This window comes from Streptomyces sp. NPDC028928 (assembly GCF_055564915.1).
This window is the reverse complement of the sequence record NZ_JBVHVI010000010.1, coordinates 1-55,875: the sequence shown is the minus strand read 5'-3', so window position 1 is coordinate 55,875 and position 55,875 is coordinate 1. Positions and strand designations below refer to the sequence as shown.

General features: G+C 72.0%; 51 protein-coding genes and 1 pseudogene (1 of these 52 only partly in view). 33 read left to right on the top strand and 19 right to left on the bottom strand.

The window, feature by feature from the left end; genetic code table 11:
* On the bottom strand, positions 1–663 hold the 5' portion of the coding sequence (locus tag ACZ4U1_RS23905; RefSeq protein ID WP_467905800.1) for a VOC family protein. Its footprint begins 129 nt before the window's first position; the window shows 663 of its 792 coding nt (coding positions 1–663); the start codon lies at positions 661–663; the stop codon falls past the left edge of the window.
* Positions 664–976: 313 nt separating this feature from the next.
* Here ACZ4U1_RS23905 and ACZ4U1_RS23900 point away from each other — a divergent pair, with 313 nt between their 5' ends.
* A complete protein-coding gene (locus ACZ4U1_RS23900; protein WP_189303117.1) occupies positions 977–1,222 on the top strand; it encodes a WhiB family transcriptional regulator in 246 nt (81 codons plus the stop codon).
* Positions 1,223–1,255: 33 nt separating this feature from the next.
* On the opposite strand, the gene ACZ4U1_RS23895 is transcribed toward ACZ4U1_RS23900, so the two are convergent.
* From ACZ4U1_RS23895 to ssgD, 4 genes are all read right to left on the bottom strand, one after another.
* Positions 1,256–2,230 carry an acyl-ACP desaturase gene (locus ACZ4U1_RS23895; protein ID WP_467905799.1) on the bottom strand — a complete coding sequence of 325 codons (975 nt, stop codon included), beginning with the start codon at positions 2,228–2,230 and terminating at the stop codon, positions 1,256–1,258.
* A gap of 228 nt (positions 2,231–2,458) precedes the next feature.
* Positions 2,459–3,235: a dimethylargininase gene (gene ddaH / locus ACZ4U1_RS23890; RefSeq protein WP_467905798.1), complete on the bottom strand. Its 777-nt coding sequence runs from the start codon at positions 3,233–3,235 to the stop codon at positions 2,459–2,461.
* Positions 3,236–3,380: 145 nt separating this feature from the next.
* Positions 3,381–5,006, bottom strand: a complete 1,626-nt coding sequence (locus ACZ4U1_RS23885) for an ABC-F family ATP-binding cassette domain-containing protein (RefSeq protein WP_467905796.1) — start codon at positions 5,004–5,006, stop codon at positions 3,381–3,383.
* Positions 5,007–5,313: 307 nt separating this feature from the next.
* Positions 5,314–5,730 carry a spore wall synthesis regulator SsgD gene (ssgD, locus tag ACZ4U1_RS23880; protein ID WP_467905795.1) on the bottom strand — a complete coding sequence of 139 codons (417 nt, stop codon included), beginning with the start codon at positions 5,728–5,730 and terminating at the stop codon, positions 5,314–5,316.
* 220 nt (positions 5,731–5,950) lie between these two features.
* On the opposite strand from ssgD, the gene ACZ4U1_RS23875 reads away from it, so the two are divergent.
* The gene (locus ACZ4U1_RS23875) at positions 5,951–7,087 is read left to right on the top strand and encodes a WD40/YVTN/BNR-like repeat-containing protein (RefSeq protein ID WP_467905793.1); all 1,137 of its coding nucleotides are present in this window, start codon (positions 5,951–5,953) and stop codon (positions 7,085–7,087) included.
* Positions 7,088–7,142: 55 nt separating this feature from the next.
* Positions 7,143–7,481: a plasmid stabilization protein gene (locus ACZ4U1_RS23870; RefSeq protein WP_467905792.1), complete on the top strand. Its 339-nt coding sequence runs from the start codon at positions 7,143–7,145 to the stop codon at positions 7,479–7,481.
* 43 nt (positions 7,482–7,524) lie between these two features.
* On the opposite strand, the gene ACZ4U1_RS23865 is transcribed toward ACZ4U1_RS23870, so the two are convergent.
* Complete coding sequence (locus ACZ4U1_RS23865) at positions 7,525–7,821, bottom strand: YciI family protein (RefSeq protein ID WP_467905791.1); 297 nt, start codon at positions 7,819–7,821, stop codon at positions 7,525–7,527.
* A gap of 60 nt (positions 7,822–7,881) precedes the next feature.
* On the opposite strand from ACZ4U1_RS23865, the gene ACZ4U1_RS23860 reads away from it, so the two are divergent.
* The gene (locus ACZ4U1_RS23860) at positions 7,882–8,625 is read left to right on the top strand and encodes an endonuclease V (protein WP_467905790.1); all 744 of its coding nucleotides are present in this window, start codon (positions 7,882–7,884) and stop codon (positions 8,623–8,625) included.
* On the opposite strand, the gene ACZ4U1_RS23855 is transcribed toward ACZ4U1_RS23860, so the two are convergent.
* Positions 8,589–8,777, bottom strand: a complete 189-nt coding sequence (locus tag ACZ4U1_RS23855; protein WP_467905789.1) for a hypothetical protein — start codon at positions 8,775–8,777, stop codon at positions 8,589–8,591. The genes ACZ4U1_RS23860 and ACZ4U1_RS23855 overlap by 37 nt on opposite strands.
* A gap of 89 nt (positions 8,778–8,866) precedes the next feature.
* On the bottom strand, positions 8,867–10,045 hold the full coding sequence (locus ACZ4U1_RS23850; protein ID WP_467905787.1) for a saccharopine dehydrogenase family protein: 1,179 nt from the start codon (positions 10,043–10,045) through the stop codon (positions 8,867–8,869).
* A 335-nt stretch (positions 10,046–10,380) separates the two neighbouring features.
* Here ACZ4U1_RS23850 and ACZ4U1_RS23845 point away from each other — a divergent pair, with 335 nt between their 5' ends.
* Genes ACZ4U1_RS23845 through ACZ4U1_RS23835 form a run of 3 tightly spaced genes read left to right on the top strand, consistent with a single transcriptional unit; the run spans position 10,381 to position 15,057 of the window.
* Positions 10,381–11,568: a CaiB/BaiF CoA transferase family protein gene (locus tag ACZ4U1_RS23845; protein ID WP_467905786.1), complete on the top strand. Its 1,188-nt coding sequence runs from the start codon at positions 10,381–10,383 to the stop codon at positions 11,566–11,568.
* Positions 11,569–11,610: 42 nt separating this feature from the next.
* A complete protein-coding gene (locus ACZ4U1_RS23840; RefSeq protein ID WP_467905784.1) occupies positions 11,611–12,825 on the top strand; it encodes an acetyl-CoA C-acetyltransferase in 1,215 nt (404 codons plus the stop codon).
* A gap of 48 nt (positions 12,826–12,873) precedes the next feature.
* On the top strand, positions 12,874–15,057 hold the full coding sequence (locus ACZ4U1_RS23835) for a 3-hydroxyacyl-CoA dehydrogenase NAD-binding domain-containing protein (protein ID WP_467905783.1): 2,184 nt from the start codon (positions 12,874–12,876) through the stop codon (positions 15,055–15,057).
* Here ACZ4U1_RS23835 and ACZ4U1_RS23830 read toward each other — a convergent pair.
* Positions 15,043–15,768 carry a MerR family transcriptional regulator gene (locus ACZ4U1_RS23830; RefSeq protein ID WP_467905781.1) on the bottom strand — a complete coding sequence of 242 codons (726 nt, stop codon included), beginning with the start codon at positions 15,766–15,768 and terminating at the stop codon, positions 15,043–15,045. The genes ACZ4U1_RS23835 and ACZ4U1_RS23830 overlap by 15 nt on opposite strands.
* Positions 15,769–15,989: 221 nt before the next feature.
* Here ACZ4U1_RS23830 and ACZ4U1_RS23825 point away from each other — a divergent pair, with 221 nt between their 5' ends.
* From ACZ4U1_RS23825 to ACZ4U1_RS23815, 3 genes are read left to right on the top strand one after another with little or no spacing between them, the layout of a single operon-like run.
* Positions 15,990–17,456 (top strand): amino acid permease, encoded by a 1,467-nt coding sequence (locus ACZ4U1_RS23825; protein WP_467905780.1) that lies wholly within the window; start codon positions 15,990–15,992, stop codon positions 17,454–17,456.
* Between the two features lie 42 nt (positions 17,457–17,498).
* Positions 17,499–17,987 (top strand): macro domain-containing protein, encoded by a 489-nt coding sequence (locus tag ACZ4U1_RS23820; protein ID WP_467905778.1) that lies wholly within the window; start codon positions 17,499–17,501, stop codon positions 17,985–17,987.
* On the top strand, positions 17,984–18,901 hold the full coding sequence (locus ACZ4U1_RS23815) for a PfkB family carbohydrate kinase (RefSeq protein ID WP_467905777.1): 918 nt from the start codon (positions 17,984–17,986) through the stop codon (positions 18,899–18,901). Before ACZ4U1_RS23820 ends, ACZ4U1_RS23815 begins: the two co-directional genes overlap by 4 nt.
* Before the next feature lie 46 nt (positions 18,902–18,947).
* Here the strand turns inward: ACZ4U1_RS23815 and ACZ4U1_RS23810 are convergent, their stop codons facing one another.
* On the bottom strand, positions 18,948–20,435 hold the full coding sequence (locus ACZ4U1_RS23810) for a M1 family metallopeptidase (protein WP_467905776.1): 1,488 nt from the start codon (positions 20,433–20,435) through the stop codon (positions 18,948–18,950).
* A 177-nt stretch (positions 20,436–20,612) separates the two neighbouring features.
* On the opposite strand from ACZ4U1_RS23810, the gene ACZ4U1_RS23805 reads away from it, so the two are divergent.
* Positions 20,613–22,556: a Xaa-Pro dipeptidyl-peptidase gene (locus tag ACZ4U1_RS23805; RefSeq protein WP_467905775.1), complete on the top strand. Its 1,944-nt coding sequence runs from the start codon at positions 20,613–20,615 to the stop codon at positions 22,554–22,556.
* Between the two features lie 124 nt (positions 22,557–22,680).
* Here ACZ4U1_RS23805 and ACZ4U1_RS23800 read toward each other — a convergent pair whose 3' ends face one another.
* A complete protein-coding gene (locus tag ACZ4U1_RS23800; protein ID WP_467905773.1) occupies positions 22,681–23,619 on the bottom strand; it encodes an FAD-dependent oxidoreductase in 939 nt (312 codons plus the stop codon).
* Positions 23,620–23,684: 65 nt separating this feature from the next.
* Here ACZ4U1_RS23800 and ACZ4U1_RS23795 point away from each other — a divergent pair, with 65 nt between their 5' ends.
* Positions 23,685–25,325: an ABC-F family ATP-binding cassette domain-containing protein gene (locus ACZ4U1_RS23795; RefSeq protein ID WP_467905772.1), complete on the top strand. Its 1,641-nt coding sequence runs from the start codon at positions 23,685–23,687 to the stop codon at positions 25,323–25,325.
* On the opposite strand, the gene ACZ4U1_RS23790 is transcribed toward ACZ4U1_RS23795, so the two are convergent.
* From ACZ4U1_RS23790 to ACZ4U1_RS23780, 3 genes are all read right to left on the bottom strand, one after another.
* Positions 25,322–25,891: a DinB family protein gene (locus tag ACZ4U1_RS23790; RefSeq protein ID WP_467905771.1), complete on the bottom strand. Its 570-nt coding sequence runs from the start codon at positions 25,889–25,891 to the stop codon at positions 25,322–25,324. The genes ACZ4U1_RS23795 and ACZ4U1_RS23790 overlap by 4 nt on opposite strands.
* Positions 25,892–26,005: 114 nt before the next feature.
* Positions 26,006–28,408 carry a Tex family protein gene (locus ACZ4U1_RS23785; protein WP_467905769.1) on the bottom strand — a complete coding sequence of 801 codons (2,403 nt, stop codon included), beginning with the start codon at positions 28,406–28,408 and terminating at the stop codon, positions 26,006–26,008.
* Between the two features lie 102 nt (positions 28,409–28,510).
* Positions 28,511–28,642 carry an LPFR motif small protein gene (locus tag ACZ4U1_RS23780; RefSeq protein ID WP_268253080.1) on the bottom strand — a complete coding sequence of 44 codons (132 nt, stop codon included), beginning with the start codon at positions 28,640–28,642 and terminating at the stop codon, positions 28,511–28,513.
* A 126-nt stretch (positions 28,643–28,768) separates the two neighbouring features.
* Between ACZ4U1_RS23780 and ACZ4U1_RS23775 the strand changes: the two genes are divergently transcribed.
* Positions 28,769–29,728: a GlxA family transcriptional regulator gene (locus ACZ4U1_RS23775; protein ID WP_467905767.1), complete on the top strand. Its 960-nt coding sequence runs from the start codon at positions 28,769–28,771 to the stop codon at positions 29,726–29,728.
* Positions 29,729–29,802: 74 nt separating this feature from the next.
* On the top strand, positions 29,803–30,432 hold the full coding sequence (locus ACZ4U1_RS23770; protein ID WP_467905765.1) for a DJ-1/PfpI family protein: 630 nt from the start codon (positions 29,803–29,805) through the stop codon (positions 30,430–30,432).
* Here the strand turns inward: ACZ4U1_RS23770 and ACZ4U1_RS23765 are convergent.
* Positions 30,419–31,174: an enoyl-CoA hydratase/isomerase family protein gene (locus tag ACZ4U1_RS23765; RefSeq protein ID WP_467905763.1), complete on the bottom strand. Its 756-nt coding sequence runs from the start codon at positions 31,172–31,174 to the stop codon at positions 30,419–30,421. The two genes, ACZ4U1_RS23770 and ACZ4U1_RS23765, sit on opposite strands and share 14 nt — an antisense overlap.
* 257 nt (positions 31,175–31,431) lie before the next feature.
* On the opposite strand from ACZ4U1_RS23765, the gene ACZ4U1_RS23760 reads away from it, so the two are divergent.
* Positions 31,432–31,929: an ATP-binding protein gene (locus ACZ4U1_RS23760; protein ID WP_467906207.1), complete on the top strand. Its 498-nt coding sequence runs from the start codon at positions 31,432–31,434 to the stop codon at positions 31,927–31,929.
* Positions 31,930–31,932: 3 nt separating this feature from the next.
* Here ACZ4U1_RS23760 and idi read toward each other — a convergent pair whose 3' ends face one another.
* The 3 genes from idi to galE form a co-directional block, all read right to left on the bottom strand.
* A complete protein-coding gene (idi, locus tag ACZ4U1_RS23755) occupies positions 31,933–32,526 on the bottom strand; it encodes an isopentenyl-diphosphate Delta-isomerase (RefSeq protein ID WP_467905761.1) in 594 nt (197 codons plus the stop codon).
* Positions 32,527–32,701: 175 nt separating this feature from the next.
* Positions 32,702–33,643, bottom strand: coding sequence for a cation diffusion facilitator family transporter (locus ACZ4U1_RS23750; protein ID WP_467905759.1), 942 nt, complete (start codon positions 33,641–33,643; stop codon positions 32,702–32,704).
* Between the two features lie 162 nt (positions 33,644–33,805).
* A complete protein-coding gene (gene galE / locus ACZ4U1_RS23745; RefSeq protein ID WP_467905757.1) occupies positions 33,806–34,777 on the bottom strand; it encodes a UDP-glucose 4-epimerase GalE in 972 nt (323 codons plus the stop codon).
* A gap of 266 nt (positions 34,778–35,043) precedes the next feature.
* Between galE and ACZ4U1_RS23740 the strand changes: the two genes are divergently transcribed.
* The 18 genes from ACZ4U1_RS23740 to ACZ4U1_RS23655 all read left to right on the top strand — a co-directional run bounded on the left by ACZ4U1_RS23740 (position 35,044) and on the right by ACZ4U1_RS23655 (position 55,262).
* Positions 35,044–36,861, top strand: coding sequence for a DUF5941 domain-containing protein (locus tag ACZ4U1_RS23740; protein WP_467905755.1), 1,818 nt, complete (start codon positions 35,044–35,046; stop codon positions 36,859–36,861).
* A complete protein-coding gene (locus tag ACZ4U1_RS23735; RefSeq protein ID WP_467905753.1) occupies positions 36,858–37,610 on the top strand; it encodes a phosphocholine cytidylyltransferase family protein in 753 nt (250 codons plus the stop codon). Before ACZ4U1_RS23740 ends, ACZ4U1_RS23735 begins: the two co-directional genes overlap by 4 nt.
* Positions 37,598–38,659, top strand: a complete 1,062-nt coding sequence (locus ACZ4U1_RS23730; RefSeq protein ID WP_467905752.1) for an iron-containing alcohol dehydrogenase family protein — start codon at positions 37,598–37,600, stop codon at positions 38,657–38,659. The genes ACZ4U1_RS23735 and ACZ4U1_RS23730 overlap by 13 nt, the downstream gene beginning before the upstream one ends.
* Positions 38,637–39,416, top strand: a complete 780-nt coding sequence (locus ACZ4U1_RS23725) for a CDP-alcohol phosphatidyltransferase family protein (protein WP_467905750.1) — start codon at positions 38,637–38,639, stop codon at positions 39,414–39,416. The genes ACZ4U1_RS23730 and ACZ4U1_RS23725 overlap by 23 nt, the downstream gene beginning before the upstream one ends.
* A gap of 8 nt (positions 39,417–39,424) precedes the next feature.
* Positions 39,425–40,297, top strand: a complete 873-nt coding sequence (locus tag ACZ4U1_RS23720) for a glycosyltransferase family 2 protein (RefSeq protein WP_467906205.1) — start codon at positions 39,425–39,427, stop codon at positions 40,295–40,297.
* Between the two features lie 89 nt (positions 40,298–40,386).
* Positions 40,387–41,316, top strand: a complete 930-nt coding sequence (locus tag ACZ4U1_RS23715) for an ABC transporter permease (protein ID WP_467905748.1) — start codon at positions 40,387–40,389, stop codon at positions 41,314–41,316.
* Positions 41,309–42,097, top strand: a complete 789-nt coding sequence (locus tag ACZ4U1_RS23710) for an ABC transporter ATP-binding protein (protein ID WP_467905747.1) — start codon at positions 41,309–41,311, stop codon at positions 42,095–42,097. The genes ACZ4U1_RS23715 and ACZ4U1_RS23710 overlap by 8 nt, the downstream gene beginning before the upstream one ends.
* A 361-nt stretch (positions 42,098–42,458) precedes the next feature.
* Positions 42,459–43,355, top strand: a complete 897-nt coding sequence (hpnC, locus tag ACZ4U1_RS23705; protein WP_467905746.1) for a squalene synthase HpnC — start codon at positions 42,459–42,461, stop codon at positions 43,353–43,355.
* Positions 43,352–44,314 carry a presqualene diphosphate synthase HpnD gene (gene hpnD, locus ACZ4U1_RS23700; RefSeq protein WP_467905744.1) on the top strand — a complete coding sequence of 321 codons (963 nt, stop codon included), beginning with the start codon at positions 43,352–43,354 and terminating at the stop codon, positions 44,312–44,314. The genes hpnC and hpnD overlap by 4 nt, the downstream gene beginning before the upstream one ends.
* Positions 44,314–44,442, top strand: coding sequence for a DUF6380 family protein (locus ACZ4U1_RS23695; protein WP_467905743.1), 129 nt, complete (start codon positions 44,314–44,316; stop codon positions 44,440–44,442). Before hpnD ends, ACZ4U1_RS23695 begins: the two co-directional genes overlap by 1 nt.
* Positions 44,439–45,866 carry a hydroxysqualene dehydroxylase HpnE gene (gene hpnE, locus ACZ4U1_RS23690; protein WP_467905742.1) on the top strand — a complete coding sequence of 476 codons (1,428 nt, stop codon included), beginning with the start codon at positions 44,439–44,441 and terminating at the stop codon, positions 45,864–45,866. Before ACZ4U1_RS23695 ends, hpnE begins: the two co-directional genes overlap by 4 nt.
* The gene (locus tag ACZ4U1_RS23685; protein WP_467905741.1) at positions 45,866–46,999 is read left to right on the top strand and encodes a polyprenyl synthetase family protein; all 1,134 of its coding nucleotides are present in this window, start codon (positions 45,866–45,868) and stop codon (positions 46,997–46,999) included. The genes hpnE and ACZ4U1_RS23685 overlap by 1 nt, the downstream gene beginning before the upstream one ends.
* A gap of 116 nt (positions 47,000–47,115) precedes the next feature.
* On the top strand, positions 47,116–49,146 hold the full coding sequence (gene shc, locus ACZ4U1_RS23680) for a squalene--hopene cyclase (RefSeq protein ID WP_467905739.1): 2,031 nt from the start codon (positions 47,116–47,118) through the stop codon (positions 49,144–49,146).
* Positions 49,143–49,784, top strand: coding sequence for a phosphorylase family protein (locus tag ACZ4U1_RS23675; protein WP_467905738.1), 642 nt, complete (start codon positions 49,143–49,145; stop codon positions 49,782–49,784). Before shc ends, ACZ4U1_RS23675 begins: the two co-directional genes overlap by 4 nt.
* 5 nt (positions 49,785–49,789) lie before the next feature.
* Positions 49,790–50,812, top strand: a complete 1,023-nt coding sequence (hpnH, locus tag ACZ4U1_RS23670; RefSeq protein ID WP_467905737.1) for an adenosyl-hopene transferase HpnH — start codon at positions 49,790–49,792, stop codon at positions 50,810–50,812.
* Between the two features lie 4 nt (positions 50,813–50,816).
* A complete protein-coding gene (ispG, locus tag ACZ4U1_RS23665; RefSeq protein WP_467905736.1) occupies positions 50,817–51,944 on the top strand; it encodes a flavodoxin-dependent (E)-4-hydroxy-3-methylbut-2-enyl-diphosphate synthase in 1,128 nt (375 codons plus the stop codon).
* A gap of 37 nt (positions 51,945–51,981) precedes the next feature.
* Entirely contained in the window at positions 51,982–53,880 is a 1,899-nt protein-coding gene (gene dxs / locus ACZ4U1_RS23660; protein ID WP_467905734.1) for a 1-deoxy-D-xylulose-5-phosphate synthase, read from the top strand.
* Complete coding sequence (locus ACZ4U1_RS23655) at positions 53,877–55,262, top strand: aspartate aminotransferase family protein (protein ID WP_467905733.1); 1,386 nt, start codon at positions 53,877–53,879, stop codon at positions 55,260–55,262. Before dxs ends, ACZ4U1_RS23655 begins: the two co-directional genes overlap by 4 nt.
* 10 nt (positions 55,263–55,272) lie before the next feature.
* On the opposite strand, the pseudogene ACZ4U1_RS23650 reads toward ACZ4U1_RS23655, so the two are convergent.
* Positions 55,273–55,875 (bottom strand): annotated as a pseudogene (locus ACZ4U1_RS23650) (DDE-type integrase/transposase/recombinase); the annotation flags it as partial.

The following is a 55,875-nucleotide window of genomic DNA, read 5'->3' as shown; positions in this document are numbered from 1 at the left end:
CCGTTCCACCACGGCGTCGGTGTCCTCCACCGCGAAGTACGGCAGCCAGTACGGCCCGGGCTCCGCCTCGTCCGGCGCCTCGGCCAGCGGCACCATCCCGCCGAACATCGCCTCCTCCCCGGCACCGTCGGGATTGACGCAGGTGTACGTCCCGCCCGGGAACGGCACCCCGGAGGTCTCCAGGCCGAGCACCCGGCGGTAGAACGCGGCGGCCGCAGCGATGTCCGGCGTGTACAGCTCGACCCAGCACAGCGAACCCGGCTCGCCCGCCACGTCCACACCCGTGGTCCGCCCCGGCTGCCAGATCCCGAACGGCACGCCCGCCTGGTCGGCGAGGACCGCCATACGGCCCTGGCCCATCACGTCCATCGGCTGGAACAGCACCCTGCCGTGGGCCTCTTCGGCCGCCTTGGCGGTGGCCTGGGCGTCCGCGCTCCGGAAGTACACCGTCCAGGCCGGCGGTCCCTGCCCGGGGCCGGTCTGCATGCCGCCCGCCACGGTCCTGCCGTCCAGCTGGAAGAAGCCGTAACCGCCGGCGTCCGGCCCGGCCGACTCGAACCGCCAGCCGAACAGCGCGCCGTAGAAGGAGACGGCGCCGTCGATGTCGGGACTGCCGACGTCGATCCAGTTGGGCGCGCCGTCGACGAAACGGGTGGTGAGCATGTCGGCCCTCCTCGCAAGGGGTCCCGTCCTGTGCACTGCCGAGTCTGGCACCGCCCACTGACAATCGCCGCCGGAGCACCGCGACGCGCCGGACCGCCCCGCCCTCACCCAGCGTGACAGCGCGCGTTCTCCCGGTTTTCCCACCGGCCCCGCGCGCCGCCGTGCGCGCGCCGCGCCCCTGGGAGCATCATCGGGGCGGCCGGGGATCCCGAGCGCGCCCACGACCCCGCGTCGGCCGAAGGCCGAGGCGCTTCCAGGTGCCGTTGAGCCGGCGTTGATCGAACGTTTTTCGGTGTGCGGCAGGCTCCTGGCCATGCACATCGACACCATCACCCCGGCCGACGACACCTGGCAGGCGCAGGCCCTGTGCGCGCAGACCGGGCCGGACTTCTTCTTCCCCGAGCCCGGCAGCTCGGTGCGCGAGGCGAAGCGCATCTGCGCCATGTGCGAGCTGCGCCCGGCCTGTCTGGAGTACGCGCTGGCCCACGACGAGCGGTTCGGCGTCTGGGGCGGTCTGTCGGAGAAGGAGCGTCTCGCCCTCCGCCGTACCGCCCCCTGACGCCGCCCGCCGGCACCCCCGCGCCGCAGGCCGTCAGGCTCCGGCGCGCGCCGCCATCCGGGCCTTCCGCGCGGCCAGCTTCTCGTCGAACTTCAGGGCCTCCGCGTCCAGCCCGCCCATGAAGAGGCCGAGTTCCTCCTGCGCCTGGCGCCCCTCGGGGCCGAGGCCGTCGATCTCCATGACCTTCAGGAAGCGCAGCACCGGCTGCAGCACGTCGTCGTGGTGGATGCGCAGGTTGTAGACCTCGCCGATCGCCATCTGCGCGGCGGCCCGCTCGAAGCCGGGGATGCCGTGGCCGGGCATGCGGAAGTTCACGACGACGTCCCGGACCGCCTGCATGGTCAGGTCGGGGGCCAGTTCGAAGGCGGCCTTCAGCAGGTTGCGGTAGAAGACCATGTGCAGGTTCTCGTCGGTCGCGATCCGGGCCAGCATGCGGTCGCAGACCGGGTCGCCGGACTGGTGCCCGGTGTTGCGGTGGGAGATCCGCGTGGCCAGCTCCTGGAAGGCGACGTAGGCGATCGAGTGCAGCATCGAGTGCCGGTTGTCGGACTCGAAGCCCTCGCTCATGTGCGCCATGCGGAAGCGCTCCAGCTTGTCCGGGTCCACCGCGCGCGAGGTCAGCAGGTAGTCCCGCATCACGATGCCGTGCCGGCCCTCCTCGGCCGTCCAGCGGTGCACCCAGGTGCCCCAGGCACCGTCCCGGCCGAACAGCGAGGCGATCTCGTGGTGGTAGCTCGGCAGGTTGTCCTCGGTCAGCAGGTTGACCACGAGGGCGATCCGGCCGATCTCCGTCACCTTGGACTGGTCCTTGGCCCAGGCCTCCCCGTCCTCGAACAGGCCCGGGAAGTTGCGGCCGTCGCTCCACGGCACGTACTCGTGCGGCATCCAGTCCTTGGCGATCTTCAGATGCCGGTTCAGTTCCGTCTCGACCACTTCCTCCAGGGCGTACAGCAGTCGCGCGTCGGTCCAGACGGACGGGCTGCCGAGGTGGGGAGAGGTGATCGTCACAGGAACTCCAGGGGGACGCCGAACAAAGGGGAGGGAAGGGGTGGCCCGGCGAGCGGTGCCGGGAACCTACGTGATCGTAGGCTACGAAGCCGTAGGTTACGAAGCCGTAGGTTAAGGCTGTCGTAAAGAACCGCTGATCAGCCCACCCGGACGGGCCTTGCGCGAGCATGCCGAACAGCCCCGGGACCCGCAGGTCCGGGGGCTGTGCGGACGGACAGAATCACCCGGTCAGGCGTACAGCTCCCGCAGCCGCACCGAGAGGCAGGTCACACAGCCCTCCAGCTTCTCGAACTCGCTGATGTCGACCGTCACCACGGTGTGGCCGAGGTCGGCCAGCAGCTCCGCGGTCTTCGGGGCGCTCGCCGCCATCAGCAGCGTGCTGCCGCCGAGCAGCACCACATGCGCGCCGGACTCCTCCGGCACCGACAGGAAACCCGGGAACAGCGACGGCCGGTCGATCTTCGGTATGTGCCCGATCACCGTGCCGTCGGGCAGCGCGGTCACCGCCGACTTCAGGTGCAGCACCCGGCTCACGGGCACGGCCACCACGCGGGCGCCGAGCGGCTCGAAGGCCGCCCGCAGCTGCTGCACGCCGGCCGCGTTGGTCCGCCCGCCGCGGCCGACGTAGATGGTGTCGCCGACCTTCAGGACGTCACCGCCGTCCAGCGTGCCCGGCTCCCAGATCCAGTTCACCGAGCAGCCGAGGCGGGCCACCGCCTCCTCGACGCCGGCGGTCTCCGCCCGCCGGGACTCGGCGCCGGGCCGGGTGATCAACGCCACGTTCTTGTACATGACCACGGTGTCCTCCACGAACACCGAGTCCGGGCAGTCGTCGGCCGGTTCGACCTCGATCGTCTCCCAGCCGTGCGCGCGGAGGGCCTCGACATAGGCCTCCCACTGTTCGCCGGCGAGCCCGATGTCGACCTTCTCCCGCTCGATGTGCGTCACCAGGCCGTCGGCGAGGCGGGGGCTGGGGCGGCGGACGAGGGCCTTCTTGCTGGGCACGAGGGGCCTTTCGAATCGGTTGGTGCGATGGTGCGGTGTCCGGCGCCGTTCACACGGCGCCGGTCCGTCATCATGCAGGGCGCTCCGGCCAGGGCAAAACCCCCGTCGTCAGGCTGTGCCTGTCCTGATATCGCCGCCGGCCCGGTCAGGCCGGATCCCCGAGCGCCTCCGGGTCCGTCTCCGTCAGCTCCCCTCCTTCCATCAGCAGCCAGCGCGTGATCCCGACCGATTCCAGGAACGGCAGGTCGTGACTGGCCACGATCAGCGCGCCCTCGTACGACTCCAGGGCCGTGGTCAGCTGCCGGACGCTGGCCATGTCGAGGTTGTTGGTCGGCTCGTCGAGCAGCAGCAGCTGGGGTGCGGGCTCGGCGAGCATCAGCGCGGCCAGGGCCGCCCGGAAACGCTCGCCGCCCGACAGGGTGGCCGCCTTCTGGTCGGCCCGCGCGCCGCGGAACAGGAAGCGGGCGAGCCGGGCCCGGACCCGGTTGTTGGTGGCGCCCGGCGCGAACCGGGCCACGTTCTCGGCGACCGACAGGGCGTCGTCGAGCACGTCCAGCCGCTGGGGCAGGAAGCGCAGCGGGACATGCGCCGTCGCCGTACCGGAGACCGGCGCCAGCTCCCCGGCGATCGTCCGCAGCAGCGTCGTCTTGCCGGCGCCGTTGCGGCCGACGAGCGCGATCCGCTCCGGGCCGCGCAGATCGAGGATGCCCCGCACGCGCGCGTGGTAGGCCGTTTCCAGGTTCTCCAGGGTGAGCACCTGCCGGCCGGGCGGTACGGCCGTGTACGGCAGCTCGACGCGGATCTCGTCGTCGTCCCGGACCGCCTCCACCGCCTCGTCCAGCCGTTCCCTGGCCTCGGCGAGCCGCTCCTCGTGCATGATCCGGTGCTTGCCCGCGGACTCCTGGGCGGCGCGCTTGCGGGCACCCATGACGATCTTCGGCTCGCGTTTCTGTTCGTACATCTTCTGGCCGTATCGCTTGCGGCGGGCCAGTTTGACCTGGGCGTCGGCCAGTTCGCGCTTCTGCTTGCGCACATCGGCCTCGGCGACGCGCAGCATGCGCTCGGCCGCCTCCTGTTCGACGGCCAGCGCCTTCTCGTAGGCCGAGAAGTTGCCGCCGTACCAGGCGACCTCGCCGGAGCGCAGCTCCGCGATCTGGTCGACCAGGTCGAGCAGTTCCCGGTCGTGGCTGACCACGACCAGGACGCCCGGCCAGGAGGCGACGGCCTGGTACAGCCGTCGCCGCGCGTACAGGTCGAGGTTGTTGGTGGGCTCGTCCAGCAGCAGGATGTCGGGCCGGCGCAGCAGCAGCGCGGCGAGCCGCAGCAGCACCGACTCGCCGCCGGACACCTCGCCGACGGTCCGGTCCAGGCCGATGTGGCCGAGTCCGAGTTCGCCGAGGGTGGCCAGGGCGCGCTCCTCGACGTCCCAGTCGTCGCCGACGGTCTCGAAGTGCTCCGCGGCCGCGTCGCCCGCCTCGATGGCGTGCAGGGCGGCCCGGCGCTCGGCGATGCCGAGGGCTTGGTCGACGCGGAGCGTGGTGTCGAGCGTGACGTTCTGCGGGAGGCAGCCGATCTCGCCGGCCGCCTTGACGGTGCCGTCGGCCGGGACGAGTTCCCCGGCCAGCAGCTTGAGCAGGGTGGACTTGCCCGATCCGTTGACGCCGACGAGTCCGGTCCGGCCAGGGCCGATGGCGATGTCCAGGCCGTCGAAGACGGTGGTGCCGTCGGGCCAGGTGAAGGACAGAGAGGTACAGGTGAGGGAAGCAGACATGGGCGCCTCGCGAGGGGTGTGAGCGTTCGGGTGGACGCGTGTCGAGACACCGCGAGGCGGAAACCGAAGAGTCTGGGCAGGAAGGCCACGAGAAAAGGCCTGTGCCGGAGGACGGCTCGGACGCCGAGGTCGTACGCCGCGCACACCTCACCGGTGCATACGCGGTGTCTCAGGACCTCAGACGAGCAACGTCCTTCTCCAATCGACGGCAACAGAACCGTTGTAGACCGTACGAGGGGGCTGGAAGGGCTGTCAACGCGTTTACCGCGCCGCCCTCCACGCGCGCGTGGCGCTCAGCGGGCGGTGCTCAGCAGGCGTCCCGCATCAGCTCGGCCAGATCGTGGTCCAGGTCGAGCTGGAGGTGTTCCAGGCCGACGGGGACCAGGGCGCCCGCCGCCTCCAGGAACCGCCGTATCTCGCCCGAGCGCACGTGCACGATCGCGGTGCCCTCCGGGGCGTGGAACTCCAGCACCGTGCGGTCGTACCCGTACGGCCGCACGCGGACGTCCCCCTGGCCCTCGGGGCCCTCCAGCCCGGCGGCGAGCAGTTCGCGGGAGAAGGTCCAGCACACGTCGACACCCTCCAGGGTGGCCGGCGCCGGGAACGTCATGCGGACGGCGAACGGGTCGCTCCGGTCGTAGCGCAGCGTGGCGGGAATGCTCGGCATGCGCGGTGCGGCGGCGACGAGACGGGCCTCTACGGGCTGCTCGATGACGGTGGACAACGCCTTGCTCCCTCGTGACGGCTGGACTACGCGCCGGTGTGCGACGCCCGGCACTGGAAGAGACGACGGAATCGGCCAATGCGTGCACACCCGGAACGAGTGACCTCGGTCACCGCCTTCATGCACGGGGAACGCACGCCTGTTCCCGCGCGTTCGCGCGTTCCGCGGCACGGGAGGCCCTCTGGACGGCGCCGGGGGAGTGCGGCTAGCTTCGCCCGCCATGAGGCGCTTGGGGAGCACGCGACGCGGGGGACGGGCCGGCCGGCTGGTGGCGGCGGGAGTGGCGTGCGGGGCGGCGCTGGCCGCCCTGACGGTCCCGGCGGCCGAGGCCCGCCCGCTCGGTGAGGGCGGCGCCGCCGGCCCGGTGAACGCGGGCCGGGGCGGCGTGCACTGGGCGGCGAAGGACACCGGCAGCCCGCAGGTCCGCTTCCGCGGCCTCGCGGCCGTCGACCGGCACACCGCCTGGCTGGCCGGCACCGGCGGCACGGTGCTGCGTACGACGGACGGCGGGGCGAGCTGGCGGAACGTCTCCCCGCCGGGCGCGGCCGGCCTGCAGTTCCGGGACGTGACGGCGTTCGACGCGCGGCGCGCGGTGGTGCTGGCCATCGGCGAGGGCGAGGCGTCCCGCGTGTACCGCACCGAGGACGGCGGCACGACCTGGACGGAGTCCTTCCGCAACACCGACCCGAAGGCGTTCTACGACTGCCTGGCCTTCTTCGACCGCCGCCACGGCCTCGCCCTGAGCGACCCCGTGGACGGGAAGTTCCGCATCCTGTCCACCGCCGACGGCGGACGCTCCTGGCGCGTGCTGCCCTCGGACGGCATGCCGCCCGCGCTGGACGGCGAGGCCGGCTTCGCCGCGAGCGGCCAGTGTCTGGTCACCTCCGGCCCGAAGGACGTCTGGCTGGCCACCGGCGGCGGCGCCCACGCGCGCGTGCTGCACTCCGCCGACCGCGGGCTCACCTGGACGGCCGCCGACACCCCGGTCCCCGCGGGCGATCCGGCGAAGGGCGTCTTCGCGCTGGCCTTCCGCGACCGCACCCACGGCATCGCGGTCGGCGGCGACTACCGCCCCGACCAGTTGTCGCCGGACTCGGCCGCGGTCAGCGCCGACGGCGGCCGGACCTGGCGCTCCGCCGCCACCCCGCCGCCCGCGTACCGCTCCGGCGCCGCCTGGCTCCCGCACAGCCGCGTCACCGCGCTCGCCGTCGGCCCGACCGGCACCGACCTCACCACCGACGGCGGCCGCAGTTGGCGGACGTTCGACACCGGTTCGTACGACACGGTGGCCTGCACGCCCGACCTGAGCTGCTGGGCGGCCGGCGAACAGGGGCGCGTGGCGCGGCTGGAACGGTGAGGTAACCGGCCGCGAGGCGGGTACTCGTTCCCTGCCGCAAAGGAAGGGAGCGATCATGCCAGCCGGTTCCAGCCCCAAGCGCGAGCGTCAGTACGAGCACATCAAGAAGAGCGCGCAGGACCGGGGCGAGAGCACCGGGCGCGCCAAGGAGATCGCCGCGCGGACGGTGAACAAGGAACGCGCCCGCTCCGGCGAGTCCAAGACCGCCAGCCGCAGCTCGACGCAGGACATGTCGTCCAGCAAGCGCGGCGGCCAGCGGTCCGGCAACCGGGTCGGCTCGCACGGCCCGACGCGCGACCAGTTGTACAACGAGGCGAAGCAGCGCGGCATCGAAGGCCGTTCACACATGAACAAGGACGAGCTGCAGCGCGCCCTGAACGCCAAGAAGGGCTGACGGCCGAGCGGCCGTCACGCCCCGCAGGACCGGGCCACTCGGCTCAGTCGAGTGTCTGCCGGTGACGCGCCAGCTCGGGGGACGTCTTCGTCGCGATGAACTCGGTGATGCGGTAGGCGCACACGCCGGCGACGGTGAAGGGGTCGGTCGCGACGAGTTCCTCGATGCGGGCGCGGTCCCCCGCGACGGCGAGGATCACCCCGCCGTCGCGGGGGTTCTTGCGTCCCGAGGCCAGGAAGAAGCCCTTCTCGTACTGCTCCTCCAGCCAGGCGACATGGGCCGGAAGAACGGCGTCCACGGCGTCGAGCGGCGCGGTGTAGGTCAGCTCCAGTACGAACATGATCATGAGCCTACCCCCGGCGCACCGGCCCGCCGCAGGGGGCCCGTACGGTCACCCGGCATGACGATCGTTGGCGTACCGGCGGGCTGGCCCGCGACCGAGGAAGAGGCCCGCGCCGTCCAGGACGAACTGCGCGGGCGGGTGGTGCTGGACGAGCCGGGGCCGCCGCCCGGGACGGGCCGGGTCACCGGCGTCGACGTCGCCTACGACGACGCACTGGACCTGGTCGCGGCGGCGGCCGTCGTGCTGGACGCCGCCACCCTGGACGTCGTCGCCGAGGCGACGGCCGTCGGCCGGGTCTCCTTCCCGTACGTGCCCGGGCTTCTCGCCTTCCGGGAGATCCCGACCGTCCGCGCCGCGCTGGACCGGCTGCCGTTCCCGCCCGGCCTGGTCGTGTGCGACGGCTACGGCCTGGCCCACCCGCGCCGCTTCGGCCTGGCGAGCCACCTGGGCGTGCTCATGGACCTGCCGACCATCGGCGTCGCCAAGAACCCGTTCACGTTCACCTACGACGAGCCCGAGCCCGCCCGGGGCCGTTCCGCGCCGCTGCTCGCCGGGGCCGAGGAGGTCGGGCGCGCCCTGCGCACCCGGGACGGCGTCAAGCCGGTGTTCGTCTCGGTCGGCCACCGGGTGAGCCTCGACAACGCCCTGGCGCACACGCTCGCGCTGACGCCGCGGTTCCGGCTGCCGGAGACCACGCGGCGGGCGGACGCCCTGTGCCGGCGCGCACTCCGCGAGGCGGCACAGGGCCTGGCCGGCGACAGGGCTCAGGACTCCACGACGCGCCAGGCGCCGACCTCCTGATACGCCGAGTCGTACACGGCCGAACCGTCGCCGGGTTCGAGGGCGTAATGGCGCAGATTGCCACCCCAGTACCGCAGGATGCGCTCCAGCTCGGCCGCCCGGTCCTGCGCCACCGCCCCGTCGTCCACGGTCACTTCGAGCACGAACTTCACGTCCGCTGCGCCTCCTCGGCCTCGTCCGGCATGAGCTGCCATCGTCTCAGGCACGCACCCGGCCGTGCCGCGGAGCAGGCGGGCGCCGGTCAGCGTCGCGCCGCCACCCGGAAGGTGATCCCCGCCGCGCGCAGCCGCTCGGTCAGGGCGTCGCCCATCGCCTGCGCCGTGGTGACCTGGCCGGCCGTCGGCGGAAGGTCGTCGAAGGCCAGGCACAGGGCCGCCTCGGCGAACATCTTCGCCGTCTCGTCGTATCCGGGGTCGCCGCCCGCGACCTCGGTGCACACGCGCCGACCGCCGCCCTCGCCGACGAACCGCACGGTGAACCAGCTCCTCGCCCGCTTCTCCGCGCTCGGTCCGTCGCCCGGCTTGAGCCGGTCCGACAGCCAGCGCCGCGCGGGCGGCAGCTGGGCCGCGGCCGCCGCCGCGCCGACCGCGGCGATCCCGCCGAGGGCGACCGGCAGGCGCCGCACGGCGGCGTAGTGCCGGTACCGGAAGTCCGGGCCGTACCGCTCCAGCGCCCGCGCCGAACGGCGCACGATCTGCGGGTCGAGGGTGGGCAGCGGCAGCGCCCAGGCGCCGACCTCCCCGGCGAACCGCGGCGCGCCCGCCAGGGCCGTCACCCGGCGGCCGGGCAGCCGCGGCTCGTGCCGGGCCCGGTCGCGCGCGGCGGCCAGCATCCGCCGTCCGCGGGCCACCTGGGTCAGCGCCGAGGAGAGGGTGCCGCCGGAGAACGCCGCGTCGACGGTCACATAGCCGTCCACGCTCAGCGGCACGCCCTCGGGGAGCTGCCGGACCGTGAAGTACACGCCCAGGTCGTGCGGTACGGAGTCGAAACCGCAGGCGTGCACCAGGCGGGCGCCCGTCTCCCGCGCGCGTGCGTCGTGCCGGACGTACATCAGGTCCACGAACTCCGGCTCGCCGGTGAGGTCCAGGTAGTCGGTCCCGGTGTCGGCGCAGGCGGCGACGAGTTCCTCGCCGTGGCGCACGTACGGTCCCACGGTCGTGGCGACCACGCGCGCGTGCTCGGCGAGGGCGCGCAGGGTGGCCGGTTCGGCCACGTCGGCCCGCAGGACACCGACGTCCGCGCCGCCGGGCAGGCTCTCGCGCAGTCGCTCCAGCCGCCCTCGGTCGCGGCCGGCCACCGCCCAGCGCAGGTCCCGTGGCGCGTGCGCGGCGAGATAGCGGGCCGTGAGCGTGCCGACGAAGCCGGTGGCTCCGAAGAGCACGAGGTCATAGGGACGGTCCGTCCTGCTCATCCTGCTCATGACACCCCTTGATACGTGCGGTGCGTGTGCGGCCCGTCGCGCAGCCCGCGCCGCTGTGGGTGGCCGAGGCTAGCGTGAGGAGAGCGGAGCCCGACGACCAGCCCGGAGGCAGCGGTGGCCGTAGCCAGGAATGCCCTGAAGAAGCGGGAGAAAGCGCACGCGCACCGCGCGGCCTGGGTTCCCCGGGCGGGCGGTGGTCACTCGGTCGGGTGATGATCGGCGCTCCGGGCACTTGGCTAAGCGCTTGCTCGTTCAGGTCTTGTGTCCGGTGGAACGCGTTCCTAGCATCACCGGTGTTACATCAGCGCTGTCACACAGGCTTGGGGGCTGGACGGATGACAACGGCAGGGACGCCGCCGACGCCGGGCAACGGCCCGCTCTCGGGCGTGCGCGTGGTCGAGCTGGCCGGCATCGGGCCGGGCCCGTTCGCCGCCATGCTCCTGGCCGACCTGGGCGCCGACGTGGTCCGGGTGGACCGCCCGGGCGGTACGGACCTCGCCGTTCCCCCGGCCCAGGACGTCACCAACCGCAACAAACGCTCGATCGTGGTCGACCTGAAGGCACCGGACGGCCCCGCGCGCGTCCTGGACCTCGCCGAGCGCGCCGACATCCTCATCGAGGGCTACCGCCCCGGCGTCGCCGAGCGGCTCGGCATCGGCCCCGCCGACTGCCATGCCCGCAACCCCCGCCTGGTCTACGGCCGGATGACCGGCTGGGGTCAGGACGGCCCGCTCGCCCACCGCGCCGGCCACGACATCGCCTACATCGCTCTCACCGGCACCCTCGGCATGATCGGCCGCCCCGACGAGCCCCCGGCCGTGCCCGCCAACCTCCTCGGGGACTACGCGGGCGGCTCCCTCTACCTGGTCGTCGGCGTCCTCGCCGCCCTGCACCACGCGCGCGCGACCGGCACCGGCCAGGTGGTCGACGCGGCCATCGTGGACGGCACCGCCCACCTGTCCACGATGATCCACGGCATGCTCGCCGCCGGCGGCTGGCAGGACCGCCGCGCCGCCAACCTCCTGGACGGCGGCTGCCCCTACTACGGCACCTACGAGACCGCCGACGGCCGGTACATGGCGGTGGGCGCCCTGGAAGGCAAGTTCTACGCCGAGTTCCTGCACCTGCTCGGCCTGGACGACCTCGCGTCCGCCCGCAAGGACTGGACCCGCTGGGGCGAACTGCGCGACCGGATCGCCGCCGCCTTCAAGTCCCGCACCCGGGACGAGTGGACGGCCGTCTTCGAGGGCTCCGACGCCTGTGTGGCACCCGTGCTGAGCCTGCGCGAGGCCCCCGCCCACCCGCACCTGGCCGCCCGCGGCACCTTCACCGACCACGGCGGCATCACCCAGCCCGCACCCGCCCCCCGCTTCTCCGCGACCCCCACCGCCATCCGCACCGGACCCGCCCGGCCCGGCGCGGACACGGCGGCGGTCGCCCGGGACTGGGGGACACCGGCACACCCGACCGACGACCCCGGCGGCCGCGACGACCCCGACGACCTGGTCACCGACGGCGGCTGACCCCGCCCACCCGCTCGGCCCACCCTCCCGAAAGGCACACCAGTGAGCACCGAAGCGTACGTGTACGACGCGATCCGCACCCCGCGCGGCCGCGGCAAGGCGAACGGCGCCCTGCACGGCACGAAGCCCATCGACCTGGTCGTCGGCCTCATCCACGAGATCCGCGACCGCTTCCCCGGCCTGGACCCGGCCGCGATCGACGACATCGTGCTCGGTGTCGTCGGCCCCGTCGGCGACCAGGGCTCCGACATCGCCCGGATCGCCGCCATCGCCGCCGGACTGCCGGACACGGTCGCCGGCGTGCAGGAGAACCGCTTCTGTGCCTCCGGCCTCGAGGCCGTCAACCTCGCCGCCGCCAAGGTGCGTTCCGGCTGGGAGGACCTGGTCCTCGCGGGCGGCGTCGAGTCCATGTCCCGGGTCCCGATGGCTTCGGACGGCGGCGCCTGGTTCAACGACCCGATGACCAACCTCGCCGTCAACTTCGTGCCGCAGGGGATCGGCGCCGACCTGATCGCCACCATCGAGGGCTTCTCCCGCCGGGACGTGGACGAGTACGCGGCCCTGTCCCAGGAGCGCGCCGCCACCGCCTGGAAGGAGGGCCGCTTCGAGCGCTCGGTGGTCCCCGTGAAGGACCGCAACGGCCTGGTCGTCCTCGACCACGACGAGCACCTGCGCCCCGGCACCACCGCCGACTCCCTCGCCAAGCTGAAGCCGTCCTTCGCGGACATCGGCGACCTGGGCGGCTTCGACGCGGTCGCGCTGCAGAAGTACCACTGGGTGGAGAAGATCGACCACGTCCACCACGCGGGCAACTCCTCCGGGATCGTGGACGGCGCCTCGCTCGTCGCCATCGGCTCCAAGGAGGTCGGCGAGCGCTACGGCCTCACCCCGCGTGCGCGGATCGTCTCCGCCGCCGTCTCCGGCTCCGAGCCGACCATCATGCTGACCGGCCCCGCCCCCGCCACCCGCAAGGCCCTGGCGAAGGCCGGGCTCACCATCGAGGACATCGACCTGGTCGAGATCAACGAGGCGTTCGCCGCGGTCGTGCTGCGCTTCGTGAAGGACATGGGCCTCACCCTGGACAAGGTCAACGTCAACGGCGGCGCCATCGCCCTCGGCCACCCGCTCGGCGCCACCGGCGCCATGATCCTCGGCTCGCTCATCGACGAACTGGAACGCCAGGACAAGCGCTACGGCCTCGCCACGCTGTGCGTCGGCGGCGGCATGGGCATCGCCACCGTCGTCGAGCGCATCTGAACTCCCCGCGGAACCAAGCGACCGCAGACCTCAACGGAGACGACTGTCATGACCGAGAGCACCACCATCCGCTGGGAGCAGGACGACACCGGTGTCGTCACCCTCGTCCTGGATGACCCCAATCAGTCCGCGAACACCATGAACCAGGCGTTCCGCGACTCCCTCGCCGCGATCACCGACCGGCTGGAGGCCGAGCGGGACTCGATCCGCGGCATCATCTTCACCTCGGCGAAGAAGACCTTCTTCGCCGGCGGCGACCTGCGCGACCTGATCCGGGTCACGCCCGAGACCGCACAGGAGCTGTTCGACGGCGGACTCGCCATCAAGCGGAACCTGCGCCGCATCGAGACCCTCGGCAAGCCGGTCGTCGCCGCCATCAACGGCGCGGCCCTCGGCGGCGGTTTCGAACTGGCCCTCGCCTGCCACCACCGGGTCGCCCTCGACACCTCCGGCACCAAGATCGGCTGCCCCGAGGTCACCCTCGGCCTGCTCCCCGGCGGCGGCGGAGTCGTCCGCACCGTCCGGTTGCTGGGCATCGCGGACGCCCTGCTGAAGGTGCTCCTCCAGGGCCAGCAGTACAACGCGCGGCGCGCCCAGGAGAACGGCCTCGTCCACGAGGTCGCCGCCACCCCCGAGGAACTCCTCGCCAAGGCCCGCGCGTTCATCGACGCCCACCCCGAGTCCCAGCAGCCCTGGGACAAGCCGGGCTACAAGATCCCCGGCGGCACCCCGGCCAACCCGAAGTTCGCCGCGAACCTGCCCGCCTTCCCGGCCAGCCTGCGCAAACAGACGAACGGCGCCCCCTACCCCGCGCCGCGCAACATCCTCGCCGCCGCCGTCGAGGGTTCCCAGGTCGACTTCGAGACCGCCCAGGTCATCGAGGCCCGCTACTTCGTGGAGCTGGCCGCCGGACAGACCTCGAAGAACATGATCCAGGCGTTCTTCTTCGACCTCCAGGCGGTCAACTCCGGCGCCAACCGCCCGAAGGGCATCGAGCCCCGCCAGGTCCGCAAGGTGGCCGTCCTCGGCGCCGGCATGATGGGCGCCGGCATCGCCTACGCGTGCGCCCGCGCGGGCATCGACGTCGTGCTCAAGGACGTCTCCCTGGAGGCGGCCGTCAAGGGCAAGGGCTACTCGGAGAAGCTGTGCGCCAAGGCCGTCGCCAAGGGCCGCACCAGCCAGGAGAAGGCGGACGCGCTGCTGGCCCGGATCACCCCCACCGCCGAGGCGGCCGACCTCGCGGGCTGTGACGCGGTCATCGAGGCCGTGTTCGAGGACACCGCCCTCAAGCACAAGGTGTTCCAGGAGATCGAGCAGGTCGTCGCCCCCGACGCGCTGCTGTGCTCCAACACCTCCACGCTGCCCATCACCACGCTCGCCGAGGGCGTGCAGCGCCAGGCCGACTTCATCGGGCTGCACTTCTTCTCGCCGGTCGACAAGATGCCGCTGGTCGAGATCATCAGGGGTGAGCGCACCGGTGACGAGGCGCTCGCACGCGCCTTCGACCTGGTCCGGCAGATCAACAAGACGCCGATCGTCGTCAACGACTCGCGCGGTTTCTTCACCTCCCGGGTGATCGGCCACTTCATCAACGAGGGCGTCGCCATGGTCGGCGAGGGCGTCGAGCCCGCCTCCGTGGAGCAGGCCGCCGCCCAGGCCGGCTACCCGGCCAAGGTGCTCTCCCTCATGGACGAGCTGACCCTCACCCTGCCCCGCAAGATCCGGGGCGAGACCAAGCGGGCCGTGGAGGAGGCCGGCGGCACCTGGACGGCGCACCCGGCGGAGGCGGTCATCGACCGCATGGTGGACGAGTTCGGCCGCACCGGCCGCAGCGGCGGCGCCGGCTTCTACGACTACACGGAGGACGGCAAGCGGGCCGGGCTCTGGCCGGGGCTGCGCGAGCACTTCACCAAGCCGGGGTACGAGATCCCGTTCCGGGACATGCAGGAGCGCATGCTCTTCGCCGAGGCGCTCGACACCGTACGGCTCCTGGAGGAGGGCGTCCTCACCTCCGTCGCCGACGCCAACATCGGCTCGATCTTCGGGATCGGCTTCCCGGGCTGGACCGGCGGTGTGCTCCAGTACATCAACGGCTACGAAGGGGGCCTGCCCGGATTCGTGGCCCGCGCGCGCGAGCTGGCCGAGCGCTACGGCGAGCGGTTCACCCCGCCCGCGCTGCTCGTGGCGAAGGCGGAGAAGGGGGAGCCGTTCAGCGACTCAGCCCGCTCCTGAGCCTCCGGCCGTTCCCGGGCCGGTGACCCACTCGCTCAGCTCCTCCCGCAGCGAGCGCTGGAAGGTGGTCAGCAGCGCCTGCACCACCAGGGGGTGCATGTGCGCCGACAGGGACTTCACGTCCCGGGCGTCACGCTCCTCCACCTCGCCGCGGAAGAGCTGGGAGAGTTCGTGAGCCGCGGCGCGCGAGTGCTCCACGAGCACCTTGCGCGCCGCGAGGATCGCCTCCTGCGACAGCGGTACGTCGAGGAGCTGGACGCCGAGCCGGAGCAGCCCGGCGTCCACCCGGAAGCCGTCCCCGTCACCCGGCACGACGACGTTCATCGCGGCGAGCCGCTCCACGTCCTCCTCGTCGAGCGGGCGGCCCGCCCGCCGCTCCAGCTCCCGCCGCGACACCGTCTCCACGGCGTCCGGCGCCCAGGACGCGACCACCGCGCGGTGGATGGCCAGATCGTGCGGGCTGAGGTCCGCGGGCAGCTGCCGCAGATACCGCTCGATCGCCGCCAGGGTCATGCCCTGCTGCTGCAGCTCCTCGATGAGCGCCAGGCGTGCCACGTGCCCGGGGCCGTAGTGCCCCACCCGGCGCGGACCGATCACCGGCGGCGGGAGCAGCCCCTTGCTGCCGTAGAAGCGGACGGTGCGGACGGTGACGCCCGCCCGCGCGGCCAGCTCGTCGATGGTGAGGGGCGTCTCCTCGGTCCCGGTCGTCATGCACAGCAGTATCGCTGTCTCACCAATGGTGTGAAACCCGGGGCGAACCCGTGCTGACCATGTGAGAAGAACCGCTCTGTGACGTGGACCACCGCATATCCGCCGATTCCTCTGGGAAGCTGCGGCCTTGGTCTGTGCCGCAACACGAGGGTGGTGCGGGCCGAGACCTGCACGTACCCCGGACCCACGAGGTCCGGGCGCACCAGGAAGTGGAACCACCCGTGAGCAAGGAAGCCGTGGAATCGGCACCGGCCACCACCCACCCGCAGGTGGCCCAGACGCCCGCGGACGCGGGCGACGCCGGTTACAGCAAGGACCTCAAGGCCCGCCACGTCAACATGATCGCCATCGGTGGCGCCATCGGCACCGGACTCCTCCTGGGCGCCGGCGGCCGCCTGCACAACGCCGGACCGGCACTCGCCCTGGCCTACCTGGTCTGCGGCGTCTTCGCCTTCTTCGTCGTCCGGGCCCTGGGCGAGCTGGTCCTGTACCGGCCGTCCTCCGGGTCCTTCGTGTCCTACGCACGTGAGTTCCTCGGCGAGAAGGGCGCCTACGTCGCCGGCTGGATGTACTTCCTGAACTGGTCGACCACCGGCATCGCCGACATCACCGCGATCGCGCTCTACACGCACTACTGGAGCATGTTCACCAGCATTCCCCAGTGGGTGCTCGCCCTGATCGCCCTCGCGGTGGTCCTGGCCGTGAACCTGATCTCGGTGAAGATCTTCGGTGAGATGGAGTTCTGGTTCGCGATCATCAAGGTCGCCACCATCGTCGGCTTCATGCTGATCAGCATTTTCCTGCTCGCCACCCAGCACAAGGTCGGCGGCCACACCCCCGGTCTGAGCGTCATCACCGACAACGGCGGACTCTTCCCGCACGGCATGATGCCGGTCGTCCTGGTCATGCAGGGCGTGATCTTCGCCTACGCCGCCCTGGAGCTGGTCGGCGTCGCCGCCGGCGAGACCGCCGAGCCGGAGAAGGTCGTCCCCCGCGCGGTGAACTCGATCATGTGGCGCGTGGGCCTGTTCTACGTCGGCTCGGTCGTGCTGCTCGCCCTGCTGCTGCCCGGTTCGGTGTACTCCGCCGACCAGAGCCCGTTCGTGACCGTGCTGTCCAAGATCGGCGTGCCGGCGGCCGGTGACGTGATGAACCTGGTCGTGCTGACCGCCGCCATGTCCTCGCTCAACTCCGGCCTGTACTCCACCGGCCGCATCCTGCGTTCGATGGCCATGGCCGGTTCGGCGCCGAAGTTCACCGCCCGCATGAACCGCAGCCAGGTGCCCTACGGCGGCATCCTGCTGACCTGCGCGGTCTGCGTCCTCGGCGTCGGCCTGAACTACCTGGTGCCCAGCCAGGCCTTCGAGATCGTGCTGAACGTCGCCTCGCTCGGCATCATCAGCACCTGGGTGATCATCATGGTCTGCCACATGATCTTCGTCCGCCGCGCCCGCGCGGGCCTCACGACCCGGCCGCACTTCCAGCTGAAGTTCAGCCCGGTCACGGAGATCGCCACGATCGTGTTCCTGCTGGTCTGCCTCGGCATGATGTGGAACGACCCCGACGTCGGCCGGAAGACCATCCTGCTGATCCCGGTGATCGCCGTCATGCTGGTCGCCGGCTGGTTCGGTGTGCGCCGCCGCGTGTCGCAAAGCACCGACCAGGAGCTGACCGAGCTGACGAAGTAGCAGCTCAGCGCCACTGTCAGTGGCATCGCCTACGGTGGCGTCATGTCGGAGATCACGTATGTCCGGGGTGACGCCACCGTGCCGTCGGTGAAGGGCGTCAAGGTGATCGCCCATGTCTGCAACGACATCGGCGGCTGGGGGAAGGGCTTCGTGCTGGCCCTGTCCCGACGCTGGCCCGAGCCGGAGGCGGCGTACCGCGCCTGGCACCGCGACCGCGCGAGGAACGACTTCGGTCTGGGCGCGGTGCAGCTGGTGCGGGTCGACCCGCACGTCTGGGTGGCCAACATGATCGGCCAGCGGGGGACCAGAACCGGCAGCAAGGGCGTCCCCGTGCGCTACGAGGCGATCGACACCGCCCTGGGCCGCCTCGCCGGCGAAGTGATCGAACTCGGCGCGTCCGTGCACATGCCCCGCATAGGCTGCGGCCTGGCAGGGGGCAAGTGGTCCCGTGTGGAGCCGCTCGTCACCGAGAGGCTCGTCGAGCGAGGGATCGCCGTGACGGTGTACGACCACGGGGAGGACGGCGGATGACCAGGGAAGCGGACGCGGCCGAGGTGCTGGTGCTGGGCGGGGCCGGGGTGGACACGATCATCCATGTCCCCGAGCTGCCCCTGCCCTACGCCGACAGTTACTTGATCGACTCCGGGATCCGCACCCGCGCCGGGCAGACCGGCGACTTCGTCGCCCTGGGGCTGGCCGCGCTCGGCCTGCGCACCCACCACCTCGACCTGCTCGGCGACGACCCCGAGGGCGACCTCGTCCGCGCCCTGCACGACGAGCACGGCATCGCCCTCACCGCGCTCCCGCAGCCCGCCGGGACCAGGCGGGCGGTCAACCTCGTCGGCCCGGACGGCCGCCGCCTGTCGCTCTACGACACCAGCCGCGCCCACCCCGACGACCGCTTCCCGGAGGCCACCGTGCGCACGCTGGCCGCCGCGAGTCGGCACGTGCACGTGACGATCACCCAGCCGTGCGCCCACGCCCTGCCCGTCCTGCGGGAGACCGGCGTGCCGCTCTCCACGGACCTGCACGACTGGGACGGCGAGAACCCGTACCACGAGCCGTTCGCGTACGCGGCCGACGTCGTCTTCCTGTCGGCCGCCGCCCTCGCCGACCCCGAGCGGACCATGCGGCGCATCGCCGAGCGGGGCCGCGCGGAGACCGTCGTCGCCACCGCCGGAGCGGAAGGCGCCTATCTGCTCGCCGACGGCGAGCTGACCCGGATACCGGCGGCGGACCCTCCCACGCCGGTGGTCGACTCCAACGGCGCGGGCGACGCCTTCGCCGCCGCGTTCCTCTACGGCCGGCTCAGCGGCGAGCCGCCCGAGCGGTGCGCCCGGTACGGAGCTGTCGCGGGCGCCTACGCGTGCACCGTCCCGGCCGCCCGCGCGGACGCGATAGGCCGGGACGAGCTGCTGCGGCAGGCGGCCGTGCCGAGCCGCTGAGGCACCAGGGCGCCGAGGCGCCCCGGCCTCAGCGGCCCTGGCCGGGTCAGTGCCCGTGCACCTCGTTCGTCGCCTCGATCTTCTTCCACGACTTCGGCTGCGCCACCGCCGTACCCGTCTTCACCAGGGCACGGACCGACGGCGCCGCCGGCTTCTCCGGCTGGAACAGCCAGGTGTCGAACAGCGCGGACAGCGGCTTGCCGGACACCTGCTCGGCGTACTTCTGGAAGTCGGCCACCGAGGCGTTGCCGTAGGCGTGCTCCTTCGGCCAGCCCTTCAGGATCGCGAAGAACGCGTCGTCACCGATCTCGTTGCGCAGCGCCTGGATGGCGAGGGCGCCCCGGTCGTAGACGGCGCCGCTGAACTGCTCGTCCGGACCCGGGTCACCCGGCTTCACGGTCCAGAAGGCGTCGTCGGCCGGGTGCGAGGCGTACACGTAGTCGGCGAGTTGCTGCGCGGTGCCCTCACCCTCGTGCTCGGACCACAGCCACTGCGCGTACCGGGCGAAGCCCTCGTTGATCCAGATGTCCTTCCAGCCCTTCAGCGACACGTAGTCGCCGTACCACTGGTGGGCCAGCTCGTGCACGACCACGGAGGTGTTGGAGCCGTTCGCGAACTGCCTCGGGCTGTAGTAGATCCGGGTCTGCGTCTCCAGGGCGTACCCGGTGGTGGTGTTCGGCACGTAGCCGCCCGCGGTGCTGAACGGATACGGCCCGAAGTAGCCGCTCAGCCAGTCCACGATCTCCCCGGTGCGCTCCACGCTGGCCCGCGCGGCCCCGTCGGTGTCGCCGAGGTCCTTGCTGTAGGCGTTGATGACGGGCACCCCGCCGTCGGAGGTGCCGGTGGTGATGTCGAACTTCCCGAGCGCGAGCGTGGCCAGATAGGTGGCCTGCGGCTTGTTCTGCCGCCAGTTGTAGCGGGTCCAGCCCAGCTTCGAAACGGTGGACTGGAGCGTGCCGTTGGAGAGGGCCTGGGTGCCGTCCGGCACGGACACCGACACGTCGTAGGTGGCCTTGTCGGTCGGGTGGTCGTTGCTCGGGAACCACCACCAGGCGGCCTCGGGCTCGTTGGCGGCCACGCCCCCGTCGGGCGTGCGGTGCCAGGAGGTGAAGCCGTAGGCGCTCTTCGTCGACGGCACCCCGCTGTAGCGGACCACCACCGTGACCGGCGTCCCCTTGGCCAGCGGCGTCTTCGGGGTGACGACCAGTTCGTGCTCGCCGGACGTGGTGAAGGACGCCTTGGCGCCGTTGACCCGGACCTCGCTCACGTCCAGCAGGAAGTCCAGGTCGAAGCGGGACAGGTCCTGGGTGGTCTTCGCCAGGATCGTCGCCGTGCCCTGCAACTCGTCCGTCTTCGGCTGGTACTGCAGCCTCAGGTCGTAGTGGGAGACGTCGTAGCCGCCATTGCCGTAGTTCGGGTAGTAGGGGTCGCCGATGCCCGGTGCGCCGGGGGTGTAGCTCGCGGCCGATGCCGGGATCGCCAGCAGGACGGAGGCCGCCGCCAGTGCGCCCGGCGCGATGATTCTGCGGTGCACGTCAGCTCCAAGTCATCGGGACTGCAAGTCCGTTCGGAGAACTCTGTTCGGAGCCTATTCAGTCCCTGTGGCCTCTGACCTGTCCATGGCCACTGCTGTCACACGATCGCCATTCAGCCGTCACGCGTCCCGGAGAGCCCTCTTTTGCACGGCAGTTGGCCGGAGTACGGTCCGCGCATGCCGAAACGAACGCGCTCCACGATCTGGAGACCGCTCGCCGCAGCCGCCGTCGCCGCGCTGACGGCCGTCTTCCTCACCCCGGCCGCGGCCCAGGCCACGCCCCGGGAGAGCCGCCCCGTCTACTCCTACGCCGACGCCGTCCGCGAGTCCGTCTGGGTGGACACCGGCCTCGACGAGGACGGTGACGGCAGGACCGACCGCGTCGCCGCCGACATCGTCCGCCCCGCCGAACCTGCCCGGCAGGGCCGCAAGGTGCCGGTCATCATGGACGCAAGCCCCTACTACTCCTGCTGCGGGCGCGGCAACGAGAGCCAGCGCAAGACGTACGACGCCGAGGGCCGTGTCGTCCAGATGCCGCTGTTCTACGACAACTACTTTGTGCCCCGCGGCTACGCCTTCGTCGGCGTCGACCTCGCCGGCACCAACCGCTCCGACGGCTGCGTCGACGTCGGCGGCCGCTCCGACATCCAGTCCGCCAAGGCCGTCATCGACTGGCTGAACGGCCGCGCCAGGGCGTACAGCAGCCGCACCGGCGGCACCCCGGTGAAGGCCGGCTGGACCAACGGCCGCACCGGCATGATCGGCAAGAGCTGGGACGGCACCATCGCCAACGGCGTCGCCGCCACCGGCGTCAAAGGGCTGAGGACCATCGTCCCGATCAGCGCCATCTCCTCCTGGTACGACTACTACTTCGCACAGGGCGCCCCGCTCTACGACGGCGGCCCCGACGAACTGGCCGGCTACGTCGAGAGCGCCGACGCGCAGGCCCACTGCGCGGCCGTCCAGCGGAAGCTCGCCGACGGCAGCCCGCGCAGCGGCGACTGGACACCGCTGTGGAGCGAGCGGGACTACGTCAAGGACGTGGCGAAGGTGCGCGCCAGCGTGTTCCTGGTGCACGGCATGCAGGACCTCAACGTCCGCACCAAGCACGTCGGCCAGTGGTGGGACGCGCTCGCCCGCAACGGCGTGGAGCGCAAGATCTGGCTGTCCCAGACCGGTCACGTCGACCCGTTCGACTACCGGCGCGGCGCCTGGGTCGACACGCTGCACCGCTGGTTCGACCACGAACTCCTCGGCTACGACAACGGCATCGACCGCGAGCCGATGGCCGACATCGAACGCCACCCCGACCAGTGGGCCACCTCCGCCGCCTGGCCCCCGCACGGCACCCGCACCGCCGTCCTGCACCCGGCCGCCGGCAGCCAGGCCGGCGTCGGCACGCTCGGCCTGCGGCGGGCCGCCGGCACCGAGAGCTTCACGGACGACCCGGCGCTCAGCGAGACCGACTGGGCCGCGCACCTCACCACGTCCACACCGGAGAAGGCCGGTTTCCTCACGGCACCGCTCACCCGGGACCTGCGGCTGGCCGGTTCCTCCACGGTGACGGTCACCGCGACCCCGACGACCGCCTCCGCCCACCTGTCCGCCGTCCTGGTCGACGTCGGCCCGGACACCATCCGCGACTACGCCGACCGGGCCGAGGGCATCACCACCCTCACCGACCGCACCTGCTGGGGCGAGAGCACGGCCGGGGACAGCGCCTGCTTCAAGGAGACCCGGGCGAAGACGGCCGCCGTCGGCTACACCGTGGTCAGCCGCGGCTGGGCCGACCTCGGTCACCACGCCTGGCCGGCAGACGGTGTCCCGCTCACCCCGGGCCGCGCGTACACCATCACCCTGGACCTCGCGGCCACCGACCACGTCGTCCCCGCGGGGCACCGCCTGGCGCTGATCGTCGCCGGCACGGACAAGGACCTTATCGATCCTCCGTCCACCCGGCCGACGCTCACCGTGGACCTGTCCCGTACGACGGCGAAGCTCCCGCTGGTGGGCGGCGCGGCAGCGTTCGCCCGCGCCACGGCCGGCCACGCGGCGGCCCCTGCGCCGACGGTCCTGAACGGCGTCCCCGCACCGCGACTCCAGCACGTACCGGTGGGCTGAAACGCCGGCTCCGGGTGGCTGTGCCTGGTGTCCGGCCGCAGGGCGGCGTGGGCTGGTCGTGCGCACCCGGCGGAGCCGCACACCGGCACAGCCGTCACAGTTCCCGGCGCCCCTGGGCGGAGGCTCAGGGCGTGGGGAACGCCAGGGCGGACGCCTCCCCGGCGCAGCCCCAGGCCACGGTGATGCCGGCGCCGCCGTGGCCGTAGTTGTGGACCAGCACGCGGCCGTCCGGGAGGGGCTGTCGCGCCAGGCGTACCGCCTCGCGGGCGGGCCGCAGGCCCACCCGGTGGGCCAGCACCCGCGCGCCGGCGATCTCCGGGCGGACGGCCGCGCAGCGGCTGATGATCGCCGTGGCGGTGTCCGGGTCCGGCTCCAGGGACCAGTCGTCCTCCTCGGCCGTGCCGCCCAGCAGCAGCCGGCCCGGCTGCGGGATGAAGTAGGTGGAGGCGGCCGAGGAGTGGTCGACGGAGGTGTACCAGCTGGTGACGCCGGGGTTCTCCACCACGACCAGCTGGCCGCGCACCGGACGCACCGCCGGGTCCGGCACCAGGGAGCGGGCACCGAGGCCCGTGCAGTTGACCACCACGGCGGCGGGTACGGCGGCCAGGTCGGTCACCTCACGGACCTCCACCGTGCCTCCCGCCTTCCCCAGCCGCTTCCGCAGCCAGGCCAGATGCACCGGCATGTCGATCACCGGCAGCCGCGCCGCCAGCCCCTCGGCCACCGCCCGCAGCCCCGGCACCCGGCCCGCCCACGTGCCCAGTCCGTCCAGCCGCATCCCGTGGTGCACGCCCCCGACCAGGCGCACGCCCGTCTCCTCCGGCCGGTCCGCCAGCTCCTCGTACACACCGAGGGAGGCCAGCGCCCACGCACCGGCCAGCCGCTCCGGTTCGATGCGGTACGGCCACCACAGGCCGCCGGCGACCGCCGAGGTCGTCCGCTCGGCCGGCTCCCGCGCCCACACACGCACCCGCCGCCCCGACTCGGCCAGCAGCACGGCCGTCGTCAGCCCGGCGATACCGCCTCCGACCACGATGACTTCGTCTCTCGGCTCACTGTCCACGCCAGGACGATAGGCCCTGCGCGGCCCGCGAGCGGGTGCCCGCCGCCACTAGGATCGGCGTTCTTATGACTGCCACCCTCGTTGTCAAGAACCTCGCCGCCGGGCACGGCGACCGCGCCCTGTTCTCCGGGCTGGACCTGGTCGTCGCACCCGGCGATGTGATCGGGCTGGTCGGCGCCAACGGCGCGGGCAAGTCGACCCTGCTGCGGATGCTCGCCGGGCTCACCCCGCCCGAGCAGGGCGAGCTCCGGCTGTCCCCGCCGACCGCGACCGTCGGCCATCTGCCCCAGGAGCCGGAGCGTCGGCCGGGCGAGACCGTCCGGGGGTTCCTGGCCCGCCGTACCGGGGTCGCCGAGGCCCAGCGGGTCATGGACGAGACGACCCAGGCGCTGGTCGACGGCGCGCCCGGCGCCGACGACGCCTACGCCGCCGCCCTGGAGCGATGGCTCGGCCTGGGCGGCGCCGACCTGGACGAGCGCGCGGAGGAGGTCGCCGACTCCCTCGGTCTGGCCGTCGACCTGGACCACCCGATGACCACCCTCTCCGGCGGCCAGGCGGCCCGCGCCGGCCTGGCCTCCCTGCTGCTGTCCCGCTACGACGTCTTCCTCCTGGACGAGCCCACCAACGACCTGGACCTGGACGGCCTGGAGCGGCTGGAACGGTTCGTCACCGGTCTGCGCGCCGGCACGGTCGTCGTCAGCCACGACCGCGAGTTCCTCACCCGCACGGTCACCAAGGTGCTCGAACTCGACCTCGCCCAGGGGCAGATCAACCTCTACGGCGGCGGCTACGAGGGCTACCTGGAGGAGCGGGACGTAGCCCGCCGGCACGCCCGCGAGGAGTACGAGGAGTACGCCGACAAGAAGGCCGCCCTCCAGGACCGCGCCCAGATGCAGCGGGCCTGGATGGACAAGGGCGTGAAGAACGCCCGGCGCAAGGCGGGCAACGACAACGACAAGATCGGCCGCAAGTTCCGCAGCGAGTCCAGCGAGAAGCAGGCCGCGAAGGCCCGCCAGACCCAGCGCATGATCGAGCGCCTGGACGTCGTCGAGGAGCCGCGCAAGGAGTGGGAGCTGCGGATGGAGATCGCGTCCGCCCCGCGTTCCGGAGCGGTCGTGGCGACGCTGCGGGACGCGGAGGTGCGGCGCGGTGACTTCCGGCTCGGACCGGTGTCGCTGCAGATCGACTGGGCGGACCGGATCGCGGTCACCGGGGCCAACGGCGCCGGGAAGTCCACCCTGCTCGGCGCGCTGCTGGGCCGGGTCCCGCTGGACTCTGGCCACGCGGCCCTCGGTTCCGGGGTGCTGGTCGGCGAGGTCGACCAGGCCCGCAAGCTGTTCCACGGCACCGAGACCCTGCTCGACGCCTTCTGCGCGGCCGTCCCCGACACCGAGCCGGCCGAGGTCCGCACCCTGCTGGCCAAGTTCGGGCTGAAGTCCGGCCATGTGCTGCGGCCGGCCGCGACCCTCTCCCCGGGCGAGCGCACCCGCGCCGCGCTCGCCCTGCTCCAGGGCCGGGGCGTCAACCTGCTCGTCCTGGACGAGCCGACGAACCACCTGGACCTGCCGGCCATCGAACAGCTGGAGTCGGCCCTCGACGCCTACACGGGCACCCTGCTGCTGGTCACCCACGACCGCCGCATGCTGGACGCGGTCCGGGTGACCCGTCGCCTGGAGGTGGCGGACGGCAAGGTGACGGAGCGTTAGCCGGCGCGTGCGGCGGCTTCCTTCGCCGCCCGTTCGACCCGGGCGAGGTGTTCCGGGTCGTGGGGCGCCACGTTGAGGCCGTCGGGGCGCTGCCCCACGGCCCCGTCGACGAGTTCGCGCACGATGTCCGCGTGTCCGGCGTGCCGCTGGGTCTCGGCGACCATGTGGGTCAGCACCCGGTGCAGTGTCGTCCCACCCGGCGCACCGGGTGTCCGGCCGACCGCGTCCAGGGGGAGGGCGGCGATGGTCTCGTCGGCGTGGGCGCACGCCCGCCGGTACAGGCCGACGATGTCCTCGCGCGTCTCGTCGGCCCGTGCCCACAGGTCCGCGTCCGGCTCGGCGTCGCCCGTGATCCACAGGGGGGTGCCGGGGAAGGGCCGGCCGAAGGTCTGGCCGAAGTACAGCGCCTCGGCCCCCGCGAGATGCTTCACGAGGCCCAGCAGGTTGGTGCCGGTGGGCGTCAGGGGGCGCCGGACGTCGTACTCCGACAGGCCGTCGAGCTTCCAGAGCAGCACGTCACGGGCGTCCTGGAGATAGACCAGGAGGTCGTCCTTGGGATCCGTCATGAGCCAAGTCTGCGGGTCGGGTGATCATGCGTCACCGGAGTTTCCGGCGGCGGAACGGAGGCACCCTCCGGGGAGGAGGGTGCCACTCCAGCCGACCGCCGAAGGCCCGCAGGGTCAGCGCTTCTTCGGGTCCAGCAGTCCCGCGCGACGCAGCGCGTCCGCCATCGCGCTGTTGGCCGGTGCCGGGGCCTGCCGGCCGCCGCGGTCACCGCCGCCCCGGCCCTGCCGCTGGCCGCCGCCCTGTCGCTGGCCGCCACCCTGCCGCTGCTGGGGCGGACGGGCACCGCCGCCGCGCTGCTGCCGGCCGCCGCCCTGGCCCTGCGGCGCGGCCTCGTCGTCCAGACGCAGCGTCAACGCGATCCGCTTGCGCGGGATGTCGACGTCCAGGACCTTCACCTTGACGATGTCACCGGGCTTCACCACATCGCGCGGGTCCTTGACGAACGACTTCGACATCGCCGAGACGTGCACCAGACCGTCCTGGTGGACGCCGACGTCCACGAACGCGCCGAAGGCCGCCACGTTGGTGACCACACCCTCCAGGACCATCCCCGCGGACAGGTCGGAGATCTTCTCCACGCCCTCCTTGAAGGTCGCCGTCCGGAAGGCGGGACGCGGGTCGCGGCCCGGCTTCTCCAGCTCCTTCAGGATGTCGGTGACGGTCGGCAGACCGAAGGTGTCGTCCACGAAGTCGGCCGGCCGCAGTGAGCGCAGCACGCCCGTGTTGCCGATGAGGGACGCCACCTCCTGGCCCGTGGTCTTCACCATGCGGCGGACCACCGGGTAGGCCTCGGGGTGCACGCTGGAGGCGTCCAGCGGGTCGTCGCCGCCGCGGATGCGCAGGAAGCCCGCGCACTGCTCGTACGCCTTCGGGCCGAGCCGCGCCACCTTCTTCAGCTCCGAGCGGGACGTGAACGGACCGTTCTGGTCCCGGTGCGCGACGATGTTCTCGGCGAGCCCGGACGAGATGCCCGACACCCGCGCGAGGAGCGGCACGGACGCCGTGTTGACGTCCACGCCGACGCCGTTCACACAGTCCTCGACGACCGCGTCCAGCGAACGGGACAGCTTCACCTCGGACAGATCGTGCTGGTACTGGCCGACGCCGATCGACTTCGGGTCGATCTTCACCAGCTCGGCCAGCGGGTCCTGGAGCCGGCGCGCGATGGAGACGGCGCCGCGCAGCGACACGTCCATGTCCGGCAGCTCCTGCGAGGCGTACTGCGACGCGGAGTACACCGACGCGCCCGCCTCCGACACCATCACCTTGGTGAGCTTCAACTCCGGGTGCTTCGCGATGAGTTCACCGGCGAGCTTGTCGGTCTCCCGGGACGCCGTGCCGTTGCCGATCGCGATCAGCTCGACCGCGTGCCGCTCGGCGAGCCGCGCCAGCTTGGCGAGCGCCTCGTCCCACTTGTTCGCCGGGACGTGCGGGTAGACGACGTCCGTCGCCACCACCTTGCCGGTGGCGTCGACCACGGCCACCTTCACGCCCGTACGGAACCCGGGGTCCAGGCCCAGCGTCGCGCGCGTGCCGGCCGGGGCGGCCAGCAGCAGGTCGCGGAGGTTGGCCGCGAAGACGTTGACCGCCTCGTCCTCGGCGGCCGTACGCAGCCGCAGCCGCAGGTCGATGCCGAGGTGCACCAGGATGCGGGTGCGCCAGGCCCAGCGGACCGTGTCCGTCAGCCACTTGTCGGCGGGACGGCCGCGGTCCGCGATGCCGAACTTCGCGGCGACGATCCCCTCGTACGACGACGGGCCGTCCGTCGGCTCCTCGGGCTCCAGGACGAGGTCGAGCACCTCCTCCTTCTCGCCGCGCAGCATCGCCAGGATCCGGTGCGAGGGCAGTTCGGTGAACGGCTCGGCGAAGTCGAAGTAGTCGGCGAACTTGGCGCCCGCCTCCTCCTTGCCCTCCCGCACCTTCGCCGTCAGCCGCCCGCGCACCCACATGCGCTCGCGCAGCTCGCCGATCAGGTCGGCGTCCTCCGAGAACCGCTCGGTGAGGATCGCCCGCGCGCCGTCCAGCGCGGCCTGCGGATCGGCGACGCCCTTGTCCGCGTCCACGAACGCGGCGGCCGCGGCCAGCGGTTCGACCGTCGGGTCGCCCAGCAGTCCCTCCGCGAGCGGCTCCAGGCCGGCCTCGCGGGCGATCTGCGCCTTGGTGCGCCGCTTGGGCTTGTAGGGGAGGTAGACGTCCTCCAGGCGCGCCTTCGTCTCGGCGCCGCGGATCCGCGCCTCCAGCTCCTCGGTGAGCTTGCCCTGTTCGCGCACCGACTCCAGGATCGCGGTGCGCCGCTCCTCCAGCTCCCGCAGGTAGCGCAGCCGTTCCTCGATGGTGCGCAGCTGCGCGTCGTCGAGCATCTCGGTCGCTTCCTTGCGGTAGCGAGCGATGAAGGGCACCGTGGAGCCGCCGTCGAGCAGCTCCACCGCGGCCTTCACCTGCCGCTCCCGTACGCCGAGCTCCTCGGCGATCCTGCCTTCGATGGACCCTGCTCCGAGGGACCCGGGTGTGGTCACGATCCGGTACCGCCTTCTCCACTCAAGGTTGCGCGGCAATTGTGGCAGGTGACACCGACAACCGGGGATCAGGGCGGCACCCGGCGGGGCGCCGGGCCGGTCTCAGGCCCGGCTCCCGCGGGCGGAGGACGACGCTCCGCCGAACAGGCGGGCGAGCGCCCGGAAGGGGAGGGTGACCACGGTGGCGAGGGCGCCGCCGATCTGCCGCAGTACGTCTGCGAGGGCACGGAACACGGAAGGGTCTCCTTTCGTCGTGGCGTCCGCCACCGGGTACCTCGGGACGGCGGGGAAAACCCCGTGGCAGAAAAGGTGGGGAATCCGTCGTTGCTGCCACGCGCGGGGCCGCCCAGAATCGAGGCCATGACGCAGCGGACCGTCCTCGTCGCCGTCTTCGACGGCCTCCAGAGCCTCGATGTCACCGGCCCCACGGAGGTCTTCGCCGGTGCCGAGAAGCTCACCCCGGGGTCGTACCGGATCCGTACGGCCTCGGTGGACGGCGGGCCGGTGCGCACCTCCAGCGGGCTGACCCTCGTACCGGACGGATCCCTGGCGGACGCGGAGGATCCGCACACCCTGCTGGTCCCCGGCGGGGAGGGCACCCTCGATCCGGACCCGCGGCTGGTGGAGTGGCTGCGCGGGCGGGCCCCGCGGGCCCGGCGCCTGGTGTCCGTCTGTACCGGTGCGATCCCGCTGGCCCGGGCCGGACTCCTGGACGGCCGGCGGGTCACGACGCACTGGGCGTACTGCGACACGCTCGCCCGGGACCACCCCGCCGTCCGGGTCGACCCCGACCCGATCTTCGTGCGGGACGGGCACGTGGCCACCTCGGCCGGGGTGACCGCGGGGATCGACCTCGCCCTGGCACTGGTGGAGGAGGACCTGGGCCGGCAGGCCGCGCTGACCGTCGCCCGCCATCTCGTGGTGTTCCTGCGCAGGCCCGGCAACCAGGCCCAGTTCAGCGCCCAGCTGGCCGCCCAGACGGCCCGCCGTGAACCCCTGCGGGACGTCCAGCAGTGGATCACCGAGCATCCGGACGGCGACCTCGGCGTCGAGGCGCTGGCCGCCCGCGCCGCCCTCTCCCCGCGCCACTTCGCCCGCGCCTTCCAGGCCGAGACCGGTATGACACCCGGCCGGTACGTCGACCGGGTCCGCCTCGAACACGCCCGCCGCCTGCTGGAGGACACCGCCGACGGCGTCGAGGAGATCGCGCGGGCCAGCGGCTACGGCACGCCCGAGGCCATGCGCCGCGCGTTCGTCAGGTCGCTCGGCACACCCCCCACGGAATACCGCAGGCGCTTCCACCCGGCGCCCGCGCACTGACACCGACACCGACACCCGCACCGGACACCCGCACACACCCGCACCGGACATCCGCCCACAGAGAAGGGGCTCCCATGCAGATCGCCATGGTCGTCTACGACCGTTTCACCGCGCTGGACGCCGTCGGACCCTACGAGGTCCTCAGCCGGCTGCCCGACGCCGAGGTCGTCTTCGTCGCCGAGCGGCCCGGCCCCGTGCGCACCGACACGGGTTTCCTCGCCGTCACCGCGGACCGGGCGCTGCACGAGGTGACGCGCCCCGACATCGTCGTGGTCGCCGGAGGCCCCGGCACCCTCCCCCAGATGGAGAACCCGGCCCTCCTGGAGTGGCTGCGCGCCGTCGACGCGACGAGCACCTGGACGACCTCGGTCTGCTCGGGCTCGCTGCTGCTCGCCGCCGCGGGCCTGCTGAGGGGCCGGCGCGCCACCAGCCACTGGGGCGCCCTGGACGTGCTGGAGCAGTTCGGCGCCGAGCCGACGGGCGAACGGGTCGTCACCGACGGCAAGTACGTCACCGCGGCCGGCGTCTCCGCCGGCATCGACATGGGACTCACGCTGGTCGGCACCCTCGCCGGGGACGAACACGCCCAGACGGTCCAGCTGCTGGTCGAGTACGACCCGCAGCCGCCCTACGACGCCGGTTCGCCGCAGAAGGCGCCCGCGCACATCGTGGAGGGGTTCCCCACCCGCTTCAGCCTGACGTAGACACGCTCCATGTGAAGCGCGGCTGCCTGCGCTCCAGGAACGCGGCGACTCCCTCCGCGGTGTCGCCGCTGCCGCGCGCCTGCGCGGTCCAGTAGGCGTCCCGGTCGGTGCGGCCGCCGGCGAACTCCTTGGCGGCGGCCTGGGTGAGCTGCGAGCGGGACACCAGGACCCGGGTCAGCTCCGCGACCCGCTTGTCCAGCTCGCCCTCGGGCAGCACCTCGTCCACGAGACCGGTGCCCAGCGCCCGCCCGGCGTCGATCAACTCGGCCGTGAACAGCAGGTACTTGGCCGTGGACGGACCGACCAGGGACACCAGCCGGCGGGTCGAGGAGGCCGGGTAGACGACACCGAGCCGCGCCGGTGTCACCCCGAACAGCGCCCCCTCCTCCGCGAGCCGCAGATCGCAGGCCGCCGCCAGCTGAGCGCCGCCCCCCACGCAGTGGCCGCGCACCGCGGCGACGGTCGGCTTCGGGAACGCGGCCAGGGCCTCCTCGGCGGCCACCGCGAGGGCCTGGGCCTCCTCCGGTGAGCCCCGGAGGGTGGAGATGTCGGCGCCCGCGCAGAAGGTGCCGCCCTCGCCGGTCAGCACCAGCGCCCGTACCCCGGCGTCCCGGGCCAGGGCGTCCAGCAGCGGGGGCAGGGCCCGCCACATCGCGGTCGTCATGGCGTTGCGCTTGGCGGGATGACGGATCACCACGGTGGCGACGGAGTCGGTGACCTGGTGGGACAGCTGGGGCTCCATGCGGCGGATCGTAGCGGAGGGCGTTTCCCCGCCGGCAGGCCGAACCCGTACGGCCCGACTGCGAACCCGTACAACCCGACTAGTTCGGGAACCGGCGCACGGGGGACAGGAGCGGTCCCACCCGCGACCAGGTCATGCGCAGTCGGTCAGAAACCGTTCGATACCCGCCGACTTCTGTTCAGGTATCCGGGCCGGAGCGCATCTTTACCAACACTCGACGTGTGGTGACAATCGAGCGCGAGGGTGGCGACCGGACGATGGACGACCACGGGCGTGGGGACGGCCCGCGCCCAGCGGGGGGCGGCGGCGAACGACCGCCGGATCCACTGCCGTACGAAGGTGTCTGGCGCTTCACCGCGGCCGCGGTGGACGCCTCGGTCCCGCAGGCCCGGCACGCGGTGCGGGACCTGCTGCTGCGCCAGGGCGTGCCGGTCTCCGACGACCTGGTGCACGGCCTGCTGCTGATCGTCTCCGAGCTGGTCACCAACGCGGTCCGGCACGCGGCGCTGCTGTCGCCGGTGCTCGCCGTGGAGGTGGCCGTCGGAGCGGAGTGGGTGCGGGTGTCCGTGGAGGACAACCACCCCTACCGCCCGACCGCCCTGGAGGCCGACCACGGCCAGACCGGCGGCCGGGGTCTGCTCCTGGTCCGCGAGGTGGCCCGGGAGGCGGGCGGGGTGGTCGACGTGGAGCACACCGCGAGCGGCGGCAAGGTGATCTGGGCCGCCCTGCCGCTCAAGCCCGCCTCGGTGCCATAGCGCCTACCAGCCCGCGGACGGGCCCGTCAGTTCCCTGATCGCCGGGCGGGCCGCGTCCAGGACGGTCATGAACCAGGCCGAGAACGGGTCCCGGGCGTGCCGCTCGGCCAGCTCGGCCGCCGTCACGAAGGCGTACGCGGCGACCTCCTCGGGGTCCGGCGCGAGCGGTGCCTGCACCAGGCCGACGAACAGGTGGTTGAACTCCTGCTCCACCAGGCCCGAGGCGGGGTCCGGGTGGTTGTAGCGGACAGTGCCGGCCTCCGCGAGCAGCGACGGCGACACACCCAGCTCCTCGTGCGTGCGCCGGGCCGCCGCGGCGAACGGCGCCTCGCCCGGGTACGGATGACCGCAGCAGGTGTTGGACCACACACCGGGGGAGTGGTACTTGCCGAGGGCCCGCTGCTGGAGCAGCAGCCGGCCCTGTTCGTCGAAGAGGAACACCGAGAACGCCCGGTGCAGCTGCCCCGGCGGTTGATGGGCCGCGAGCTTCTCCGCCGTACCGATCGTCACACCCTTCTCGTCGACCAGTTCCAGCAAAATCGCCTCTGCGGTGCCCTCCGACGAGCTGTGCGTCGCGGTGGCAGGTGTGATCGGCATACCCATCCTTCGCCTCGGTCTTCGCACCCCAAGTCTGCCGTACGAATCCGGCACTCCCGGCACGTCCACGTGTCCGCGCGCGGCGCAGCGCCGGGAGTCGGACCCGGTAGATCATCGTGCCCGGCGCCGGTCGCCGGGAACCGTCCGGGGGTACGCCGAACGGCAGTGCGTGTCGTCAGTGGCACAGTCTCGCTTCGTGCTCCGCGTGGCCGCCCGGCTCCAGCTGGAAGGTGCAGTGCTCCACGTCGAAGTGGTCGCCCAGACAGCCCTGCAGCTCGTGCAGCATCTTCTCGTTGCCTATGGCGTTCAGCACCTCGGAGCTGACCACCACGTGCGCCGACAGCACCGGCATGCCCGAGGTGATCGTCCAGGCGTGCAGGTCGTGGACGTCCTCGACGCCGTCCAGCGCCAGGATGTGCGCCCGGACCTCCGCCATGTCGACGCCCTTGGGGGCCGCCTCCAGCAGCACGTCCAGCGTCTCGCGCAGCAGCTTCAGTGTCCGCGGCACGATCATCAGGCCGATGACCAGCGAGGCGACCGGGTCCGCCGCCTGCCATCCGGTGGCCAGGATCACCGCGGCCGAGATCAGCACCGCCACCGAGCCCAGCGCGTCCGCGGCCACCTCCAGGAAGGCGCCGCGCACGTTCAGGCTCTCCTTCTGACCGCGCATCAGCAGCACCAGCGAGACGGAGTTCGCGACCAGGCCGATCAGACCGAACACGACCATCAGGCCGCCCCGGGTCCCGGCGGGCTCCACGAACCGCTGGACCGCCTCGTACAGGACGTAGCCGCCGACCCCGAGCAGCAGCAGACAGTTGGCCAGGGCCGCCAGGATCTCGGCGCGGGCGTAGCCGAAGGTGCGGTTGGTGCTCGCCGGGCGCGCCGCGAAGTGGATCGCGAGCAGCGCCATGCCGAGGCCCACCGCGTCGGTCGCCATGTGCGCGGCGTCCGCGATCAGCGCGAGCGAGTCCGCGACCAGGCCGCCGATGATCTCCACCACCATGATCGTCAGCGTGATGCCCAGCGCGATCCGCAGCCGGCCCCGGTACGCGGCCGTGGCCGTACCCGGAGCCGGCGCGTGGGAGTGCGCGTGCCCGTGGTCGTGCCCTGCCCCCATGACTACCGCCTTCCGTGTGCCTGCCCGGAGGCCAGTGAACTACGGGTAGGGGGTATGAGGCAACGCGGCACTGAACACCGTTGTCATGTGCCCTGACCTGCGGAAACGTTCCGCAGGTCAGGAGGCCCGGGGCGTCGGCCGCCGTGCGGGCGGGAGGCCTCGTCAGCCGCTGTGGTGCAGCCGCCAGCCCGCCCACGCCGACTCGACCATCTCCCGCACCCCGCGCCGGGCCCGCCAGCCCAGCACCTGCGCGGCCCGCTCGGCCGAGGCCACCGCGCGCGGCGCGTCGCCGGGGCGGCGGCCCTCCACCACGGGCGCCCGGCGGTCCCCGGTGACCTCCCCGATGACCGAGATCAGCTCGCGCACCGAGACGCCCTCGCCCCGGCCGATGTTCAGCGTCAGATCGCCGGTGATGTCCCCGGCGGCCAGCCGCCGCGCCGCCGCCAGGTGGGCGTCGGCGAGGTCGGCGACATGGATGTAGTCCCTGACGCAGGTGCCGTCCGGGGTCGGGTAGTCGTCACCGAAGATGCGCGGGGCCTCGTCCCGGGTGAGCCGGTCGAAGACCATCGGCACGATGTTGAACACGCCCGTGTCCGCCAGCTCCGGCGCCGCGGCGCCCGCCACGTTGAAATAGCGCAGACATACGGTGGAGATCCCGTGTGCCCGGCCCGCCGCCCGCACCAGCCACTCCCCGGCCAGCTTGGTCTCGCCGTACGGGTTCACCGGGGCGCACGGGGTGTCCTCGGTGATCAGGTCCACGTCCGGGTTGCCGTACACCGCAGCCGACGAGGAGAACAGCAGCCGTCCGATGCCCGCCTCGGCCACCGCGTCCAGGAGGGTGGCCAGGCCGCCGACGTTCTCCCGGTAGTAGCGGGTGGGCTGGGCCACCGACTCCGCGACCTGCTTGCGCGCCGCGAGATGGACGACGCCCGTCACGCCGTACTCCGCGAAGACCCGCTTCAGCAGTGCCCCGTCCAGCGTCGAGCCGTGCACGAGCGGCACCTCGGCCGGGAGCCGCGCGGGCACGGCGGCCGACAGGTCGTCCAGCGCCACGACGCTCTCCCCGGCGCCCGCCATGGCCCGTGCCACGTGCGCCCCGATGAATCCGGCTCCGCCGGTGATCAGCCACGTCATGGTCGTCCACCCTATGCCGAGTCGCTCCGGTGTCCCGGTTGCCCGGGTCTGCCCCATGGGTTTGTGGGCCGGGCCCCGGATCCCCGATGATGATCGCGGCAAAGGTCCGGACAGCCCTCGGGGGCCGGGCCGTGAACGGCCGGTGAACACCGGCTCCGGCCCATCCGATAGCCTCTGCCGACATGCCGCCCGGGTGCCGCAGGCAGGGGCGCCCCACCATGCAGACGACCGGCGCCCGCGCGCCGGCACCCAGGGAGTGAGTTCGGTTGTCGACGGCCATCGTCACCGGTCAGCCGGTCCCCGGATCGTCACTGGAGCACGATCTGCGGTCCCTCGGCTTCGATGTGCGCGTGGCCGCCGACGCCGCCGAGACGGAGTCCCTGCTCGCCGCCGTACCGGCCGACCGGCGCGTGGCCCTGGTCGACGCCCGCTTCGTCGGCCACCTCCACGCGCTGCGCCTCGGCCTGACCGACCCGCGCTTCCCGCTCGCCGCCGTGCCCGGCGCCGTCACCGCCCAGCCCGCCGCCCGGCAGGCCCTCACCCGGGCCGTGGCCCGCGAGACCTCCGCCGACGGCGGTACCGCCGGGACCGGCGGGGCCCCCGCGCTCGCCGTGGACAGCCTCGCCGACCGCATCGCCACCGCCCTGGAGGCCGACGGCGGCGCGGTGCACCGGCCGGAGCTGGGCAGCCTGGTCGCCACGGTGCCGGACGACCCGCAGGCCCGCAACGAGGCCCGGCAGGCCGTCGCCTCCGTGGACGACGAGGCCGTACGCCTGAAGTCGGCCGTGAAGTCCCGCGACGGGTTCTTCACCACGTTCTTCATCAGCCCCTACTCGCGCTACATCGCCCGCTGGTGCGCGCGCCGCGGCCTGACCCCGAACCAGGTCACCACGGCCTCGCTGCTCACCGCGCTGATCGCGGCCGGCTGCGCGGCCACCGGCACCCGCGGCGGGTTCGTCGCGGCCGGTGTGCTGCTGATCGCCTCCTTCGTCCTGGACTGCACCGACGGCCAGCTCGCCCGCTACGCCCTGAAGTACTCCACCCTCGGCGCCTGGCTCGACGCCACCTTCGACCGGGCCAAGGAGTACGCCTACTACGCCGGTCTCGCGCTCGGCGCGGCCCGCGGCGGCGACGACGTGTGGGCCCTCGCCCTCGGCGCGATGATCCTGCAGACCTGCCGGCACGTGGTCGACTTCTCCTTCAACGAGGCCAACCACGACGCCACCGCCAACACCAGCCCCACCGCCGCCCTCTCCGACAAGCTCGACAGCGTCGGCTGGACGGTCTGGGTGCGCCGCATGATCGTGCTGCCGATCGGCGAGCGCTGGGCGATGATCGCGGTCCTCACCGCGGCCACCACCCCCCGGATCACCTTCTACGTCCTGCTCGCCGGCTGTGCCTTCGCCGCGACCTACACCACGGCGGGCCGGGTACTGCGCTCCCTGACCCGCAAGGCGCAGCGGACCGACCGCGCGGCCGGGGCCCTGGCCGACCTGGCGGACAACGGTCCGCTCGCCCAGGCGCTGAGCCGCGTCGCGATTCCTCTGCGCACCCCGGTGGTCTCGGCGCTGATGGGCACCGCCGCGGTGCTCCTCACCGCCTGCTTCGCCCCCTACGGCAGCCGGCTGCCCGTCCTGGGCGCCGTGTTCTACGTCGCCTTCTCCGCGCTCGCCCTCACCGCCGCCCGCCCCCTCAAGGGCGCCCTCGACTGGCTGGTCCCGCCCTTCTTCCGGGCCGCCGAGTACGGCACCGTGCTCGCCCTGGCGAGCAAAGCGGGCGTGAACGGGGCCCTTCCTGCGGCTTTCGGCCTGGTGGCGGCCGTCGCCTACCATCACTACGACACGGTGTACCGCATCCGCGGCAACGCCGGAGCGCCTCCGGCCTGGCTGGTGCTCGCCATCGGGGGGCACGAGGGGCGGACGCTGCTCGTCACCGTCCTGGCCGCGGTGCTCACCGCTTCGCAGTTCAAGGCCGCGCTCACGGTCCTCGCCGTGGCCGTCGCCCTGCTGGTGCTCGTGGAGAGCATCCGCTTCTGGGTGTCCGCTGGGGCGCCCGCCGTACACGACGAAGGAGAACCCGCATGATCGGCCTCGTGCTGGCGGCCGGCGCCGGACGGCGTCTGCGCCCCTACACCGACAGCCTTCCCAAGGCGCTGGTGCCGGTGGGGCCCGCGGGCATAGAGGGCGAACCGACGGTTCTGGACCTGACGCTCGGCAACTTCGCCGAGATCGGGCTGACCGAGGTCGCGATCATCGTCGGCTACCGCAAGGAGGCCGTGTACGAGCGCAAGGCGGCCCTGGAGCAGAAGTACGGCCTGAAGCTCACCCTCATCGACAACGACAAGGCCGAGGAGTGGAACAACGCCTACTCGCTGTGGTGCGGCCGTGACGCCCTCAAGGACGGTGTGATCCTCGCCAACGGCGACACCGTGCACCCGGTCTCCGTCGAGAAGACCCTGCTCGCCGCCCGCGGCGACGGCAAGAAGATCATCCTCGCGCTGGACACGGTGAAGAACCTGGCCGACGAGGAGATGAAGGTCGTCGTGGACCCCGAGAAGGGCATGACGAAGATCACCAAGCTGATGGACCCGGCCGAGGCGACCGGCGAGTACATCGGCGTCACCCTGATCGAGGGCGACGCCGCGCCCGAGCTGGCCGACGCGCTGAAGACGGTCTGGGAGACCGACCCGCAGCAGTTCTACGAGCACGGCTACCAGGAGCTGGTCAACCGCGGCTTCCGTATCGACGTGGCCCCGATCGGCGACGTCAAGTGGGTGGAGATCGACAACCACGACGATCTCGCCCGCGGACGGGAGATCGCGTGCCAGTACTGACCCGGCTGATTCCCTCGCCGGTCGTCGTGGACATCCGCCCGGGTGCCCTGGACGACCTGGCCTCGGTCCTCGCCGACGAGCGCGTCTCGCAGTCCGGCAAGCTCGCCATCGCCGTCAGCGGCGGCTCCGGCGCCCGGCTGCGCGAGCGGATCGCGCCCACCCTGCCCGGCGCCACCTGGTACGAGGTCGGCGGCGGCACCATCGACGACGCGGTGCGGCTGGCGAGCGACATAAAGGCCGGCCACTTCGACGCGGTCGTCGGCCTCGGCGGCGGGAAGATCATCGACTGCGCCAAGTTCGCGGCGGCCCGGGTCGGCCTGCCGCTGGTCGCCGTCGCCACCAACCTCGCCCACGACGGCCTGTGCTCACCGGTCGCGACCCTCGACAACGACGCGGGCCGCGGCTCGTACGGCGTGCCCAACCCGATCGCGGTCATCATCGACCTCGACGTGATCCGCGAGGCACCCGTCCGGTTCGTCCGCTCCGGCATCGGCGACGCCATCTCCAACATCTCCGCCGTCGCGGACTGGGAGCTGGCGGGCCGGGTCAACGGCGAGAAGATCGACGGCCTGGCCGCCGCCATGGCCCGCCAGGCCGGCGAGGCGGTGCTCCGGCACCCCGGCGGAGTCGGTGACGACGGCTTCCTCCAGGTGCTGGCCGAGGCGCTGGTCCTCACCGGGATCGCGATGTCCGTGTCGGGCGACTCCCGCCCGTCCTCCGGCGCCTGCCACGAGATCAACCACGCCTTCGACCTGCTCTACCCCAAGCGCGCCGCGGCCCACGGCGAGCAGTGCGGCCTCGGCGCCGCCTTCGCGATGTACCTGCGCGGCGCCCACGAGGAGTCGGCGTACATGGCCGAGGTGCTGCGCCGGCACGGGCTCCCGGTCACCCCGGACGAGATCGGTTTCACGCTGGACGAGTTCGTCCGCGCGGTGGAGTTCGCCCCGGAGACCCGGCCCGGCCGCTACACGATCCTCGAACACCTCGACCTCAAGACGAACCAGATCAAGGACATCTACGCCGACTATGTCAAGGCCATCGGTAGCTGAACTCCGTCCGGTCGTCCACCCCGCGGGGGTGAAGGACCGGCGCAGCGGTGAGCACTGGGCGGGACGCCTCTACATGCGCGAGGTGTCCCTGCGCGTCGACCGCTACCTGGTGAACACCAGGGTCACGCCCAACCAGCTCACGTACCTGATGACCGTCTGCGGTGTGCTCGCGGCCCCGGCCCTGCTGGTGCCGGGGATCGCGGGCGCCGTGCTCGGCGTGGTCGCCACCCAGCTGTACCTGCTGCTGGACTGCGTCGACGGCGAGATCGCCCGCTGGAAGAAGCAGTACTCGCTCGGCGGGGTCTACCTGGACCGCGTCGGCGCCTACCTGACCGACGCGGCCGTCCTCGTGGGCCTCGGCCTGCGCGCCGCCGACCTGTGGGGCACCGGCCGCATCGACTGGCTGTGGGCCTTCCTCGGCACGCTCGCCGCGCTCGGCGCCATCCTCATCAAGGCCGAGACCGACCTGGTCGGCGTCGCCCGGCACCAGACCGGCAAGCCCCCGGTGCAGGAGGCCGCCTCCGAGCCGCGCTCCTCCGGCATGGCGCTGGCCCGGCGGGCCGCGTCGGCGCTGAAGTTCCACCGGCTGATCCTCGGCATCGAGGCCTCGCTGCTCATCGTGGTCCTCGCGATCGTGGACCAGGCCCGCGGCGACCTGTTCTTCACCCGCCTCGGCACGGCCGTCCTCGCCGGCATCGCGATGCTGCAGACCCTGCTGCACCTGGTGTCCATCCTCGCCTCCAGCAGGCTGAAGTGAGCACGCCCATGAAGGTCGGCGCCGTCATCATCACCATGGGCAACCGGCCCGAGGAGCTGCGGGCCCTGCTCGACTCCGTCGCCAAGCAGGACGGCGACCCGGTCGAGGTGGTCGTCGTCGGCAACGGCTCGCCCGTCCCGGACGTGCCGGACGGCGTGCGCACCATAGAGCTGCCCGAGAACCTGGGCATCCCCGGCGGGCGCAACGTCGGCATAGAGGCCTTCGGGCCCGGCGGCCGCGAAGTCGACATACTGCTCTTCCTCGACGACGACGGCCTGCTCGCCCGGCACGACACCGCCGAGCTGTGCCGCCAGGCCTTCGCCGCCGACCCCGAGCTGGGCATCATCAGCTTCCGCATCGCCGACCCCGACACCGGTGAGACCCAGCGCCGGCACGTGCCCCGGCTGCGCGCCTCCGACCCGATGCGTTCCTCCCGGGTCACCACCTTCCTCGGCGGCGCCAACGCCGTCCGCACCCGCGTCTTCGCCGAGGTCGGCGGGCTCCCGGACGAGTTCTTCTACGCGCACGAGGAGACCGACCTGGCCTGGCGGGCCCTCGACGCGGGCTGGATGATCGACTACCGGTCCGACATGGTGCTGTACCACCCGACGACCGCGCCCTCGCGGCACGCCGTCTACCACCGCATGGTCGCCCGCAACCGCGTCTGGCTCGCCCGCCGCAACCTCCCCGCCCTCCTGGTCCCGGTCTACCTCGGGGTCTGGCTGCTGCTCACCCTGCTCCGCCGCCCCTCGCGGCCGGCCCTGAAGGCCTGGTTCGGCGGCTTCCGGGAGGGCTGGACCACCCCCTGCGGTCCCCGCCGCCCGATGCGCTGGCGTACCGTGTGGCGACTCACCCGACTGGGCCGTCCCCCGGTCATCTGACAAGCTCGTCCCTGAGCGCCCGTGCGCCCGCGCCCGGGCGCACCGGACGACGAACTCGAACGCGAACCCGAAGACGAAAGTTTCCACCTGTGAGTGAGACCACGCACGACGGCACGGTCGCGGTGACCGCGGCCCCGTCGCCCGACGAGGGACTGACGGCGGCCGAGCTGGCCGCCAAGTACGGGCTCTCCGTGAGCGGCGCCCGGCCCTCGCTCGTGGAGTACGTCCGTCAGCTCTGGGGGCGCCGCCACTTCATCGTCGCCTTCTCCCAGGCGAAGCTGACCGCGCAGTACAGCCAGGCCAAGCTGGGCCAGCTCTGGCAGGTGGCCACACCGCTGCTGAACGCGGCCGTGTACTTCTTCATCTTCGGGCTGATCCTGCACGCCAGCCGGGGCATGTCCCGGGACGTCTACATCCCGTTCCTGGTGACCGGCGTCTTCGTGTTCACCTTCACCCAGAGTTCGGTGATGTCCGGCGTCCGCGCGATCTCCGGCAACCTCGGCCTGGTGCGCGCCCTGCACTTCCCGCGCGCCTCGCTGCCGATCTCCTTCTCGCTCCAGCAGCTCCAGCAGCTGCTGTTCTCGATGATCGTGCTGTTCGTCGTGGCGATCGGCTTCGGCAGCTACCCGAGTCTGTCCTGGCTGCTGATCGTGCCGGTGCTGGCGCTGCAGTTCCTGTTCAACACCGGGCTCGCGCTGATCATGGCCCGTGCCGGCGCGAAGACCCCGGACCTGGCCCAGCTCATGCCGTTCGTGATGCGTACGTGGATGTACGCGTCCGGTGTGATGTTCTCCATCCCGGTCATGCTGGAGGACAAGCCGCAGTGGATCGCGACGGTCCTGCAGTGGAACCCGGCCGCGATCTACATGGACCTGATGCGCTTCGCCCTGATCGACGGCTACGGTTCGAAGAACCTGCCGGACCACGTCTGGGCCGCGGCCGGCGGCTGGGCCGTGCTCTTCGCCGTGGGCGGTTTCGTGTACTTCTGGAAGGCGGAGGAGCGGTACGGCCGTGGCTGAGCAGAACACCCAGGATCGCCGTCCGACGGTCATCGCGGACGACCTGCACATCGTCTACCGGGTCAACGGCGCCAAGACCGGCAAGGGCAGCGCGACGGCGGCCCTGAGCCGGATCCTCAAGCGCGGCTCCGACGACGCGGCGCGCGGGGTGCGCAAGGTGCACGCCGTGCGCGGCGTGTCCTTCGTCGCCTACCGCGGCGAGGCCATCGGCCTGATCGGCTCCAACGGCTCCGGCAAGTCCACCCTGCTGCGCGCCATCGCCGGCCTGCTGCCCGCGGAGAAGGGCAAGGTCTACACCGACGGCCAGCCGTCCCTGCTGGGCGTGAACGCGGCTCTGATGAACGACCTGACGGGGGAGCGGAACGTCATCCTGGGCGGTCTGGCCATGGGGATGTCCCGGGAGCAGATCAAGGAGCGCTACCAGGACATCGTGGACTTCTCGGGTATCAACGAGAAGGGCGACTTCATCACCCTGCCGATGCGCACCTACTCCTCGGGTATGGCGGCGCGCCTGCGCTTCTCCATCGCCGCCGCCAAGGACCACGACGTCCTCATGATCGACGAGGCGCTGGCCACCGGTGACCGCAAGTTCCAGAAGCGCTCCGAGGAACGCATCCGGGAACTGCGCAAGGAAGCCGGAACGGTCTTCCTGGTCAGTCACAACAACAAGTCCATCCGCGACACCTGCAACCGGGTGCTGTGGCTGGAACGCGGTGAACTGCGCATGGACGGACCCACCGACGAGGTCCTGAAGGAGTACGAGAAGTTCACGGGCAAGTGACCCGTTTCGGCCAGGGCCCCGTCGGAATGCGTCCGGCGGGGCCCTGCGTCTGCAAAGGAAACGCCAACTCGGCCTGGCATTAGGAATCTTGGAGCCAATCGGTGTGTTGTTGTGATGTGCAGGACACCCCGACGGTCGGTGCAGCGTTGTACAACGTAAGCTGTACCGGTGCCGGAAACCGGCAAGTGGGGCGATAATGCGCGACACCCTGCGGCAGGGCGCCCCCCGCGCGGCGCGGGGCGGCGTGTCCGAAATAGTGTGTATTCGGTCGGCAGTGTAGAACGGGAGATGTGACGGCAATGGCTACGGAGACTCCCCTGCTCAGCGCAGCATGTGCCGTCCCCGCCCCGGGCAGCGCCCGATGACGGCCACCGGCACGGCGCCCGACCTGGAACGCGCCACGCTGGACAAGGCCGCGAGCGAGAACTTCCCGGTGGCCCCCTTCTTCCTGCCGCGGGCCTGGCGCGACGACCTCATGGCCGTCTACGGCTTCGCCCGCCTCGTGGACGACATCGGCGACGGCGACCTCGCCCCCGGCGGCGCCGACGCCCGGCTGCTCGGCGTGTCGCCCGCCGCGGCCGAGGACCGGCTGGCCCTCCTCGACGCCTTCGAGGCCGATCTGCGCCGCGTCTTCGGCGGCACCCCGCGCCACCCGCTGCTGCGCCGCCTGCAGCCCACCGTCCGCCGCCGCGGCCTCACCCCCGAGCCGTTCCTCGGGCTGATCGCCGCCAACCGCCAGGACCAGCTCGTCACCCGGTACGAGACCTACGACGACCTCCTGGCCTACTGCGAACTGTCCGCCAACCCCGTCGGCCGCCTCGTGCTCGCCGTCACCGGCACCTCCACCCCCGAGCGGATCCGGCTCTCCGACGCGATCTGCACGGCGCTGCAGATCGTGGAGCACCTCCAGGACGTCGCCGAGGACCTCGGCCGCGACCGGATCTACCTCCCCGCCGAGGACATGAAGCGCTTCCACGTCCAGGAGGCGGACCTCGCCGCGAAAACCGCGGGCGCATCGGTGCGCGCCCTGGTTGCATACGAAGCACAACGCGCCCGCGGTCTGCTGAATGAAGGCGCCCCCCTGGTGGGTAGCGTCCACGGCAGGCTGAAACTGCTGCTCGCGGGGTTCGTGGCGGGGGGAAGGGCGGCGATCCGGGCGATCGCCGCCGCCGAATACGACGTACTTCCCGGCCCGCCCAGACCCGGCAAGGTCCAGTTGCTGCGTGAGGCGGGCGTGATCCTGCGAGGAGAGAGGTGATCCGGACCGTGGAGTCTGCGCCGCACGTGTCCGCGCCGGTACTCGCCGCCTACAGCTACTGCGAGGCCGTCACCGGGCAGCAGGCCCGTAACTTCGCGTACGGCATCCGGCTGCTGCCGACGGCCAAGCGCCGCGCCATGTCGGCGCTGTACGCGTTCTCCCGGCGCGTGGACGACATCGGCGACGGCGACCTGGCCGGTGAGGTCAAGCTGGCGCGGCTGGAGGACACCCGGGCGCTGCTCGCCCGGATCCGGGACGGCGAGGTCGAGGAGGACGACACCGACCCGGTGGCCGTCGCCCTCAGCCATGCCGCGGACGCCTTCCCGATCCCGCTCGGCGGCCTGGACGAGCTGATCGACGGCGTCCAGATGGACGTGCGCGGCGAGACCTACGAGACCTGGGACGACCTCAAGGCGTACTGCCGGTGTGTCGCCGGTGCCATCGGCCGCCTCTCGCTCGGCGTGTTCGGCACCGAACCGGGAGCCCGTGGCGCCGAGCGCGCCGCCGAGTACGCCGACACGCTGGGCCTCGCCCTGCAGCTCACCAACATCCTCCGCGACGTCCGCGAGGACGCGGCCGGCGGCCGTACCTATCTGCCCGCCGACGACCTCGCCAAGTTCGGCTGCTCGACCGGCTTCAACGGGCCGACCCCGCCGGAGGGCTCCGACTTCGCCGGCCTCGTCCACTTCGAAGTACGGCGCGCCCGGGCCCTGTTCGCCGAGGGCTACCGGCTGCTGCCCATGCTCGACCGGCGCAGCGGTGCCTGTGTCGCCGCGATGGCCGGCATCTACCGCCGGCTGCTGGACCGCATCGAACGCGACCCGGAGGCCGTGCTGCGCGGCCGTGTCTCGCTGCCCGGCCACGAGAAGGCCTACGTCGCCGTGCGCGGCCTGTCCGGCCTCGACACCCGGCATGTCACCCGCCACGTCTCCCGACGCTCCGTCCGGAGGCGCGCCTGATGGACCCCACGGAACCGGACTGCGTGCGCGAGGCAACCCTCCACTGCGGCGTGGCGTCCCTGACGGCGAAGGCCGGGCGTGCACCGTTCAACCAGCATGCTCGGCACGCAGGGAAGGACGCACGATGAGCGAAGGCTCACCCCCCGCACCGCCCCGGTCCGGTACCCCGCGCACGGCCGGCCGTAGCGCGGTCGTGATCGGCGGCGGCCTCGCCGGGATCACCGCGGCACTCGCCCTCGCCGACGCCGGCGTCCGGGTCACCCTGCTCGAAGGCAGGCCCAGGCTGGGCGGCCTCGCCTTCTCCTTCCAGCGCGGCGAACTGACCGTCGACAACGGCCAGCACGTCTACCTGCGCTGCTGTACCGCCTACCGCTGGTTCCTCGACCGGATCGAGGGCGCGGCGCTGGCACCGCTGCAGGACCGCCTGGACGTACCCGTCGTCGACGTCGCCAAGCCCGAGGGGCGGCGGCTCGGCAGGCTGCGGCGCGACCCGCTGCCCGTCCCCCTCCACCTGGGGCGCAGCCTGGCCGCCTATCCGCACCTCTCGCTCGCCGAGCGCGCGGCCGTCGGGCGTGCCGCGCTCGCGCTGAAGGGGCTCGACCTCGCCGATCCGGCCCTGGACACGCAGGACTTCGGCAGCTGGCTGGCCGCGCACGGCCAGTCGGCGCGCGCTGTCGAGGCCCTGTGGGACCTGGTCGGGGTCGCCACCCTCAACGCGGTCGCGGGCGACGCCTCGCTGGGGCTCGCCGCGATGGTGTTCAAGACCGGTCTGCTGTCCGACCCGGGCGCGGCCGACATCGGCTGGGCCCGCGTCCCGCTGGGCGAACTGCACGACCGGCTGGCCCGCAAGGCGCTCGACTCCGCGGGCGTCCGTACCGAGGTCCGTACACGCGTCACCTCCGTCTCTACCAACGAGAACGGGACGTGGAGCGTTCAGGTTCCCGGCGAGCGCCTCGAAACCGACGCGGTCGTCCTCGCCGTGCCCCAGCGCGAGGCCCACGAGCTGCTGCCGCCCGGCGCCCTCGACGCGCCCGGCCGGCTGCTGGAGATCGGCACCGCGCCCATCCTCAACGTCCACGTCGTCTACGACCGCAAGGTGCTCGCGCGGCCCTTCTTCGCCGCCCTCGGCACCCCCGTGCAGTGGGTGTTCGACCGCACCCACGCCTCCGGGCTGCGCACGGGACAGTATCTGGCGCTGTCCCAGTCGGCCGCGCGGGACGAGATCGACACCCCGGTCGCCGACCTCCGCGCGCGCTACCTGCCCGAGCTGGAACGACTGATCCCGGGTACGCGCGCGGCCGAGGTGCTGGACTTCTTCGTGACCCGGGAGCGCACGGCGACGTTCGCCCCCGCCCCCGGCGTCGGGCGGCTGCGGCCCGGCGCCCGCACCAAAGCCCCCGGCCTGTACCTGGCCGGAGCGTGGACCGCCACCGGGTGGCCCGCGACCATGGAGAGTGCGGTCCGCAGTGGAGTGAGCGCGGCCGACGCCGCCCTCAGCGCCCTGGGCCGGCCCCGCCCCCGCCACCTCTTCGAGTTCGAGGAGGCGGCCTGATGCCCGATCGGCAGGCGGCACGCCCCCGCACCCCCGGTACCGCAACAAGAGGAGAGACTGTGCCCACTGTGCCCCCGGCCTCGACGCCCGCTCCACGGGCCGCGGTGGACGTGACCGCGCTGCTGGAGCGCGGACGGACCCTGGCCACACCGGTGCTGCGCGCGGCCGTCGACCGCCTGGCGCCTCCCATGGACACCGTCGCCGCCTACCACTTCGGCTGGATCGACGCCGCCGGCAACCCCGCCGACGGCGACGGCGGCAAGGCCGTCCGTCCCGCGCTCGCCGTGCTCTCCGCCGAGGTCACCGGCGCCGCACCCGAGGCGGGCGTCCCGGGCGCGGTCGCCGTCGAACTCGTGCACAACTTCTCGCTGCTGCACGACGACCTGATGGACGGCGACGAGCAGCGCCGGCACCGCGACACCGTCTGGAAGGTGCACGGCCCCGCCCAGGCCATCCTGGTCGGCGACGCCCTTTTCGCCCTCGCCAACGAGGTGCTGCTGGAACTAGGCACGGTCGAGGCCGGCCGCGCCACCCGCCGCCTGACCACGGCCACCCGCGCCCTGATCGACGGCCAGGCCCAGGACATCTCCTACGAGCACCGCGACCGGGTCAGCGTCGAGGAGTGCCTGGAGATGGAGGGCAACAAGACCGGCGCCCTGCTCGCCTGCGCCTCCTCCATCGGCGCCGTCCTCGGCGGCGCGGACGACGCCACCGCCGACGCGCTGGAACGGTACGGCTACCACCTCGGCCTCGCCTTCCAGGCCGTGGACGACCTGCTCGGCATCTGGGGCGACCCGGAGGCCACCGGCAAGCAGACCTGGAGCGACCTGCGCCAGCGCAAGAAGTCCCTGCCGGTGGTGGCCGCGCTCGCGGCCGGCGGCCCCGCCTCCGAGCGGCTCGGCGAGATCCTCGCCGCCGACGCCAAGAGCAGCGACTTCGAGAACTTCTCCGAGGCGGAGTTCGCGGCCCGCGCCGCTCTCATCGAGGAGGCCGGCGGCCGCGAGTGGACGGCCGCGGAAGCGCGCCGCCAGCACACCATCGCCATCGAAGCCCTCGACGCCGTCGACATGCCCGACCGGGTGCGGGACTCCTTCACGGCGCTCGCCGACTTCGTCGTCGTACGAAAGAGATGATCACTATTGGCTGGATAAGCCTCGCGTAGTCGCCGGCCGGTGTCGAAGGGTTCAGGACACCGGCCGACGGCGGACCCACAGCAGCACGACTCGCACGACTGCACGAAGGGGAAGCCATGACAGCGACGACCGACGGAAGCACCGGGGCGACCTTGCCGTCCCGCGCTGCCGCGGCCAGCGACACCACCCTCACCACCCCCGGGGCGGCCGGGGTACAAGAAGCCGCCGCACACGCCGCACGGCGCGCCACCGACTTCCTGCTCGCCAAGCAGGACACCCAGGGCTGGTGGAAGGGCGACCTGGAGACCAACGTCACCATGGACGCCGAAGATCTGCTGCTCCGTCAGTTCCTGGGCATTCTGGACGACAAGACGGCCCAGGCCGCCGCGAAGTTCATCCGCGGCGAGCAGCGCGAGGACGGCACCTGGGCCACCTTCTACGGCGGGCCCGGCGAACTGTCCACCACCATCGAGGCGTACGTCGCCCTGCGCCTGGCCGGCGACGCGCCCGACGCCCCCCACATGGCGAAGGCCTCCGCCTGGATCCGCGAGCGCGGCGGCATCGCCGCCGCCCGGGTCTTCACCCGGATCTGGCTCGCCCTGTTCGGCTGGTGGAAATGGGAGGACCTGCCCGAACTCCCCCCGGAGCTGATCTACTTCCCCACCTGGTTCCCGCTCAACATCTACAACTTCGGGTGCTGGGCACGGCAGACCATCGTGCCGCTCACCATCGTCTCCGCCAAGCGCCCGGTGCGTCCGGCCCCCTTCGCGCTGGACGAGCTGCACACCGACCCGGCCGACCCCAACCCGCCGCAGCCGCCCGCCCCGATGGCGAGCTGGGACGGGCTCTTCCAGCGGCTCGACAAGGTGGTCCGCGGCTACCGCAAGGTCGCGGTGCGCAGGCTCCGCAAGGCCGCGATGAACTCGGCCGCCCGCTGGATCATCGAACGGCAGGAGAACGACGGCTGCTGGGGCGGCATCCAGCCCCCGGCCGTGTACTCCGTCATCGCCCTGTACCTGCTCGGCTACGACCTTCAGCACCCGGTGCTGCGCGAGGGCCTCGCCTCGCTGGACCGTTTCGCCGTCTGGCGCGAGGACGGCGCCCGGATGATCGAGGCCTGCCAGTCCCCGGTGTGGGACACCTGCCTGGCCACCATCGCCCTCGTGGACGCCGGCCTGCCGGTGGACCATCCGCAACTGGTCAAGGCGGCCGACTGGATGCTCGGTGAGGAGATCGTCCGGCCCGGCGACTGGTCCGTACGCCGACCCGAACTTCCGCCCGGCGGCTGGGCGTTCGAGTTCCACAACGACAACTACCCGGACATCGACGACACCGCGGAGGTCGCCCTCGCGCTGCGCCGGGTCCGGCACCACGACCCGGAGCGGGTGGACAAGGCGATCGGACGAGCCGTCCGCTGGAACCTCGGCATGCAGTCGAAGAACGGCGCCTGGGGCGCCTTCGACGTCGACAACACCAGCCCGTTCCCCAACCGGCTGCCGTTCTGCGACTTCGGCGAGGTCATCGACCCGCCGTCCGCGGACGTCACCGCGCACGTGGTGGAGATGCTCGCCGCCGAGGGCCTCGCCCACGACCCGCGCACCCGGCGCGGCATCGACTGGCTGCTCGCCGAACAGGAGCCGAACGGCTCGTGGTTCGGCCGCTGGGGCGTCAACTACATCTACGGCACCGGGTCGGTCGTCCCCGCGCTCACCGCGGCCGGACTGCCCGGTTCGCACCCGGCGATCCGGCGGGCCGTGGCCTGGCTGGAGAGCGTCCAGAACGACGACGGCGGCTGGGGCGAGGACCTGCGCTCCTACAAGTACGCCAAGGAGTGGAGCGGCCGTGGCGCCTCCACCGCCTCGCAGACCGCGTGGGCGCTGATGGCGCTGCTCGCGGCGGGCGAGAAGGACTCCAAGGCCGTCGAGCGCGGCGTCCAGTGGCTGGCCGAGACCCAGCGGGAGGACGGCTCCTGGGACGAGCCGTACTTCACCGGCACCGGCTTCCCCTGGGACTTTTCCATCAACTACCACCTGTACCGGCAGGTGTTCCCGCTCACCGCGCTCGGCCGGTACCTGCACGGGGACCCGTTCGAGCGCAAGCTGCTCAGCCGCAAACCCCACACCGAGGCGGGGGGAAGCCGAGCTTGAGCAACCAGCCCGCCCCGGCCCCGCTGCTGATCGCCTGCGCGCTCGGCATCGAGCACCTCGCCCTGCGCACCGGCGACCGCGGCGGTGCCGGCGGGCCGTACACCGTCGTCCGCACGGGCATGGGCCCGAAGGCGGCGGAACGCTCCGTCACCCGGCACCTGGCCGGTCCGGCGGCGGCCGACACGGCCGTGCTGGCCACCGGCTTCTGTGCCGGGCTCGCCCCCGGCATGCACCCCGGCGACCTGGTCGTCGCCGAGGAGACCCGGGACCCGCGCGGGACCGTCCCGTGCGTGGGCACCGAACTGCTGGTCAAGGAACTCGTGCGGCTGCTACCCGGACGCACGGTCCACACCGGCCCGCTCACCGGCTCCGACCACGTGGTCCGGGGTCCCGAGCGGTCCGATCTGCTCGCCACCGGCGCGATCGCGGTCGACATGGAGTCGGCGGCCACCCTGCTGGCCGCCGTCCGCTCGGGCGACCGCCCGGTCGCGGCCGTCCGGGTGGTCGTGGACGCTCCCGAACACGAACTCGTCCGGATCGGCACGGTGCGCGGTGGAATATCAGCCTTCCGCGTTCTTCGTTCCATCCTTCCCGCATTTTTCGAATGGCACCGTTCTTTGCTGCTCCCTCGGAGGTGAGCCAGATGGCCATGCCGTTGCGCCAGTCCATCAAGGTCGCTACATACCTGGCTGAACAGAAGCTCCGCAAGCGGGACAAGTTCCCGCTCATCGTGGAATTGGAACCGCTGTTCGCCTGCAATCTGAAGTGCGAGGGCTGCGGCAAGATCCAGCACCCGGCCGGGGTGCTCAAGCAGCGCATGCCGGTCGCCCAGGCGGTGGGCGCGGTGCTGGAGTCCGGTGCGCCGATGGTCTCCATCGCCGGCGGTGAGCCGCTGATGCACCCTCAGATCGACGAGATCGTGCGGCAGTTGGTGGCCAGGAAGAAGTACGTCTTCCTGTGCACCAACGCGATGCTGCTGCGCAAGAAGATGGACAAGTTCAAGCCCTCGCCGTATTTCGCCTTCGCCGTGCACATCGACGGACTGCGTGAGCGGCACGACGAGTCCGTGGCGAAGGAGGGCGTGTTCGACGAGGCGGTGGAGGCCATCAAGGAGGCCAAGCGGCGCGGCTTCCGGGTGACCACCAACTCCACCTTCTTCAACACCGACACCCCGCAGACCATCATCGAGGTGCTCAACTTCCTCAACGACGACCTCAAGGTCGACGAGATGATGATCTCGCCCGCCTACGCCTACGAGAAGGCGCCCGACCAGGACCACTTCCTCGGTGTCGAGCAGACCCGCGAGCTGTTCAAGAAGGCCTTCGCGGGCGGCAACCGCAAGAAGTGGCGGCTGAACCACTCCCCGCTCTTCCTGGACTTCCTGGAGGGCAAGGTCGACTTCCCGTGCACCGCGTGGGCGATCCCGAACTACTCGCTCTTCGGCTGGCAGCGCCCCTGCTACCTGATGAGCGACGGGTACGTGCCGACGTACCGTGAACTGGTCGAGGAGACCGACTGGGACAAGTACGGCCGCGGCAAGGACCCGCGCTGCGACAACTGCATGGCGCACTGCGGCTACGAGCCGACCGCCGTCCTCGCCACCATGGGCTCCCTGAAGGAGTCCCTGCGGGCGATGCGCGAGACCGTCTCCGGGAACCGGGAGTGACGCGATGACCGCCGTCCCCTTGGGCGTTCCCGAGGTACCGGCCCGTCCGGTCGCGCCGCGGCGGAAGTCGCGGCAGATCCACGTCGGGCCGGTGGCGGTCGGGGGCGGGGCCCCGGTGTCGGTGCAGTCGATGACGACGACCCGTACGTCCGACATCGGCGCCACCCTGCAGCAGATCGCGGAACTCACCGCGTCCGGCTGCCAGATCGTCCGCGTCGCCTGCCCCACGCAGGACGACGCGGACGCCCTCGCGACCATCGCCCGCAAGTCGCAGATCCCGGTGATCGCGGACATCCACTTCCAGCCGAAGTACGTGTTCGCGGCCATCGAGGCCGGCTGTGCCGCGGTCCGCGTGAACCCCGGCAACATCAAGAAGTTCGACGACCAGGTGAAGGAGATCGCGGGGGCCGCCAAGGACCACGGCACCCCGATCCGGATCGGCGTCAACGCCGGCTCCCTCGACCGCCGCCTGCTCCAGAAGTACGGCAAGGCGACGCCCGAGGCGCTGGTCGAGAGCGCCCTGTGGGAGGCCTCCCTCTTCGAGGAGCACGGCTTCCGGGACATCAAGATCTCGGTCAAGCACAACGACCCGGTCGTGATGATCGAGGCCTACCGCCAGCTCGCCGAGCAGTGCGACTACCCCCTCCACCTGGGGGTCACGGAGGCCGGCCCGGCGTTCCAGGGGACGATCAAGTCGGCGGTGGCCTTCGGGGCGTTGCTCTCGCGCGGCATCGGGGACACCATCCGCGTGTCGCTGAGCGCGCCGCCCGCCGAGGAGGTCAAGGTCGGCATCCAGATCCTTCAGTCCCTGGGGCTGCGGCAGCGGCGCCTGGAGATCGTCTCCTGCCCGTCCTGCGGCCGGGCCCAGGTGGACGTCTACAAGCTAGCCGAGGAGGTCACCGCGGGCCTGGACGGCATGGAAGTGCCGCTCAGGGTCGCGGTGATGGGGTGCGTGGTCAACGGTCCGGGGGAGGCCCGGGAGGCCGACCTCGGGGTTGCCTCGGGCAACGGCAAGGGGCAGATCTTCGTCAAGGGCGAGGTCGTCAAGACCGTTCCCGAGTCGAAGATCGTGGAGACCCTCATCGAGGAGGCCATGAAGATCGCCGAGCGGACGAGCCCCGCAGACAGTTGAGTTGAGGCAGAGGCACGGACCGAGAGGGGGCCCGAGCGTGACCATTCTGGAGAACATCCGGGGACCACGCGACCTGAAGGCGCTGTCCGAGGCGGAACTCGGTGAACTGTCCGAGGAGATACGTGAGTTCCTGGTGCACGCGGTGTCGAGGACCGGCGGTCACCTCGGCCCCAACCTGGGCGTGGTGGAACTGACCGTCGCGCTCCACCGGGTCTTCGAGTCACCGGTCGACCGCATCCTGTGGGACACCGGCCACCAGAGCTACGTGCACAAGCTGCTGACCGGCCGTCAGGACTTCTCCAAGCTGCGCGGCAAGGGCGGACTGTCCGGCTACCCCTCGCGTGAGGAGTCCGAGCACGACGTCATCGAGAACAGCCACGCCTCCACCGCGCTCGGCTGGGCCGACGGCCTCGCCAAGGCCCACCAGGTGCAGGGGAAGAAGGGCCATGTGGTCGCGGTCATCGGCGACGGGGCGCTGACCGGCGGCATGGCCTGGGAGGCGCTCAACAACATCGCCGCGGCGAGGGACCGGCCGCTGATCATCGTCGTCAACGACAACGAGCGCTCCTACGCCCCCACGATCGGCGGCCTCGCCAACCACCTATCCACGCTGCGCACCACCGACGGCTACGAGAAGGTCCTCGCCTGGGGCAAGGAGGTGCTCCAGCGCACCCCGGTCGTCGGCAGCACGCTCTACGAGTCCCTGCACGGCGCGAAGAAGGGCTTCAAGGACGCCTTCGCCCCGCAGGGCATGTTCGAGGACCTGGGCCTGAAGTACCTCGGCCCGATCGACGGCCACGACATCAAGGCCGTCGAGTCCGCGCTGCGCCGCGCGAAACGCTTCCACGGCCCCGTCCTGGTCCACTGCCTCACCGAGAAGGGCCGCGGCTACGAGCCCGCGCTCGCGCACGAGGAGGACCACTTCCACACCGTCGGCGTGATGGACCCGCTCACCTGCGAGCCGCTCGCCCCGCCCAGCGGGCCCTCCTGGACCTCGGTGTTCGGCGAGGAGATCGTGCGGATCGGCGAGGAACGCGAGGACGTCGTGGCGATCACGGCGGCCATGCTGCACCCGGTCGGTCTGGGCAAGTTCGCCGAGCGCTTCCCGGACCGGGTGTGGGACGTGGGCATCGCCGAGCAGCACGCGGCCGTCTCCGCGGCCGGTCTCGCCACCGGCGGGCTGCACCCGGTCGTCGCCGTCTACGCGACCTTCCTCAACCGGGCCTTCGACCAGCTGCTGATGGACGTCGCCCTGCACCGCTGCGGGGTGACCTTCGTCCTGGACCGGGCCGGAGTCACCGGCACCGACGGCGCCTCCCACAACGGCATGTGGGACATGTCCGTCCTCCAGGTCGTCCCCGGCCTCAGGATCGCCGCGCCGCGCGACGCCGACCAGCTGCGCGCCCAGCTGCGCGAGGCCGTCGCCGTGGACGACGCGCCCACCCTGGTCCGCTTCCCGAAGGAGACCGTCGGCCCGCGTATCCCGGCCGTCGACCGGGTGGGCGGCATGGACGTCCTGCACCGCGCGGAACGCCCCGAGGTGCTGCTGGTGGCCGTCGGCGTGATGGCCTCGGTGTGCCTCCAGGCCGCGGAGCTGCTTCAGGCCCGCGGGATCGGCTGCACGGTGGTGGACCCGCGCTGGGTCAAGCCCGTCGACCCCGAGCTGCCCGGTCTCGCGGCCGGACACCGGCTGGTGGCCGTGGTCGAGGACAACAGCCGGGCGGCGGGCGTCGGTTCGGCCGTGGCGCTGGCCCTCGGCGACGCCGACGTGGACGTGCCGGTACGGCGCTTCGGCATCCCCGAGCAGTTCCTCCCGCACGCCAAGCGCAGCGAGGTGCTGGCCGACATCGGCCTCACGCCCGTCGAGATCGCCGGACGGATCAGCGCGAGCCTGGCCGTCAAGGACGTGGACGGCACAGCCAAGGAGAGTGAATGACCACCGAGTTCGACCTCGGCGCCCTGCTCGCCGAGCGCGGAGCCGAACGCTACGAGCTGCACGCCAAGCACCTCAACCCGCAGCTCCCGCGCATGCTGCACACCATCGGCTTCGACAAGGTCTACGAGCGGGCCGAGGGAGCGCACTTCTACGACGCCGACGGCAACGACTACCTGGACATGCTCGCCGGGTTCGGGGTGATGGGCCTGGGCCGTCATCACCCGGTCGTCCGGAAGGCGCTGCACGACGTCCTGGACCTGGACCTCGCCGACCTCACCCGCTTCGACTGCCAGCCGCTGCCCGGCCTGCTCGCCGAGCGGCTCCTCGCCCACAGCCCTCACCTGGACCGGGTGTTCTTCGGCAACAGCGGCACCGAAGCGGTGGAGACGGCCCTGAAGTTCGCCCGGTACGCCACCGGCAAGCCGCGCGTCCTCTACTGCGACCACGCCTTCCACGGCCTGACCACCGGCTCCCTCTCGGTCAACGGCGAGCGCGGCTTCCGGGACGGCTTCGCCCCGCTGCTGCCCGACACCGCCGTACCGCTCGGCGATCTCGACGTGCTGGCCCGGGAGTTGATGAAGGGGGACGTGGCGGCGCTGATCGTGGAGCCGATCCAGGGCAAGGGCGTGCTCGAGGCGCCGCCCGGCTATCTGCGGGCCGCGCAGGAACTGCTGCACAAGCACAAGGCGCTGCTCATCGCCGACGAGGTGCAGACCGGCCTCGGCCGCACCGGCGACTTCTACGCCTACCAGCACGAGGACGGCGTCGAACCGGACCTGGTGTGCGTGGCCAAGGCGCTCTCCGGCGGCTATGTGCCGGTCGGCGCCACCCTCGGCAAGGAGTGGATCTTCAAGAAGGTCTACTCGTCCATGGACCGCGTGCTGGTGCACTCGGCGAGCTTCGGGTCCAACGCCCAGGCGATGGCGTGCGGTCTCGCCGTGCTGTCGGTCATGGAGAACGAGCAGATCGTCGCCGGCGTGCGCCGCACGGGTGAGCTGCTGAAGTCCCGGCTCACCGCGCTGATCGACACATACGAACTGCTCGCCGACGTCCGCGGCCGGGGCCTGATGATCGGCATCGAGTTCGGCAAGCCGTCCTCACTGAAGCTGCGCGGTCGCTGGACCATGCTCCAGGCGGCCCGCAAGGGCCTGTTCGCCCAGATGGTCGTCGTACCGCTGCTGCAGAAGCACCGGATCCTCACTCAGGTCTCCGGCGACCACCTGGAAGTGATCAAGCTGATTCCGCCGCTGATCGTCGACGAGGCCGACGTGAACCGGTTCGTGGACGCCTTCACCCAGGTGATGGACGACGCGCACAGCGGCGGCGGCCTGATGTGGGACTTCGGCAAGACCCTGATCAAGCAGGCGGTGGCGAACCGCTGAGGACGGGTCCCTAGGTGTATTGACCCGCAGCGTTGTTCACGCGGCTGATGGGCGGGCGTCCGCCGAGTGCGGTGGTTGTAGGTGTGGAGGAAGTCTGTCAGGGCTGCTGTCCGCTCGTCGTTCGAGAGGTAGGGCCGTTGGTAGGCCCATTCGTCCAGCAGGGTGCGGTTGAAGCGCTCGACCTTGCCGTTGGTCTGCGGCCGGTAGGGCCGGATCTTCTTGTGGGCGATGCCGGCCGCGGCCAGCGTCTGGGTGAACAGCTTGGACTTGTAGCAGGAGCCGTTGTCGGTCAGGACCCGCTCGACGGTCATGCCGTGGGCGGCGAAGAAGGCGTTTGCCCGAGTCCAGAAGCCGGCGGCGGTCTCCTTGCGTTCATCGGTGAGGACTTCGCTGTAGGCCAGGCGGGAGTGGTCGTCGACGGCGGAGTGGATGTAGCTGTAGCCGATCACCGGTGTGCTGCTTTTGCGCTGTTGGGTGGTGGTCTGGCGGTTACGGTCTCCGGCCGGCCGGCCCACCACGCGCCAGCCGCCGCCGTCGGGGATGTTGCCGAGTTTCTTGATGTCGACGTGGACCAGCTCGCCCGGCCGGGCCCGTTCGTAGCGGCGGACCGGCT

What these genes read in the sequence shown, in the direction of transcription:
- ACZ4U1_RS23830 (WP_467905781.1), bottom strand. Translation starts at nt 15,768, where the DNA reads ATGACGACCGGGACCGAGGAGACGCCCCTCACCATCGACGAGCTGGCC.
- ACZ4U1_RS23720 (WP_467906205.1), top strand. Translation starts at nt 39,425, where the DNA reads ATGAAGGTCGGCGCCGTCATCATCACCATGGGCAACCGGCCCGAGGAG.
- ACZ4U1_RS23845 (WP_467905786.1), top strand. Translation starts at nt 10,381, where the DNA reads ATGACAACGGCAGGGACGCCGCCGACGCCGGGCAACGGCCCGCTCTCG.
- shc (WP_467905739.1), top strand. Translation starts at nt 47,116, where the DNA reads ATGACAGCGACGACCGACGGAAGCACCGGGGCGACCTTGCCGTCCCGC.
- ACZ4U1_RS23655 (WP_467905733.1), top strand. Translation starts at nt 53,877, where the DNA reads ATGACCACCGAGTTCGACCTCGGCGCCCTGCTCGCCGAGCGCGGAGCC.
- ACZ4U1_RS23760 (WP_467906207.1), top strand. Translation starts at nt 31,432, where the DNA reads ATGGACGACCACGGGCGTGGGGACGGCCCGCGCCCAGCGGGGGGCGGC.
- galE (WP_467905757.1), bottom strand. Translation starts at nt 34,777, where the DNA reads ATGACGTGGCTGATCACCGGCGGAGCCGGATTCATCGGGGCGCACGTG.
- ACZ4U1_RS23860 (WP_467905790.1), top strand. Translation starts at nt 7,882, where the DNA reads ATGACGATCGTTGGCGTACCGGCGGGCTGGCCCGCGACCGAGGAAGAG.
- ACZ4U1_RS23875 (WP_467905793.1), top strand. Translation starts at nt 5,951, where the DNA reads ATGAGGCGCTTGGGGAGCACGCGACGCGGGGGACGGGCCGGCCGGCTG.
- ispG (WP_467905736.1), top strand. Translation starts at nt 50,817, where the DNA reads ATGACCGCCGTCCCCTTGGGCGTTCCCGAGGTACCGGCCCGTCCGGTC.
- ACZ4U1_RS23865 (WP_467905791.1), bottom strand. Translation starts at nt 7,821, where the DNA reads ATGTTCGTACTGGAGCTGACCTACACCGCGCCGCTCGACGCCGTGGAC.
- hpnH (WP_467905737.1), top strand. Translation starts at nt 49,790, where the DNA reads ATGGCCATGCCGTTGCGCCAGTCCATCAAGGTCGCTACATACCTGGCT.
- idi (WP_467905761.1), bottom strand. Translation starts at nt 32,526, where the DNA reads ATGCCGATCACACCTGCCACCGCGACGCACAGCTCGTCGGAGGGCACC.
- ACZ4U1_RS23850 (WP_467905787.1), bottom strand. Translation starts at nt 10,045, where the DNA reads ATGAGCAGGATGAGCAGGACGGACCGTCCCTATGACCTCGTGCTCTTC.
- ACZ4U1_RS23835 (WP_467905783.1), top strand. Translation starts at nt 12,874, where the DNA reads ATGACCGAGAGCACCACCATCCGCTGGGAGCAGGACGACACCGGTGTC.
- ACZ4U1_RS23765 (WP_467905763.1), bottom strand. Translation starts at nt 31,174, where the DNA reads ATGGAGCCCCAGCTGTCCCACCAGGTCACCGACTCCGTCGCCACCGTG.
- ACZ4U1_RS23725 (WP_467905750.1), top strand. Translation starts at nt 38,637, where the DNA reads ATGTCAAGGCCATCGGTAGCTGAACTCCGTCCGGTCGTCCACCCCGCG.
- ACZ4U1_RS23790 (WP_467905771.1), bottom strand. Translation starts at nt 25,891, where the DNA reads ATGACGGATCCCAAGGACGACCTCCTGGTCTATCTCCAGGACGCCCGT.
- ACZ4U1_RS23750 (WP_467905759.1), bottom strand. Translation starts at nt 33,643, where the DNA reads ATGGGGGCAGGGCACGACCACGGGCACGCGCACTCCCACGCGCCGGCT.
- ACZ4U1_RS23770 (WP_467905765.1), top strand. Translation starts at nt 29,803, where the DNA reads ATGCAGATCGCCATGGTCGTCTACGACCGTTTCACCGCGCTGGACGCC.
- ACZ4U1_RS23695 (WP_467905743.1), top strand. Translation starts at nt 44,314, where the DNA reads ATGGACCCCACGGAACCGGACTGCGTGCGCGAGGCAACCCTCCACTGC.
- hpnC (WP_467905746.1), top strand. Translation starts at nt 42,459, where the DNA reads ATGACGGCCACCGGCACGGCGCCCGACCTGGAACGCGCCACGCTGGAC.
- ACZ4U1_RS23885 (WP_467905796.1), bottom strand. Translation starts at nt 5,006, where the DNA reads ATGTCTGCTTCCCTCACCTGTACCTCTCTGTCCTTCACCTGGCCCGAC.
- ACZ4U1_RS23815 (WP_467905777.1), top strand. Translation starts at nt 17,984, where the DNA reads ATGACCAGGGAAGCGGACGCGGCCGAGGTGCTGGTGCTGGGCGGGGCC.
- ACZ4U1_RS23820 (WP_467905778.1), top strand. Translation starts at nt 17,499, where the DNA reads ATGTCGGAGATCACGTATGTCCGGGGTGACGCCACCGTGCCGTCGGTG.
- ACZ4U1_RS23735 (WP_467905753.1), top strand. Translation starts at nt 36,858, where the DNA reads ATGATCGGCCTCGTGCTGGCGGCCGGCGCCGGACGGCGTCTGCGCCCC.
- ACZ4U1_RS23685 (WP_467905741.1), top strand. Translation starts at nt 45,866, where the DNA reads ATGCCCGATCGGCAGGCGGCACGCCCCCGCACCCCCGGTACCGCAACA.
- ACZ4U1_RS23795 (WP_467905772.1), top strand. Translation starts at nt 23,685, where the DNA reads ATGACTGCCACCCTCGTTGTCAAGAACCTCGCCGCCGGGCACGGCGAC.
- ACZ4U1_RS23870 (WP_467905792.1), top strand. Translation starts at nt 7,143, where the DNA reads ATGCCAGCCGGTTCCAGCCCCAAGCGCGAGCGTCAGTACGAGCACATC.
- hpnE (WP_467905742.1), top strand. Translation starts at nt 44,439, where the DNA reads ATGAGCGAAGGCTCACCCCCCGCACCGCCCCGGTCCGGTACCCCGCGC.
- ACZ4U1_RS23900 (WP_189303117.1), top strand. Translation starts at nt 977, where the DNA reads ATGCACATCGACACCATCACCCCGGCCGACGACACCTGGCAGGCGCAG.
- ACZ4U1_RS23775 (WP_467905767.1), top strand. Translation starts at nt 28,769, where the DNA reads ATGACGCAGCGGACCGTCCTCGTCGCCGTCTTCGACGGCCTCCAGAGC.
- ACZ4U1_RS23805 (WP_467905775.1), top strand. Translation starts at nt 20,613, where the DNA reads ATGCCGAAACGAACGCGCTCCACGATCTGGAGACCGCTCGCCGCAGCC.